The organism is Chryseobacterium sp. KBW03 (assembly GCF_003852415.1).
GTDB lineage: Bacteria > Bacteroidota > Bacteroidia > Flavobacteriales > Weeksellaceae > Chryseobacterium > Chryseobacterium viscerum.
In genome coordinates, this window is record NZ_QAJO01000005.1 from 666,217 (window position 1) to 723,887 (window position 57,671).

Sequence of the window (57,671 nt, forward strand, 5' to 3'; positions counted from 1 at the left end):
TGAAAATATACAAAGTAGAACATTACAGAGCCTGTGCTACCAGCGCTATGCGTGATGCAGCCAATGGTCAAGAAATTATCAGTCAGGTAAAAGAAGCCTCAGGAATCAATATTGAGATTATTTCCGGTGATGAAGAAGCTACCCTGATTTATGAAAATCATGTAGCAGAAGGCCTTGACAAAGAATTTGCCTATTTATACATTGATGTAGGTGGAGGTTCTACCGAGCTTACCTTCTACGAAAACGGTAAAATGGTTTACGAAAAATCTTTCAATATCGGAACAATCCGACTTCTCAATAACCTCGTTACGGTGGACAACTGGAATGAAATGAAGGAGGAGATAAAAGCAAATATCGTCAGCAAAAAGCCCATTGTGGCGATCGGATCAGGAGGAAACATCAATAAAGTATTCTCCATGAGCAAAACCAAGGACGGAAAACCCATGTCTTTGGCTCACCTGAAAAAAACGTATAAGGAGCTGAATGAGCTGTCTGTGGAAGAAAGAATGACAAAACACAACCTGAGAGAAGACCGTGCCGACGTATTGGCACATGCACTGGGCATTTTCAACAATGTCATGTCCTGGTCTGACATCAACAGAATATTTGTCCCTAAGATCTCTGTAGCCGACGGATTGATCCATAATATCTATAGTCAGTTACAACATCATAAATAACAACATTCAACACTATATAAAGTCAGCCATTTTTGAGCTGGCTTTTTATTTTAGAAGCTTTTCCCGCTTTCCGCTGTATTGTCATTGCGAGGAGCAACGCGACGAAGCAATCTCTATATTCTTAAGTTTTGGCTAAAGCCGATGGAAATTTTCTCATTTTCTAAGACGGGCTAAAGCCCACCCCCTATTGAATTTTACCAACAATATTTTTTATTAAAAAAATTTCAAAATTTTAAAGTAAAACCTCTCTCCCATTCGTCATACGATTATCAATAGCAAAGCAATGAACTCAATCAAAATAATTCTTACAGGAGCTACAGGAATGGTAGGCGAAGGTGTTTTAATGGAATGTCTTGACAATCCTAATATCTCAGAAATACTCAGCATAAGCAGAAAACCCTCTGGAAAAAAACATCCTAAGCTGAAAGAATATCTCGTCCCCGACTTCTTATCAATCGACCTTCATGATGAAAAACTGAAAGGTTTTGATGCCTGTTTTTTCTGTGCAGGAATCAGCAGTGTAGGCATGAATGAAGAAGACTATACCAAAATAACTTACGATACCACCCTGCATTTTGCAAAAGCTGTTTTGAATCAAAATCCGGAAATGGTTTTCAACTATGTCTCCGGAGCCAGCACAGACAGTACAGAGAGCGGAAAACTCATGTGGGCAAGAGTAAAAGGCAGAACCGAGAATTCTTTAAAAAAGATGAACTTCAGGGGAGCTTATAATTTCCGTCCCGGATTCATGAAACCTGTTGATGGTCAATTGAATGTAAAATGGTTTTTTAAACCTTTTATTTGGATTTTTCCTATTTTTTTTCAGTCAAAATCATTAACTTTACACGAAGTGGGTAGAGCAATGATCAATGCAACATACAAAGGGTACCCTACCTCCACTTTAGAAATTAGAGATATTAAAAATTTAGCGATATGAGAGACATGTTAAAAAGAATTGTTCTGGTTATTTTTGTACTCTTGCTTCTGACTGCAGTTTCAGGATATTTTTACATGCAGAAACATCCGTTGGAAGGAAATAAATCAGGTACGATCTTAAATTTTTCAGGAAAGTCAGAGAAATAATTTCATTCTAATGCTCCTCATTCAAACATCATTTTTATCTTTTATCGGAAACAAACCTATTTTTTAAACATTTCTTAAGATTCCATTAAAATAGTTGCGAAACAGAAAGTTCATTTTTGCATTTATCTAATTGAAGTAAAAATGATCAACAACTACCTATTAAAAGGGTCTGTGATTGCCGCATTCTTTTTCCAGAGCGGTCTTTTTGGACAGACACTGATTCATTACTGGAATTTTAACAATAATACTTCTGCAGCAGCAATCACCACACCTACTTCTACTATGGTGAATGGTTCTCTTGCAGCAATAGCAGGAGGTACAAGCGTCATCGATTTCGCCGGCGGTACTGCACAGAATTTTAATTTGCAAAATTTAAATGCGAGAAACGGTGATGCATCCGGAACCCATTTAAGATTCAATAATCCGATTGGAGGAGCATTACAATTTAATCTTCCTACAACAGGATACAACAATGTCATTGTTAAATTCACTACCAGAAGATCTACACAGGGAGCAGGAACGCAGACATGGTCTTATTCCACAGACGGAACCACCTTTGTACAGTTCCAGACTGTAAGTCCTCAGGATGCCGATCCACAATTGACTACTCTGGATTTTTCTGCTATACAGGGAGCTAACAACAACCCCAACTTTAAATTAAAAGTTGATTTCTCTGCCACAGGAGGAGGGACGGGAGGGAACAACCGTTTTGATAACTTTACTGTAGATGCTACACCTGTAGGGGGAGTTGATACCACTCCGCCAACAGTCACTTATCTGCCTGCCAATAACACCAATAATGCTTCAACAACTGTAAATCCTACCTTATCTTTTAATGAAAATGTAAGGTTAACGGATAATTCAGCGATTAGCAATTCTAATGCACAAAATCTTATAGAGTTCCGACTTGGAAATGCTTCAGGCACCCAAATTCCTTTTACGACCACTTTCAGCAACAATATCATCACAGTGATCCCTACTTCCGGTTTAGTACCGGGGCAGGCTTATTATGTAGCGCTTAAGCCAAATACGGTGGAAGATTTCAGTGATAATGGAGTTACTGCCGTTACGTCCAGTACTTTTACTACTGCAGGAACTACACTTTCTTTAGAAAAGAATTTCATTAAAGTCGATGAAAATGCAGGAAATCTTGCTTTCAAAATCAATATCACCAATCCTTCAGCTGCTACAGTAAATCTTGTTGTAAAGCCAGCGCCGTTCAGTACAGCTGATGCCAATGATTTTACTTTAGCGAATCAGACGATTAATATTACTCCATCTACAACAAGTTACACCGTAAATATTCCGATTATTGATGACACAGTGGCAGAACAACAGGCAGAATATTTTGTGGTAAGCCTTGAAAACCCTGTTGGAGCAACCATTTCAGGTGACAATTCTGCAACCGTTTATATTGTAGATAATGATAAACCCGCACCGATTCCTTCCCATCAGATCCAGCTGAATTACCTTGGAAGTTTTGATCCTTCAGGAAACAGTACCAGTTCTACGGAAATTGTGGTTCACGATCCATCCACTCAGCGTTTATTCACAATCAGTTCTATCACGGATGTTTTTGATATTATTAATTTCAGCACTCCGAATACTCCTTCAGTCATTAAAACCGTAAATATGGCTCCTTATGGCGGTATCACAAGTATCGCTGTGAAAAACGGAATTATAGCCGCCTCTTCTCCCAATACTGATCCTCAGCAAAATGGTTCTGTAGTATTCTTCGACATTAACGGAAACTTCCTGAAGCAGGTAACTGTAGGAGCTTTGCCGGATATGGTAACTTTCTCCCCGGACGGAACAAAAGTGATTACTGCTAATGAAGGGGAACCTAATGATGCTTACACCGTAGATCCTGAAGGAACGATCAGTATCATTGATATCTCCGGAGGCATCGGAAGCCTTACTCAAAGTAATGTGACCACTCTTAATTTCAACAGTTTTGATTCCCAAGTAGCCGCTCTTACTGCTACAGGATTAAGAAAAGTAAGAACCAATAACACGCTTTCTCAGGATCTGGAACCTGAATATGTGACCATCAGCTCTGACAGTCAGAAAGCATGGGTAACACTTCAGGAAAATAATGCTGTTGCAGAGATTAACCTGGCCACTAAAACCATCACTGGAATCTGGGGATTGGGCAAAAAAGACATGAGTCTTCCAGGGAATGGTTTTGATGCTTCGGACAATAATGGTGAAGTTTTGATTGCTAACTGGCCAGTGAAAGCTTATTATGTTCCGGATGCGGTCCAAAATTATAAGGTAGGAAGTACCCATTATATTGTAACGGCTAACGAAGGAGATGAAAAGGACCTTTCCGGATACAGCGAGAGAACAACTGTGGGGGCTAATACCTATACTTTAGATCCTGCACTTTTCCCGAATTCTTCAATTTTAAAGGCTTCCTATAACCTTGGGAGATTCAGGGTTTCTTCTGCTACTGGAAATACGGACGGAGATGCTGACTTTGAAGAAATGGCAGCGTTAGGAGCCCGCTCGTTCTCTATTTTCAATACGGATACCAAGCAGATTGTATATGACAGTGGGGATCAGTTTGAAAGATATATTGCAGCCAACCATCCATTAATTTTCAATGCAGATAATGAATCCAACGGTGCTAAAAACAGAAGCCGCGCCAAGGGTCCTGAACCGGAAGGTGTGGCATTAGGAAATATCAACGGACAGACATATGCTTTCATCACATTAGAAAGAACCGGTGGCGTTATGGCATATAACATCACAGATCCTAATAATCCTACCTTCACAGATTATAAGCATTCCCGATCGACCTCAGCTTACGGAGGAGACAACGGTCCTGAAGGCATCATCTACATAGCTCCTGAAAATACAACCACCAATAAAGGCTATGTGATTGTCGCTAATGAGATCAGCGGAACTTTATCCATGTATGAAGTAGCAATTCCAGCTACTCTGGGAACCGGGGAAACAAAAACTGAACAGGCAACGTTCAACGTATTCCCAAATCCTGTGAACAAAGGAAATACACTTTACTTCAACAGAAAACAGGATTATGAATTGTATGATATGTCCGGAAAGCTAATCGGAAAAGAAAAGAATGCTTTAACAATAAATACTTCCAATCTCTCTACAGGTGTTTATCTTATAAAAACCTCAGAAGGGCAGATAAAAAGAGTTATTGTAAAGTAAAATATAGTATTTAGTTGATTGAAAAGGCTTCGGAGATTCCGGAGCTTTTTTGTTATTGGGAAATTCATTAGTTTTAAACTTTTATAACACAATGGAAGATCAATTAGAACATATTATTCAACAAGTCTGGCATAAAGAAAAACGAAATCTTTTTACCTTTCTTACCGGTGCAGGAATCTCATCTGATAGTGGAATTCCCACTTACCGTGGAATAGATGGAATCTGGGTAAAGGGAACCCAATTTCATAAACCTGAAGAGTTTGGAACTTTACGTTATTTCAGACAACACCCGGAAGAAGTTTTGCAATATTCTCTTTTCAGAAAAAAAATGTTTGAAAATGCCTCTCCCAACGAAAGTCATTTTGCACTTGCAGACATTGAAACTCAGCTTCAGAACAGGTTTCATCTCATTACTCAAAATATTGATAATCTTCATCGTCGTTCGGGAAGTCAAAGAATCTATGAAATTCATGGAAACAACAGAGAAATCAAATGCTCAAACGGATGTAAAGAAATTCTGGATCTTCCTACGGAAATAAAGGGTAAAGATCTGAATGAAGACCTCACAGCTCATGATAAAGAACTTCTTACATGTACTCAATGTGGCCATTGGATGCGCCCGAATATTTTATGGTTTGATGAATATTATGATGAAAAAACTAACAAAAGATTCAGTGCCCTAAAAATTGCCAAAAACAGTGGAGTGCTCTTTATTGTTGGGACTTCCGGAGCAACAAGTCTTCCGATTGCCATTGCAGAAACAGCTCTTAAATATGGAGCCTTTATCGTAGATATCAATACAGAGGATAACAATTTTACAGACCTGATCAGAAATAAAAAGAATTCATTAATCGTTAGGGAAAAATCTACTGAAGTATTGAAGATTATAAAAAAAATCGTTGAGAAAACTGCATCATAAAAATTTATTATTTAAGATGTTTTTAACTTTTAATATGGGTAAAAAAAATGATTTTATATCTATATTTACTCCAAACAAACCAATTTCACAATGAAAAATATTAAAACAGCAGGAGTTTTGGCTCTCCTCTTATTTGGAACAGGTACGGCCTTTTCACAATCCAGAAAAACAGAATCTGCCAATGGGTCAGAAAAGTCGGATAATAATAAAATGATACAGGTAGAAGGTGTAAGCCATAAGCTCAACTATACCCTCAATGGAGGAACTGCCGAGATTGAAGGAGCCGATAATACGGTAACAATCAAAGGCAGCGCAAAGAAAATCTCTATTTCAGGAACCGGCAATAAAGTATATATTGACAAAGTAGACAAAGTTATTTTAGAAGGAGGCGGTAATATAATCTACTACAGAACTTCGGGAACAAAATCGGGAAAACCGGATGTCTCTATTGAAGGGGTAGACAATAAGCTGGTGAAGCAATAAAAATATTTAGAAAAGACTCATTGCATGTTTGGATTTGCATTAGATACAGGAAATGATCCTGAAATTATTACTTTCATAGACCAGATAAGCAATATCGAAGGATCTTATCCTATCACTTATAAAAAAGTCAGATTGATGAGTGTTCACAACATTCCTGCTCTTGTTTCTGCTATAGAAAATGCATCTGAAATTTATGAAAACAATGGCTTTATTTATAAACTTGATCAGCAGAATAACATTGTATCCAGTATTTTTATCAGTAATATTAAAATAAGCAAATCCAAAAAAAACATTATTCTAACCGGTTTTGTATGGGGTAATCCCAAAGGGTATCAAAAAGCCTTGGATATGAAACTCAATAATGAAATTAATAAAAAGAATATTTGGCAAAACTTCAGAAAAGATGAGTTGCAAGGATGGCTCGTATATACCTTACATTCATGTAAACCTGAAATAGAAAGAGAAAACATCAACATTCAAATTGATGGTAATGATTTTCATAGTTTAGATGGCTTTTTCTGTACACTTGGAGAGGAAGTCCATGGGATTGCAGGATATTTTGGGCGTAATTTACCCACTTTATATGATTGCCTTCGTGGAGATTTTGGAGTAAAATCCATTTCAGAGCTCAATTGGATAAATCATAAAAGAAGTAAAATAATACTCAAAACAAAGTTTATAGAAATTGTAGAGATCTTTGAAAATCATAATATAAAGATTCTATTGAATTAAATTTACCATCAAAAAACCTCACAAGTTTTTGAAACCTGTGAGGTTTGGTTATATTTTACTCTTATAAATAAAAAGACAGGCCTTAAAAAAAGCCTGTCTTTTAAAAATATCTCTGAGATAATTTTACTCTACGTTGATTACCTTTTCAATTTCCGGAGCGTGTTGTTTGATGGTATTTTCAACACCCAGTTTCAGGGTTGAAAAGTTCAATGAGCATCCGGAACAGTTACCTAAAAGTTTCACAAAAACCTGATTATCTTTCACGTCAATAAGCTCAATATCACCTCCGTCTTTATTCAAAAACGGTCTGATACTTTCCAGAGCTTCCATTACTCTTGTTACTGTGTCTTCGTGCGTTATGTTTGTTTCCATATTTTTCAGTTCAATTCGGTTCTTTTCAATTGTATTGAAAGTTATAATTATTTTGCTTTTGGTGAGCATCCAGCCATTGTGGAAATCTTTACAGCTTCAGTAGGAGGAAGACTTTTATTTCTTTCCACTAAGCTTTCTACCATTTTTCTGGCAGTTTCTGTATAGATATCTGCAATTTTAGATCCTTCCTGAAGCGCGGCCGGTCTTCCTACATCTCCTGCCTCTCTGATACTTTGAATCAATGGAATTTCTCCTAATACCGGAATTCCCAGATCTTCAGCCAAATATTGCGCTCCCTGGTTTCCAAAGATATAATATTTATTGTCAGGAAGTTCTTCCGGTGTAAAATAAGCCATATTTTCGATTAATCCAAGAACCGGAATGTTAATACTTTCCATCTGGAACATGGCAATTCCTTTTCTTACGTCTGCTAATGCAACATGCTGAGGCGTACTTACGATCACTGCACCTGTTACAGGAACTTCCTGAATGATGGATAAGTGAATATCACCCGTTCCCGGAGGAAGGTCTATTAATAAGAAATCCAATTCTCCCCATGCAGCATCTCTGATCATCTGGTTTAATGCTTTTGAAGCCATAGGACCTCTCCATACTACAGCCTGATTGGCTCCTGAGAAATATCCTATTGAAAGCATTTTTACTCCATAATTCTCAACAGGTTTCATCAAGCTTTTTCCATTCACTTCTACAGAAATTGGTTTTTCACCTTCTGTATCAAACATAGTAGGAACAGATGGTCCATAGATATCAGCATCTAAAAGTCCAACTTTAAAGCCCATTTTAGCCAATGTTACTGCCATATTTGCAGCCACTGTAGATTTTCCTACTCCTCCTTTACCGGAAGCAATAGCGATGATATTTTGAATTCCCGGAATTTGTTTTCCTTTGATCTGACTTTTCTGAATTTCACTAGGCTCCGGAGAAACGATTTTAAGTTTTAAATGAATCTCTTCTCCAAACTCACTGGCAAAAGCTTGTTTCATTGCAGCTTCCAGCTTTTTCTTTTCGTGCATTGCAGGCGAATGAGCGGTCATGTCAATATAAACATCATTACCCACAATCTGAAGATTACTCACCAAGTCGTCTACTTCTATTTCTTTAAGGAAATCCTGAACCTTTTCTTTCGTCAACATATAAATATAAATTGTTTACAAATTTACGCATTTTTTCGGTAATTTAGAATCAATAAAATCTATAATATCAGGTGATAAATCAGATCGTTAAAAATATCTTATTTCTGGTTTTTTATCATCATATTCTACAAAACCACAGAAAGCAACCTATATGAAATCTACATCTTATCCTTCCAAATCTGCACTACCAAAAGGAATTTTCACGGTAGGAAAAACAAAATTCAAGTGGTATGATCTCGCAAATGATCCTGCAGAAGTCTCTTCACTGGATATTCATAATGCCCAACTGTGTATTGAAAATGCTGAGGAAAATTTTCAGGACATGGATGATCTGGGATTTATCATTATGCACCGTTGTGGGGAAAACTATCTTCTCTTGGTCTGTACATGGCGAAATGAAAATGAATTATGGGAAAGTGTTTACTATGATGGTTCCGGAAAGTTTGAAATATGGGACAGAAACAAAACCCACCTCCCGACTTACTGTGTATGGGAAATGGGTATTGTATATCATGAATCTCAGTCCTGGAAGAAATATCTTGGCTCCGGACAGGAAGAAAAAGACCAAGAGGAATATCTTAATGATTTCTTTGAAGGAGAAGTGTAACGACTTCCGCATTGTAATTGACTATGTCTAATCTTCGATTTCTGACGAAGGAAGAATTTTCTTTATGAGATTCTTCATTTCACTTCGTTTCATTCAGAATGACATGGGTTATAAAAATCCTTTTGTGGTTTAAATCCAAATTATTAGTTGGCTCTGTTTTTTTCATCAAACTTTACATTGCGGTCCATTCCTTTTACTTTTTTATTTCCGAAAGTATAAGTGGCGGATACGGTAAGTCTTCTGGCATCGTAATAATTATTATAAGAATGCGTTCCTGTGGTATAATATATTTCACCCACACTTTTTCCCTGCTTGAAAATATCGGAAACAAAAACATTCAGCTGAAGACTTTTTTCCATAAGGTTCAATTTCAAACCTGTGGTAAAACTTCCGGCAAAATCCATGTATACATTTCCCGAATTGGAAGGCAGACGGAACCAGTAATTCAGAATCAGCTGCACTGTTTTGCTCGGGTTGAGTGAGATATTATTCTGAAAATCGAAATCGTAGCTATTTCCTTTTCTTGAAACAGCATCAGTCGCAAAAACATCAGTGTTCATATAAGAATAATTGGCCGAATAATTAGCCTCCCATTTTTTGAAAAAAGTATCTGAATAGTTCAATGAAACTCCCATGCTGTTCTGATTGTAGTAGTTTTCAAAGGTACTCACCCTATTTTCACCCTTCAGATTCGCCAACTGACCAAATGCGTCTACGGTTCTCTGAAAATACGCTGATGCTGACAGTTTTCCTTTATAGACATAGGAAAATTCAAAATTATGATTGATAGAGGGCTTCAGGAAAGGGTTTCCGGTAAAGTAAGAATTGATATTGATATACCAGCGGTACGGATTGATCGCACGGAATCCCGGTCTGTTGATCCTTTTGGAATAATTCAGGTTGAAAGTATGATTTTCATTGCTTTTATAAGAAACATAAGCGGTTGGGAAAAACTTTCCGTAAGAGTTTTCGGTCTGCTGTCCGGAGGTTAAAGAATTTCCATTCACAACAGAGTATTCATAGCGAAGTCCCGCTTTTGCCGACCATTTTTCATTGAAAGACTTTTCAAAACTGATATAAGCCGCATAGTTTTTCTCGTTATACTCAAACTCATTGCTTTTCTGAGGATCTGTAACATAGTTTCCGTTCGTTAGATTCTGATAGAAAATGTTAGAATTATTATCAAAATTCGTGAATTTCACTCCTGTTTCAGTCTTTACAAACGGGTAAGGAAGAGTAAGATCTGCCTGTCCGGAATAAATTTTATAATCGACCATCGATGGGGATTTTACGACAAACCGATCTCCAGAGCTTTCGGTTGTTGTAAAATCTATGGTTGTCTCAGGAACATTGGAGAAATAATTCCCTGTAATGCTCAGTTTATTGTCTTGTTTCCCAAATTTAAGATCATAATACGCACTGGCTGTGTGCTGTTTGCTTGTAGCTCTGTGTTCCGCATACGTAAGCAGTGTATTGGTATAATTACCATTCTGGAAATAGTTTGAAGTATTCGTGATATCCATATTGGAATGCCCGAATCCGAAATCATAAATAAATCCAATATTAGACTTTTTACCCAACTGATAATCTAGACTTAAGTTAGCCCCAAGCCCATCTCCGAAATCCCTTCTGTTATCATTACTTTTAAGACCGTCTGCACCTTCTATCCAATAGTTTTCGTAAGAATGTTTTTCATTTTTATTTTGTCTTAACTTCAACGAAGTGCGCAATTTTTCATTTTGATAATTAACTGTTGCACTGTTTGAATTTCCTGTATAAGTCGTCTGCTGCAGACTGGAAGTAAAACTTCCGTTCCATCCGAGATTCTGATTTTTCTTTAAAACAATATTGATCAGACCACTGTTTCCCTGTGCTTCGTACTTGGCAGGAGGTGAAGTAATGACTTCAATCTTTTCTATATTTTCAGATCGAAGACTTTTAAGGTAAGTAACGAGTTCTGCATCTGACAAATTCAAAATCCGGTCGTTGATCATTACTGCTACTCCACTTTTCCCAACAATGGAAACTCCCGTATTATCATCTACTTTTACCAATGGGGTTGTGGCAAGAGCATCCGCCCCATCCATTCCCTGTGAAGCAACAGAATTGGAAACATTGAAGACCAGTCTGTCCGCTTTTCTCTCAATCAGTTTTTTTCTGGCGGTAAGCGTAACGCCCTCGATCTGCTTTTCTTTCTTTTTTTCAATAAAAAAATCATGTTTCACGACTCCGTTTACGGTCAATTCTTTATTGGATATTTCTATACCGTCCTGTATAAGTTTTATATTATAGGTTCCGTTTTCTGAAAGTCTCAGTGAATAATTTCCTTTTCCGTCTGAAATGGCAGTCTGCTTCTTCTGATCTTTTACTGCGATCACCTCAACGTAAGGCACCGCATTTCCAGTTTGGGAGATTTTTCCTGTTATCGTTTGGGCAAATACAGCTGCCGGCAACAGCATAATTACAGAAAGTAAGGTCTTCTTCATGAATGTAATAGTTTTCTATAAGACAAGCTATCTGTCTCTTTTATTACATCTGTTCTACTGTTTTTCAATATCTTCGCTTTTATAAAATCAGAACATGAAAAAAGGGCTTATTGCATTTTCTTTATTTATTAATCAAATCATTTCTGCACAGAACTATTCACAATATGTCAATCCGTTTATAGGAACCGGAGGTCATGGCCATACTTTTCCGGGGGCTATCGTTCCATTTGGGATGGTACAGCTTTCTCCGGATACGAGAATTGACGGAAGTTGGGACGGATGCAGCGGATATCATTATTCGGATTCTGTGATCTATGGTTTTTCTCATACTCACCTCAACGGCACAGGAGTTTCAGATTACGGAGATATTATGCTGATGCCTACGATGGGAAACCCAAGCCTGACCAGTAAAGAGTATTCTTCAAAGTTTTCGCATAAAAATGAAAAAGCAGCGGCCGGATTTTATGCTGTCAAATTAGATAAAAATAATATTGATGTTCGTCTTACGACTACCAAAAGAGTAGGCTACCACGAATATACATTCAACAATGCTGGAAATGCGAATATCATTTTAGACCTCAACCACCGAGATAAGCTTCTGGAAGGTGAGGTAAAGGTCATTGATGACAAAACCATTGAGGTTTTCAGAAGAAGTGAAGCCTGGGCTACCAACCAGTATATCTACGCCAGAATTGAATTTTCAAAACCTATGAAAATTTCAAAAAAAGAGGTCAACGGAAAACAGGAAACCCATCTTTTTACCGGGACAAAGCTTGTGCTGGCATTTTCAACCCAAGTTAAAAAAGGAGAAAAAATCAATATAAATGTGTCCATTTCTCCCACAGGCTATGAAGGAGCAGGAAAAAATATGCTTGCAGAGGGACAGTCTAAAGATTTTGAAGCCGTAAAAAAGCAAGCTGCAGCGGACTGGGACAAGGAACTTTCAAAAATTGAAGTGAAGTCTGATGATAAAAATAAATTAGCTGTTTTTTATACCGCTTTATATCATGTGTTTACACAACCCAATATCAATATGGATGTTGACGGAAAATACCGAGGCAGGGATAATAAGCTTTATAATACAAATGGCTTTGATTATTATACGGTATTCTCTCTTTGGGATACCTTCAGAGGCGCTCACCCGCTGATGACTTTAATTGATAGAAAAAGAACTGCTGATTTTATCAATACCTTTATTAAACAATACGAACAGGGAGGGAAACTTCCTGTATGGGAACTGGCTTCCAATGAAACAGAATGCATGATTGGCTACCACTCCGTTTCTGTGATTGCAGATGCTATGGCTAAAGGAATTCAGGGATTTGATTATGAAAAGGCATTTCAGGCAGCCAAAGGCTCAGCGATGCAGGATATTTTTGGGTTGAATGCTTATAAACAGAATAATTATATCAGTATCGATGATGAGCATGAAAGTGTTTCCAAAACAGTAGAATATGCCTATGACGACTGGTGTATTGCCCAGATGGCAAAAATTTTGGGCAAAAAGGAAGACTATCAGTATTTCATGAAACGTTCTCAGAACTGGAAAAATCTCTATAACCCCAAAACGGGTTTTATGCAGCCAAGAAAGAACGGAAACTGGTATGAACCATTTGATCCCAGAGAAGTCAACAACAATTATACGGAAGGAAACTCATGGCATTATTCTTATTCTGTACAGCAGGACATTCCGGGGCTTATCGCTGCCCATGGAGGAAAAGAAAAATTTGAACAGTTCATTGATGCCATTTTCACTGCTCCGGATACAACAACGGGAAGAGAGCAGGTAGACATCACAGGATTGATGGGTCAATATGCTCAGGGAAATGAACCAAGCCACCATATTGCTTATCTGTACAATTTTGTAGACAAGCCTGAAAAAACAGATGCCAAAATAAAATACATCCTTGATAATTTTTATAAAAATACTCCTGACGGACTGATTGGAAATGAAGACTGCGGGCAGATGAGCGCCTGGTATGTTTTAAGCTCAATGGGAATCTATTCAGTTACTCCGGGGCTTCCGGAATGGGAAACCACAACTCCTTATTTTGACGAAATTAAAATTCATCTTGAAGATGGTACTACGCGAACAATTACTAAAAATACAGGCAGAGCGGAACTTAAAAAACTTGGATTTGAAAATGTAAAACCTGCTAAGGATTTTAAATATACAGAACAGACGGCTTCACCGGTCATCGCAGCTGATAGAATCTTCGATTTTTCTACCAAAGTTGAGATCACTCCATTGAACCCGAGTGACAAGATATATTATATGACCATGGATGATAGTGACAGCAACAAAAGAAAGACGTTCTCTACCTACAAAGGACCATTTTCTATCACAAAAACAACCCAGGTGATGGCTTATGCTGAAAGAAACGGAGAGAAAAGCTCTGTAACAACAGCCAATTTTAACAGAAGACCTAATTATTGGGATATCAATATCCTTTCAAAAGTAACTCCACAGTATAGCGCTACCGGAAAGCTGGCTCTTATTGACGGGATCAGAGGGGATGTCAATTGGAGAAAAGGTGAATGGCATGGATATCAGGGACAGAATTTTGAAGCCATCATTGATTTTAAATCTCCTAAGCAGATTAACTCATTATCTTCTTCTTATCTTCAGGACAGCAGAGCATGGATTCTTATGCCTAAAAAAGTGGAATATTATGCTTCCATGAACGGCAAAGATTTTATCCTTCTGAAAACAATCGATAATGACATTGATCCAAAGGATGAAAAAGTACAGATCAAAGATTTTTCTACTGAAATTCTTCCTACCGAAGCCCGATATATCAAAGTAAAAGCCTACTACTTCGGAAAACTTCCGGAATGGCACCAGGGTGCCGGAGGAGATGCTTATATTTTCATTGATGAGATTGCTGTAAAGTAAGGAAGATGGAAGAGTGAAGCTGGAGGTTTCTATTTGCCGGGTTACTTTTTAAAGCTGCCTTGAAGAAAGGTTAGAATTAAAAATTGGATAAAATAAACATAGATTAATCTTTAGTCTTTCAGTAACATCCTTCCTCCAGCATCAGGCATCCAACCATAAAAAATCGCCCTTCAAAAATTCGAAGGGCGATTTTTTATTAATTCAATCTTTCCGACCATTGCAGGACTTCCGGAAGTTCCCTATCAGAAAATTCGATGTGGATTACTCTTCTCTTTTTTCCGTTGGTTGTTCGGTTTGAACCGTGAAGAGTCAAAGGCTTCATAATCATAATTCCACCCTTTTCTACGTTGCAAATTTCTTCTGTTTCTACAGTCCAGTCTATCGTTTCTGGTCTGTAAATGCCTTTTGCATGAGATTTTGGAACCACTTTCAAAGCTCCGTTATTTTCATCCGTATCATCCAGATGAATTCTGATGGTATATATATTTTCCAAAATATCTAGTGGAGGCTGAACGGCAAACTGATTCTTCTTGGTAGTCCAGGGACCGAAATCGGGCAGATCCAGTTTTTTATCGACGGAAATTGTCAGATCCTGATGATAGGCTACATACCAGTTGGAGGTTTCAGGCTTATCAAAATATATGCTTTTTACCGCAAAATATTTTTCTCCGAAAATTTCTTTAACCACTTTTTTAATATTGTCATTAAAAACAAGGTCTTTGATTTCGGGAACTTCTTTTAAAAACTGTCTTATCGCAAACAGGTCTTCAGACTTTCTGAAATTCTCTTTTGAGGTATCTATATGCTGCAGAACATGGTTTATTTCATCAAGCTCTTTCTCTGAAAATATAGCATTGATAACAGCAAAGCCATATTCAAGAATATGGCTTTTATTGTTTTCTAAGTTATTTAAACTCATTGATATTTAAATTTTGTCTAATGGCTCAGTTAATTGTCCTTCCCATTTCGAAACTGCTGAAGTAGCCAATGTATTTCCTAATACGTTCGTCATACTTCTACCCATATCACAGAAATGGTCAATTGGTAAAATCAAAGCGATTCCTTCCGGCGGAATACCGAACATCGAACACGTTGCCACAATAATAACCAAAGAAGCTCTCGGAACACCGGCAATCCCTTTTGAGGTAAGCATCAATACCAAAAGCATGGTGATTTGCTGTCCAAGGCTCATTTCGATCCCGTAGATCTGTGCAATAAAGATTGAAGCAAATGTCATATACATCATACTTCCATCCAGGTTGAATGAATATCCTAAGGGTAAAATAAAGGACACTACTCTGCTGTTACACCCAAATTTTTCAAGCTCTTCCACCAATTTCGGGAATACGGCTTCTGAACTCGTTGTAGAGAAAGCGATCAATAATGGCTCTTTAATCCTTCTTAACAGGTCAAAAAGACGGTTTCCTAAGATAAAGTATCCTACCAGTAAAAGAACCAGCCAAAGAACTGCTATAGCAAAGAAGAAGTCTCTCAGATAAATAGCATATACTTTGAAGATTTCAAAACCATTGGTAGCCACTACTGCTGCAATAGCTCCCAATACTCCCAACGGAGCAAACCACATGATATACCCTACCATTTTAAGGATAGCATGAGCGATGATATCGAAAAGCTTCACCACAGGCTTAGAATACTCTTCACCTAAATTCGCCAGTGCCACTCCAAACATCACAGCAAATATCACGATCTGCAATACCTCATTGGTTGCAAAGGCTTCAAATAAACTTTTAGGAATCATATGCTTTACAAAGTCTTCCATAGAAAAGCTTTTGCTGCTTTTAAGAAGTTCCTCAGCAGAGGATACGTCCTGAATCGGCAATTTTGTAACATGTCCCGGTTCCAGCCAGTTAACGAGGATCAACCCTATGAAAAGGGAAACCAGAGAAGCTGAAATAAACCAAAGCATGGCTTTTGTTCCTACTCTTCCGATCATTTTAATATCACTCATTTTGGCAATACCCACCACCAAAGTCGTAAAAACCAAAGGAGCAATAATCATCTGTACCAATCTGATAAAAACCGTTCCCAACAGTTTTATGTTTTTGGAAAAAGGTTCTGCATTTTCAGGATATTTCACATGTACAATACCTCCAATTCCTACTCCCACAAGAAGGGCAATGATAATTGCTATAAAAAGTTTATTCTGTCCTTTCATATATATAGTTCAATTTGCGCAAATATAATGGTTTTTCAATTGGCAGAAGATTTTCTTCAAATGGGATGAATTTTACATTAAGTTTTTGATCCCTAAAAATTAAAACCTTGATTTAGAAAATATTGTAAAAAAATTAAGAAACATTTATTGAATTTTTATTCTTTTGGTACAAATTTTATTATTACATTTGATTGTGTAACAACATTAATAAATATACAATATGAAAAAAACTATTGCAATGGCTGCATTAGCTGTAGCTGTATCTTTCGGTGCTATTTCTTGTAAAAAGAAAGTTTCTGATGCCGATCTTCAGACTCAGGCTACAACGGTAGTAACTACCAATCCCAACGCTTCTGTTGAAGTAAAAGAAGGTGTAGCTCACTTAAGCGGAACTTTCGCAGATCAACAATCTAAAGATGCAATGATTGCAAAATTAAAAGCGATCAACGGTGTAAAAGATGTAATGGATATGTCTACTGTTGCAGCTGCTACCCCTGTAGCACCTGTTGAAACTTCTTCTGCTGTAAATCCTGCTGTTCAGAAAAAAGTTCAGGATGCGGTGAAGGATTTCCCTTCTGTAAAAGTAGAGGTTGTAAACGGGCAGCTTACTCTTACAGGAAACGTTTCCGGCCTACAGGCTAGAAAAATCAAAGAATCTGTAGATGCTTTGAAGATCGGAAAGTATAACAACAACCTAATCGTAAAATAATTTAGAAATGGGCGAATTACAAGATAAATATTCAAGTGTCGTTTCAGCGGCACAGTCTGCAGGAATCTCAAACCTTCAGGTTCAGGAGCAGGACGGAATTCTTTATGTTTCCGGAAATGCTTCCAATACTGCGGCTAAAGATGCTGTATGGAATGCTTTAGGAGCTATTGATTCTACTTATTCTGCTTCAGATATTAATATTGATGTGCAGGTTGCAGGTCTTACTTCAGGAGCTTCTTTAACGGTTGCTACTGAAGATTCTAACCTGAATATCAGACAGGAACCTTCTACTGAAGCTGCCGTTGTAGGTAAGGCTGCTAAAGGTGCTTCTGTAACACTGATTGAGCAAACTTCTGATGACTGGTGGAAAGTAAAAACGGCTGACGGTCAGGAAGGATATGCTTATTCAAGATATTTAAGAGCATAATTTTTATTAAAAAATAATAAATTTTCACAAAAAAAGCATAGAGACATCCCAACTTTGGGATGTTTTTATATTTTTACGGCTCTGAAAAAAAAACTAATGAAGAAAACTCTATTGTTATTGGCTTTGATATTCACTGCCTTTATCTTGCATGCACAAAAATTACACCTCGACGGAAAAATCTTAGATTCTGAAAAGAAAGCGATAGAAAATGCCACCGTCTATCTTTTGAAAGAAAAAGATTCATCCATTGTCAACTACACAGCCACCAATAAAGAAGGTAAATTCTCACTGAAACTGGATGATATAAAAGAACCTTCTATTCTGAAAATTGATGCTGATAAATTATCCTCCTATTCTAAAAAATTCCAAAAAATAGATCAGTCATTATCCCTGGGAGATATTCAGCTTGAAAAACAGGGTATCGTTAATGCTATTGATGAGGTGAAGATCACCGTATCTCCTGTAAAGATTAAAAAAGACACCATTGAATTCAGTGCAGCCGCTATAAAAGTTCGCCCTGACAGTAAAATTGAGGAACTTCTGAAGCAAATTCCCGGTGTAGAAATCAACAATGATGGGAAGATTACAGTTAATGGAAAAGAGGTAGATCAGATCATGATCAACGGAAAACCTTTCTTTGATAAAGATGGTAAAATTGCCCTTCAGAACTTACCTGCGGATATCATTAAGAATATTCAGTTTACAACAACCAAAACAAAGGAAGAAGAGCTTAGTGGAAAAACTGCCAAATCCCAGAACACCACCATCAACTTTAATATTGACGAAAAGAAAAATAAAGGGTTGCTGACAAGGCTTACAGTCGGCTATGGATCAGATAAGAGATATGAAGGAAGCGGACTCGCCAGCTATTTTAAAGGCGACACGAAAGTAAGTATCCTTGCCTCTTCCAATAATATCAATTCTCAGGGGTTTTCCAGAGATGAGGTTTTCGACAGTATGGGGAACGGCCGGAATGCCTGGATGATGCAGGGAGGGTCTGTCTCTACGACTGGTAATGTCACCTATTACAATCAGGGAGGCGGTACAAAAGGAATTCAAAGATCTACAACAATTGGGTTAAACTACAGTGACAAACTGGGAAAAGATGCTGATCTGGACTCTTTCAGCCTGATGCATTCGGATTCTAATACGGAAACAAGATCCAAAGTTTCAAGATCTACACTCCTGCCTAGCTATACTCTTCAGACCAACTCTGAAAGCAACGGCGAAAATGAATCCAAACAATACAGTTTCGATGCTTCAGCCAAAATCAAACTGGATTCTCTGACAAGTATTTACATTTCACCAAGATTTAGCAAAAACAGCAGTTTCAGTTTTAATAATTCACAATCATCTAGTTTGAAGAATGGTAGTCTTTTGAATGAAAGTAATTCCTATTCTCGCAATGATTCAGAAAACAACTCATTTAATCCTTACATCTATTTTTCAAGAAAATTCAAGAAAAAAGGACGAGTACTTTCAGCCAATATGAACAGTTCAATTGCTGAGTCTACAAGGGATAATCTCAACCAATCGCAGAATACATTCTATCAGGAAAATGCAACGACTGTTGACAACAGAGATCAATTAGCCAGAAATAAAAACCAGAACAGTACTTTTAACTTCAGGGCAGGATATACAGAACCTGTTTCCGATTCATCTAGCGTAAGCTTTGAAGTAAAATACGAAACAAGATCAGCCAGAGATCTCAGGAATGTGAACGATTTTGATAATGCTACAGGAGATTATACCAAATACAACCAGCTTTTATCCAACAATATGAAGCAGAGAATCAATCAAATTTCTCCTGAAATCACTTATCAGATTAGCAAAAATAAATTAAATTTCTGGGCTACTGCGAATCTTGATATTTCGGATATGAAAGTAAACTCCATCTATAACGGACAGCAATATGATCTTCAGAAAAGTTTTGTATTGCCTGAATATAATCTAAACCTTTATTACACACTGGGAGAAGGGAAAGTTTTAAGTGTTTACAACTATTCCAACTTTACAATTCCTACTGCAGAGCAGCTGACTCCATATAAAGATGAATCTAATCCTCTGGCTACCTTTCAGGGAAATCCTGATTTGAAAAATACATGGACTAACAACCTTTATTTGTATTTCAACAATTATAACAAAGTAAAAGATCTGAGCTACTATTTTAATATTGGTTTTACCTACAGAAATAATGACATTATCAATTTTACCAAATATGATAATGCCGGAAAACAAATTGTTACCTATGATAATGTAAGTGGAAATAAAAGCATCAACGCCGGCGGAGGGTTCAGTAAGACTCTGAAATGGAAAAATAACAAACTGACCATCAACCCGAGATTCAGTATGAATTATGCTTATAATAATGGTTTTATTGACGGACAATCTTTTACCAGTAATTCTTACAACCTCAATCCCGGGCTTAATCTTACCTATGAAATCAAGGATAAAATGACCATTAAACCTTCCTACAGACTTGGATACAGCTTTTCAAATTATACCAATTACAATGTGAAGAGTGTTAATACCGCCAATCAGGCATTGAAACTGGAACTGACCAATTATATGCTGCAGGGTAGATTTGTATTTGGGAATGATTTTGAATATAATACCAATTCTAATATTGCTCCGGGCTTTAAAAAGGATTTTTACTTCTGGAACACCAGTCTGGGCTACTCATTCTATAAAAAACAGTTTACAGCGAAAGTGAAGATCTATGATGTATTAAATCAAAATCAAAGTGTAAAAAGAACCATCACAGATTCTTATTTCGAAGACCGTGAAGATCTTATCCTGAAACGATACATCATGTTCTCCATCAGTATGAAACTGAATAAGTTTGCTGGTAAAAAAATGTAAAAGAATCAACTTTTACTTATATTTTTTTTCTGATAATAGCCGGACTTTTCCGGCTATTTTTATAGATATACATATCCTTTTGAAAATCTCCTCTTTTGGAAAGAGGGAAATTTGACAAATTTTATAGGTAGTTTACCACAATAGAGTACCTCATTTTAGTAAAAGTTCATAATACCCCCCTTTTTAAAAGAAGATTCATTCAGAAAAGTTTTTTATTTTTAAATTAGCAGTAAATTTTTTTTATGAAAATCCATATTTCAATATTATGTATTCTTTTTTTCATTCTTGGAAAAGCTCAGAAGACGGAGCAGAAAGATACTTTCGTTAAAGACAATTTCACCAAGAAAGAATTTTATATTCCGATGCGTGATGGAGTGAAGCTTTTCACAGCTGTGTATATCCCGAAAGATATATCAAACAAGAACAAATATCCGTTTCTGATGCAGAGAACCTGCTACAGCGTTGCACCCTACGGAGAAAATGAATATAAAACAAAGGTGGGGCCCAACACCTATCTTATGAAAGACAAGTATATTTTCGTATACCAGGATGTACGTGGAAGATATATGAGTGAAGGTACATTTACCAATATGACTCCTCAGGTAGAGCGTAAAACCAAAAAAGATGTTGACGAAAGTACAGACACTTATGATACCATAGAGTGGCTTTTGAAAAACATCAAAGACAACAATGCTAAAGTGGGTCAGTTTGGAACGTCTTACCCTGGATTCTACACGGCTGTAGGCACACTTGCACAGCACCCTGCGCTGGTTGCTTCCTCTCCTCAGGCTCCAATTTCTGATTTCTGGAATGATGATTTCCTTCACAACGGGAGATTTATGCTTGGATATTTCAGAACCTTTCCTGTGTTTGGAGTTCAGAAAACAAAACCGGAAGACAAAGCCTGGTATATGGATTCTTTCATCAAACAGACTTCTGAAGATGGCTTAAAGTTTTACAGAGATCTTGGAACACTGAAAGATGCTTATGAAAAATATTATAAGAATAATTTCTTCATGACAGAAATTATGAATCATACCAACTACGATGAATTCTGGCAAAAAAGAAACCTTCTGCCTCATTTGAAGAATATCAATCATGCTGTAATGACTGTAGGTGGATGGTTTGACGCTGAAGATCTTTCCGGTCCTTTAAATATTTATAAGACCATTGAAAAAACAAGTCCTAAAGCAAAAAATACCATTGTAATGGGACCTTTCTCTCACGGTGGATGGTCACAGGAGCAAGGAAAACATTTCCATAGTGAAACTTATTTTGGTGACAGCATCGCAACGTATTACCAGAAAAATGTTGAAACAAAATTCTTCAACCACTACCTGAAAGGTAACACAAAAGAAGATGCCGGACTTCCTGAAGCACTGATGTATGATACAGGAGCTAAAGAATGGAAAGAATTTGCTTCTTATCCGCCTAAAAATGCTCAGAAAGTGAATTTCTATTTAGCAGATAAAACCTTAAAAAAATCATCAGGCCAAGGATATTCTGAATATTACAGTGATCCTAACAATCCTGTTTTAAGTTCAGATCATTTAAAGGATTTCAATGGATTCACTCCAAGAAATTATATGTCAGAAGACCAGAGATTTGCAGTAGGAAGACCTGATGTATTAACCTTCACTACAGATGTACTCACTGATGATATTACTTTTGCCGGAGAGATCATGGCCAAACTGAATATTTCATCCACTTCTACAGATGCCGATTTTGCAGTAAAATTAATTGATGTATATCCTGAAGACTTCAAACCTGCAGAAAAGAAAGATGGTGTAATCTACGGAAACTACCACCAGATGGTAAGAAGTGAGATCATGCCTGCAAGATTCAGAAATACGAGAGAAAAGGGAGAAGCTCTGGTTCCTAACCAGAAAACGGCTGTTAATTTCAGACTTCAGGATGTGGTTCATACATTCAAAAAGGGACATAAAATCCAGATTCAGATCAGCAGTACGTGGTTCCCGCTTTTCGCCATCAATCCGCAGAAATTCATGGATAATCCAAATTTTGCAACGAAAGAGGATTACACCAAAGCGTTTATCAAAGTATATGATGACAGCTCTATTGAAGCTGAAGTTTTAAAATAAATTGAAAAAGCTGTTCGTTTGAACAGCTTTTTTTGTTTTTGAGAACTTGAAGTTTATTTTTAGGTTTTGACTAAAGCCAGATGAATTTGTTGTTTTATTCAAGTGGGCTATATTAATCCAGAAACAATACACTTAATCTTCAATCGTTCTAAAGGTCAGATTTACTCTGGGAGTTTTCACTTTTGTAGTGGGTGGAAGTCTGTGAAGCCAATTGTCCTGAGTGGTTCCTTTCATCATTAATAAACTTCCGTTTTCCAGGAATATTTCTACCTTTTCTTTGGTTATTTTATGCTTGAATAAAAATTTCCTTTCTGCACCAAAAGTAAGAGAAGCAATCGCACCATGCTTTTTTAAATCTGTCTCACCATCGCTGTGATAAGCCATACCTTCACTTCCGTCATGATATAAATTGAGCAGACAGGAATTATAGGTTTCTCCGGAAGCTTCCTCACACTTCTTCTTCAATTCTAATAATTCCGGAGTCCATAATTTGGCATACTTTGTTCTTTTTGAATAGGTATACTCGAAAGGTTTATCTCCAAACCAGGCTACTTTTCTCTTGGTTAAAATCAATTTTCCAAAGATTAATGCCTCATCATTTTCCCAAGGAATCTGATTGAGCAGGTAATTATAAAAATGGTCAGATTTTTCTTTTGAAAAAACCTTTCCGTAATAATGAACGGTTCCATCATGTGGAAGTATGTTTAAGGGATGGTCTGATATTTCTTCGAAGAGGCTTAGCATAATCAGTGCAATTTATTTATTTTAATTGGTTTAAAGTGTACTGAAATAGGTAATGACAAATACGATGATTACAACAAGCAACAATAGCTTCAATCCCATATATACCCTTTCATCCTTCCTTATTTTAGCAAGTTCGGCATCTTGTTTTTTTTTAGCCCCCTCTTTCTTTTCTTTTATCATGTTTTCATACCTTTCAGAAGAATATTTCAGAATCTCCTCCTCAGTTAAAGAAAATTTAGCCCTTCCGTCTTTGTGATATTCTATGAAGCTAATCTTACCTTCTTTATCCCAGCGTTTATGAACCAATGGATATCCGTCTTTATAAATATATTCATCTTTCATATACGCCTCTTTTGCCAGAGAAGCAGAATTATTTCCTTCTATTTCACTTATTGAAAAGTAATACATCCACTTGTTTATTCTTTTACCCAGTGCATAATTTCCCAAAACGCACAAATCACCGTTATTATACCAATATTTATATTCACCATCAATTACATCATTAATATAGAAAGCTTCTGCTCTTTTTCTGTCATCAGGATAAAGCAAGGTAATAAAACCGTTTTTGAAATGTTTTTTTAGTAAACTATCCGGGTTCTTTTGTAAATAATTCTGTTTGCTATATGCATTCCATGTATCATAATAATGATTGAACTGCCATGGGTATAACATTTGAGAGATACGCTCCATATCCATTTTTATTTCTGACTCTTCTTCCGGAAAAAACTCAATAATGGCAAAGAAGGGTTCTATTTTTAAATTTTTATAAGCACAAAGCTTATGGTGGCCGTCCAAAATATATTCGTGGAAATAATCATCTTTCCCATATTTTCCCTTCAGAATAACAGCAAATGGCCTTACTCCTGATAAAATAAGATCTTTATAATATTTTACAAGTTCCTTATCAATTTCTTTCTCGGATTTCCAAGCAATGAAAGGATATTCATATATATTAAAACAACATGTATCTCTGTAAGCATCATAAGATTCATAACTATAGATGAGGTTTTGTGATAATTTCTCATCATACTTCCTGATCTCTTCTTCCACGCCTTTTTTATCCAGTCTTTCTTCTCCAAAAACGGCAGCCTCGCTATAAATATACCATGCTTTATTTTCCGAAAAGCTTAATCTATAATTTCCATTTTGCATTAAACCCAATAGGGACTGTAAAGATTGAAACAAATCTTCTACTTTATCTGTATAATCTATATTAAAATCAACTTCCTTAAGGGCATTATTAATACAGTTCTGATTTTCCTGAGTTATGGAAAACAGCACCATATTTTCATCTCCCGGGTCATCACAGTCATCCCATAAGAAAAGAGCTGGTTCTTTTCCTATTGTCAGACATTCGCTATACTGATTAAAATCGTATTCAAGAGTAATTAAGCCCTTGCCATCTGTTATTTTAAAATTCATAGATCTTATTAAAAAGGCATTTCTTTAGATACAATCCCTTCAATCAAAGATAAGATAAACATAAATTACATGATCGGTTTTTGATCAATAAACCCAAACTGAATCTATCGAAAAATGATATTTTATAAAAGAATAAGTTTATGAATAGATTTGTGAACCCTCCCAGCCCATCATCAGCTGTTTCCTTTCAATTCCCCAACGATACCCGCCGAGATGTCCGGTAGACTGTATCACGCGGTGACATGGAATAAGAAATGCTACAGGATTGCTTCCTATGGCTGTTCCTACTGCTCTGGATGCTTTAGGATTTCCAATTTTTTCTGCCAGGCTGCCATATGTAGACAGTTTTCCCATCGGAATTGTCAACAGACTTTCCCAGACCTTAAGCTGAAAATCGGTACCTTTTAAGTGTAATTTTATTGTGTTGAGTTTCGTCCAGTCTTTATCAAATATGGACAGTGCGTTCTTTTGAAGTGCATCTTGTTTTTCAATAAAAGAAGCATTGGGGAACTTCTTTTCCAGCTCCCCTAATGCTGTTTCTTTATCGTCTTCAAAAGCCATATAGCAGATTCCTTTTTCTGTGGAAGCTACCAATATATTTCCGAAAGGACTTTCGGAAAAACTGTAATAAATACTGAGGCTTTTTCCGCCGTTTTTATATTCTGCGGGAGACATTCCTTCTATCTTTACAAACAGATCATGAAGCCTGCTGGTACTGGAAAGTCCTGTCTCATAAGCGGTATCAAACAAACTTGCTTTTTCTTCCTTCAACAAATTTTTAGCATGTTCAAGACTGATGAACTGCAAAAATTTCTTAGGACTTGTTCCTGCCCAATCTGTAAAGATCTTCTGAAAATGGGCCGGACTCAAGTGAATATTTTCTGCCACTTCCTCCAAACTTGGCTGAAGCCTGAAATTGCTCTGGATATATTCTATCGCTTTGGCAATTCTGTTATAATCTATCTGACTTTGTGTGGACATCATACTATTGTTTTTACCTCACAAATTTCCAAAGAATACATGACAGAAAAAATCCGATTCTTGCGGAATATTAGTTGTTGTTATAAATATCGTTGTAAGCAAGCATTTTGTAATATAATTTAGCCGCCAGGAAAGCTGTTGGCTTAGCCATCGGAGAATCCATTAATTCTACAATATCAAATGCCACTACGTTACATTTTTCAAATACTTTTCTTAATAATTCCAATGTTGGGTACCACTGTAATCCACCTGGTTCAGGAGTTCCTGTAGAAGGAGCGATAGAAGGGTCGAAAGCATCAAGGTCAATGGTAATATATACATTTCCTGAAACTTTTTCCAATACATCATTCACCCAGTTTTCGTTGTTCGCAATTTCGTGAGCAAAGAATACTCTTCCTTCCGGCAGATACTGAGCTTCCTCAATATCCATAGAACGGATTCCCACCTGTACAAGGTTATGTTTCTGGTTAGCTTCAAATACAGCACAAGCATGGTTTGAAGTAGAACCGTGGAAATCAGGACGTAAGTCTGTGTGAGCATCTAACTGAAGAACGGTAAGGTTTTCAAATTTCTCTCCTACTGCACGGATAGATCCGATGGAAACAGAATGCTCACCACCGAATAGTGTGAATACTTTTCCTTCATTGTTCAAAAGCTCTTTTGTTTTCTGATAAACAGCTTCTGTCATCGCTTCCGGAGTTGAGTTTTCAGAAACTTCCCCAGCCAGGTATACCCCTTGAAGGTAAGGCTCAGTTTGTGTTTCAATGTCATAAAGCTCCATGTTTTCAGAAGCGTCTAAGAATAATTCCGGGCCTTTATCAGCTCCTTTACCCCATGTTGAAGTTCCATCGTAAGGAACTGTAACCAACATTACTTTCGAATTCTCTAGCGTTGCGTTTTCCTCGGGAATTCCTGCGTATGTTCTCATGCTTTATTTAAAAATTTTAATGTTTTAAATTTGAAATATTGACCACAAAGATACGAAGAGTTTGCGAGTTGGAGAGTAAGAGTGCTAGAGAGTTTATGAGTTACAGACTCTCCCCTGCCTATCTGTTACCTGCTACTTAAAACCTATCACCTGTTACTCTTCCCTTTCCACTTTCAACTCAAATAGCTATTTTTGTACAAAACTCATAATATGCCTTTAAAAGCTGTTCTTTTCGATATGGATGGAGTAATTGTAGATACAGAACCATTGCATAGAAAAGCTTATTTCAAAACTTTTGATGAACTGGAAATTGCCGTTTCCGAAGAGCTATACACCTCTTTTACCGGGGCTTCCACCAAAAGAGTCTCTGAAACTTTGATTAATGAATTCAATTTAAATCAAACTTACGAAACCATTGCTCAGATCAAAAGATCTCATTTCAAAGATTATTTTTACAATGATGATGAATTTGACTTAATCCCGGGGGTAAGACAACTTATTGAGCATTATCATGAAAATGGTATCAAATTGATATTAGCATCTTCTGCTACGATGACAACGATCAATATGGTCTTTGAAAAGTTCGGGCTTGAGAAATATTTCAGCGGAAAGATCAGTGGAGCCGATTTAAAGGAATCAAAGCCTCATCCTGAAGTTTTTTTGCTGGCTGCTGATATGGCAAATGAGTCTGTTGAAAACTGTATGGTGATTGAAGATTCCACCAATGGAATTCTGGCTGCCCACAGAGCAGAAATTTTCTGTGCTGCCTACAGAAGCCCCCATTCAAAAAATCAGGATTATACATTGGCAGATACCGTAATTTCTGATTATGAAGAATTGGAACTGGATAAAGTTTCAAAATATTTTTAAATAAAAAAGCTCTCAGAATCTAATCTGAGAGCTTTTATTTTGTATGTACTTTGCCATCTGAACGAAGTGAGGATTCTTAACTTTACTTAATCCTTAATAAAAAACTTAATGGTTAAATTTTAAAACATTAAGATTCATTCAGTAGTTAAGATTATTAAGGAGAGATTGCTTTGTCACTTCCGTTCCTCGCAATGACAGATTAAATTATTATTTATAACCAAGAATTTTCAAAATATCTTCCGGCTCCTGTTTCTCACGGAAAATCTCGTATTGTAATTCACCGTTTTCATCTTTCTGAATCAGAACGTGTCTTGGCTGAGGCATAAGACAGTGATGGACACCACCGTATCCTCCGATCGTTTCCTGATAAGCTCCTGTATGGAAGAATCCTATATACAAAGGCTTCGTATCGCTGAAAACCGGTAAATAAATGGCATTGGTATGCTGCTCAGAGTTATAATAATCATCTGAATCACACGTCAATCCACCTAAAAATACTCTTTCATAAGTATCTTCCCAACGGTTTAGCGGAAGCATAATAAAGTGTCTTGAAATCGCCCATGTATCCGGAAGCGTTGTCATGAAAGAAGAGTCGATCATATTCCACTTTTCTCTGTCATTCTGACGTTTCTGAGAAATAATCTTATACAGGTTCGCCCCACTTTCCCCAACGGTAAAGCTACCGAACTCAGTATAGATGTTGGGCTCTTCCACCCCTTCTTCTTCGCAGAACTTCTTGATTTGAGAAACAATCTCTTCTACCATGTACTGATAGTCGTAATCAAAGTTTAATGAAGTTTTGATTGGGAAACCTCCACCAATATTCAATGAATCTACTTCAGGAGCAATTTTCTTCAAACGTGCGTATACACGAAGACATTTGTATAATTCGTTCCAGTAGTATGAAGTATCTTTTATCCCCGTATTGATGAAGAAGTGAAGCATTTTCAATCTTGCATTCGGGTGTTCAGCAATCTTCTGGCTGTAGTAAGGAATGATATCTTTATATCCGATTCCTAATCTTGAGGTATAGAATTCGAACTTCGGTTCTTCCTCTGATGCAATTCTGATTCCGATATTAAATGTAGAATCAATGCTTTCGGTAAGTTTGTCCAATTCTCTGTAATTATCAAGAATCGGAGTAATATTTTCAAAACCGTTATTGATCATATCTGAAATCTTTGTCAGATAATCATCCGTTTTGAAACCATTACAGATTACTTCAATGTTTTTATCTACCTTCTCTTTTTCATAAAGAGATTTTACAATATCCATGTCATAAGCAGATGATGTTTCTATCGAAATATCGTTCTTCAATGCTTCTTCCAATACGAAATTGAAATGACTGGATTTTGTGCAATAGCAGTAGGTATAATTCTTTTTATATCCGGTTTTTTCAAAAGCTTCTTTAAACCAGCTTTTGGCTTTCTGGATATTTTGAGAAATTCTCGGCAGATAGCTAATCTTTAGCGGAGTGCCAAATTGTTCAACTACATCCATCAATGGAACGTCGTGAAACAACAAATTGTTCTCAGATACATTAAATTCCTCTGTAGGAAAATATAATGTCTGATCAATAAGTTCCGAGTACTTTATTTTCATTTCTAAACAAGTGAATTAAGAAATGCAAAATTGCTAAAAAAGTTTGATTTTTAGGTGTTAAAATTATCATAATTTTAAATAAAGACCCAATATCATATCCTGTGAAAATTTATCTCTGATAATCAGTAGGTAAACTTTTGAATATATTCATTCCTTTTGGCGTCTGAAATGCCCAGTACCTGCTGAATATAGGCATCTGTAGAGCCATACTTTTTGTTGATCTCTTCAAAAGCGGCATCAAGGTATCTTTTTTCTACCCAGCTCAGTTTTTCCAACACCTTCAAATCCATCTTCGGATAAAGGAAATGTAGGTTATTGGCAAGGCGGAGTCTTTTCTGAACAAGATCTTTCCTATAGTTGTTGGATAAAAGATATTCGTTATAAATAGTCTCTTTATTAAATTTCAGAATCGTAAGAATCAATGCTGTTGTAATTCCTGTTCTGTCTTTTCCGGCCGTACAGTGATAAAGAATCGGATCTTTGGATTCCAGAATTTCTGTAATAATCCTCTTTATGGTTTCCGGATTTTCTGTAACGTACTCACGGTAAAAGTCGATCATTCTTTTGTCTGCATCGGAAGCGTTCACTTTACCTTTAAGGACAAGCTTTTTCGCTTGCGCAAGCTGATCACCTTCATCTTCAAATGCTGAATATTTTTTATAAACAGTTTCTGCAGGAAGCTGATCCGGGCTTTGAGATATTTCTTTCGAATTTCTAAGATCAATGACTTCTTTTATGCCCAGTTTTTCAATATCATCAAAAGATTTCTTTTTCAGCTTATGAAGATGGGCACTTCTGTACAGCTTACCTGATTTTAAAGTTCTTCCTTCGGTATTTTTAATATTTCCTACCGTCCGGAAATTATTCACTTTTTTAATCTGAATTACTTTTTCAGTTTCATTTTTCCCATATTCAGGGGTTTCAAAATGTTGTGTTTTGCATGAGAAAATACAGCATAATGAAATGGTGAAAACTGATATTTTGATTAATGTATTCAATTGTTTTTAATAAGTTTTGGCTAAAGCCAGTGGATTCGTATATTTTTTATCAAATGGGCTAAAGCCCACTTCTATTGATAATTAGATCCTTTTAATAGATTGTCGGATATTCTATTTCACGGATTCCTACAAATAATAAAACATCACCGGATTCGTATTCTATGGAAACCTCATCTTCAACGGCGAAATTTCGAGTTCCTATTCTTGAGGTAATACTTAGGGTTTCATTTGTCAAAGGCCAATTAAGTCCCTGAGTGGTTATATTATTTACTGATGGAAACGGATAGAGAGAAATCATTTTGTTTTTTACACCTTTCAGTTTAAAATCATTGGGAATAAAATAATATTCTGAAAATTCATCATAAAATTTAATATTCATCTGATCTTTAAATGCATAAGCAACGGTAATATTTCCCAAAAAATGATCCTGTTCGCCCCCACTTCCTCCAAAAACATCAGTCTCCGAAAAACCTCTTTCCTGAATAATTTCCAAAGCTTTGTGAAAATCTGTTTTTTCCTGATCCAATGTTAGGATAAATTTTTCCTGATACATATCTTCATCTGAGCCGGAGTGCGAATCAAAATCGCCGGAAATAAAATCGAGTTTATCCAATGGCAATCCCATTCTTTTTAAATAGTGAAAAGCACCGTCTGTACAAGCGATCAAGCCATAATTTTCAAAATTGGGTAACGATTTCGGAGCTTCTCCATTGATGAAAAGTAATGCTCTATCTCTCATTCGGGTTCCAGTATTCTTCCGGTTCGTTGTTCAGTTTTGAAATATATCTTGCCAATACAAAAAGATAATCTGAAAGTCTGTTTAAATATTTAATCAATTCGGGACGTACTTCCTCTGATTCATTCAAAAATACCAATGACCGTTCTGCTCTTCTGCAGATGGTTCTTGCCGCATGTAAAAAAGTCGCTGACTTCCCGCCACCCGGAAGAATAAAGTATTGAAGGGGTTCCAGTTTTTCCTCAAAAGCATCCATCCATTGCTCCAACTCTTCAATTTCTGTTTCTGAAATAATGATCGGAAGACGTGATTTTCCGTTGGCCAGCATTAGCTTATCCACTGGTGTTGCAGCTTCTGAACCTACGGTGAATAAATCAAACTGTATTTTCTTCAGCTGTCTCAGCACTTCTCCATCTTCGATATGACTTTTTGCAATCCCAATAAATGAATTCAGCTCGTCTATATTTCCATAACTGTCTACTCTGGCACTGGCTTTGGAAACCCTTGTTCCGCCATATAATGCCGTCTGACCTTTATCTCCTGTTTTTGTATAAATTTTCATAGTACTAAAATACTTTTTTTTGTATAAAGTACAATGTAAAAAGTAGCAATAACTGCCTATTCTGCCTGAAAAATAATTAGCTGACATTAGGAATTAATGTCAGCTAATATTTGCATATGTACGTTCTATATCTTTTGAGATTGCTTCCCCTTTGTTAAACATGACGAAGCAAATACCAATTCCTTTCTTTATAGATTAAAAAGTATAATTAACATTTAGCTGAAAAATTGTTCCGTTAAATCCAAACTGATTTACCTCCCAAGGATATCTGAACCTTCCTCCAAGATCTGTTACGACATCTCCTTTGCTGTCTATTACATCCGGATAAATATTAAATAAATTATTTACGACTCCGGAAACTTTAAGGTCTTTCGTGATTTTATATGTTAAAACAATGTCTGTAATTACCTTACCAGAAAATGTCTGATCTTTGGCCGGATCAGTTGCGTGCTGCCATGTAACAGAACCAAAGTAAGTATTATTAAGATTAAAGTTAAACTTTGAAATGTCATACGAAAGACTAAGAATAGTTTTTGTTTTTGGCCTTGCAGAGGTAATTCTAGATTGCTCTTTTCTATCAAAAAAGTTTTCTGAGTACCCATTTTCAGCCAAAATAGATGGAACGGCAATATTATCTACTATCTTAGTTTCATTATAATTGAACGCAGCAATAATTCCCAGTCTTCCTTTGCCAATAGAGGAAGTATAATAATTAGCCACGAAATCTACCCCCTCAGTAACTGTATTTACAGCATTGGTAAAAAACTTCAAGGAAGTTATTTTATTATTGTCTAATATTACTTCCACAGGGTTTGTTGTATCCGGGCTCCCCGGAGCACCTGTTTTGTAACCAATATCTCCTGAGAAAAGTACTCTGTCTTTAATTTTTATTCTATAATAATCTGCTGTAATAGTCAGGTTTTTAAAAGGTTTTACGGCAAATCCTGCAGTAATGTTAAACGCTTTTTCAGCATTTAATTTTGCTACCCCAAGATCAGATCTTACAATTTGAGAGTCATTATTAAAAGTACCCTGATTAGCTACAGTATTCCCTGTAATTTTGGTCTGAACGTTGGAATAATAAATCTGGTGTAATGAAGGTGCTCGAAATCCTGTAGAAACAGACCCACGGAAAACCAATTTATCATCTAACAGCTTATATCTTGCATTTCCTTTCCAGGAAACATTATTTCCAAAATCACTAAAGTTTTCATATCTCACAGTTCCTCCCACTAACAGGTTTTTCGTAACATCCCATTCAGCATTCATATAAGCTCCAATATTCTGACGGTTTTTATTGACTTCATTTTGAGGCTGCAGTCCTGGAAATGATTCTGCACCACTTCCTATATAAGATGCTTCCTCTCCTGCCTTCGCTTGATAGTTTTCATTGCGTACTTCAACGCCAGCTCCTAAAACAAGCGTACCAAAATTTCGGTTGATATCTATGTTTCCGATAATATTACTAAACTGATGACCACCTGCTTTAAAACGGGTTGGTGAATTTCCACCCAAAGAGGTATTAATGGTGTTTCCTACAACATAATTTACTGCATTAGAGCCAAAGGTTGCACTACCATCAAAACTCCATTTTCCAAACATGCCTTTCCATCCGGAGGTTAAATTATAATCATAAACATCGGTTTTAAATTCCGGTTGAAATCCATTGTAAGGCTGCCCTTTTGGAGTTAATAAACCAAAATCTGAAGTTACCCAATAGGGTGTTCTATACAAAGCATAGCTAGTTCCATTCCTGTAAGTTGTACCACCAAAAGCATAAAATTTTCCCGTTTCACTTGTTGGCAATTCAAAATTTACAAACATATTGGCAACTCTTGTCTCCGGCTGCCCTATGATCATTCCTAAACCAGGATTAGCCTGCGTCCAGGCATTATCCACACCAAAAAGTTCATCTTTTGTAATAGAACCTGCACGGTTCGTTTTATTTTGGGAAGAATATCCCAGTGTAAGATTCAGACTTCCATTTTTTGCAACCCTGATTCCTGTATTAAAATCTGCTCCGATATTAAAGCCATCTCCTTTTGAAGTAATACCAGAAAAAAGATTGACTGTACTTTTCCCAACACTGTTTTTAAGAATAATATTAATCACTCCTGCAATAGCATCAGAACCATATTGTGCTGAGGCACCATCTCTCAATACTTCTACGTTTTGTAAAGCTGCTGACGGAATGCTTTTCAGATCCGTACCTACTTCACCTTTTCCCGGTGTATCATTTACATAAATTAAAGCGCTTTGATTTTTTCTTTTACCATTCACCAAAACTAATGTTCTGGAAGGTCCTAATCCTCTTAAATCTGCAGGATCAAAGTGAGCCGTTGCATCAGAAACAGTTTGCTGTGATGAATTAAAAGAGGGTACAGCATACGTCAAAGCTTTATCAAAAGTAATCTGCCCTGTAGATTTTAGCTGTACAGCCGAAATATTATCAATAGGAATTGCAGAGGTAATGATGGTTCTGGGTTTAGTTCTCCCCGTAGTAACTACAACTTCATCTATATTGTTTTCTTTTACAGTTTCCTGAGCATATGCCATAGTACCAGCTCCGCTCAATACTAATGCATAAATTTTTTTTTTAAAGATTTTCTTTTTCATGTCAAGTATTAATAATTAAATAAATTTATATAAAAATTAAATACAAAACATAAAAATCAAACATATGATAAAAATTTCTCCTTCAAATAAATAAAATATTGTTGATTTACAAAAATAAGAATTGATTTACAAAGTATAAAGTTGCTTATTAATAATCTAAAAAAGAAAAATAGCAACAATGTTCTACTCTATATGAAAAATAATTAACTAAAATTACAAATAATAATGATTTTATTTTTTTTTGATGAGTCATTTCAATAGGTTGAAATTGCTTTACCTATGGTTCGCAATGACCATAAAAAATGGCCGGAAAACCGGCCATATCCAAATTATTTATTTACCTCTACGTATTGTATGATGGTCTGATTTTTTGGGTTGTAGATAATTGTACTACTTTTTGGAAATCTTTTCAATTTATAGTATTGAATATTTTTATCGGATTTTATATCTTCCAGGATACTTGTATCAAACGTATTGTCAGGAAGGAATTTGGACATAAAACTTATTTTATCAACAATGTTTTGTCCATCAATTTTACGGGCAGTTTTATCAGATTTACTTTCATCGGAAGTAGGCTGGCCTTCCAAAAACGGAAGCAACACCGCAATGTCTGCTTTATATTTAAAAATATAGCCTTCGGGTCTTCCTGGAATTTTAACTTTTTTTCCTTTCTCTTCAGAAACAATGGAAGCTCCAGTACCAGGGAAAACGGCATTAAATTTAACATCCTCGGAATTGGTTAAAGAATTTATAGATTCATTGACTGTTTTCTTTACTGTTTCTTCTACAGCCTGCTGTGCTTTTTGCTGCACTGTTTCGGTTGTCTTTTGAACAGTCTGGTCAATTTTTTCCTCAATCTTATTGCATGATACTAATAAAAAGGTGGTGATAACGGGCAAAATATACTTCTTCATAATTCTAATAATAGCGATTTCATTTATTAATATCCTTTCTTCTAACGGAAAAGTAGGTCCGGATATTTTAGCAAAGAAAAAATATTTTTTCAATATCAAAAATACTACTGACAAACTGTTGTCATTACCTACTCTTACCTTTGTATCAACAACAAACAAAAACCATACAATTATGACAACTACAGCAACTGCTACAAAACAATTTATGACTTCCGAACAGCTATTAAATGACTGGCAAGGCCATAGAAACCTAACGAGAAGAGTGATTGAATCTTTTCCTGAAAAAGATTTATTTGAATTTTCAATAGGTGGCATGAGACCGTTTGCCAAACTGGCATTAGAGCTGATCAATATTGGCGGACCCGCTTTAAAAGGAATTGTTGAAGGAAATATGGAAGCTTACAATGAAGAGGCTTTCAATCCAAAGACTAAAGAAGAACTCTTAAAAAAATGGGATGAAGAGACAGAAGTGATCAACCATTATTTCAATTTGATTTCTGAAGAGCGTTTTCAGGAGACTTTCAATTTATTCGGACAATATGAATTCCCGGTATACCAAAATGTTCTTTATTTTGTAGACAACGAAGTTCATCACCGTGGACAAGGATATGTTTATCTGAGAGCTTTGGGAATCGAGCCGCCATTCTTCTGGGAAAGATTCTAATAAAAAAACAGAAAGGTAAAATTGCAAAAAAGCAAAAACTACTGAGAAAAATTACAACTGCGATGTCATTTATTATTGTGATTTTCTTCAATTTAAACAAAGCTTATTTCATTTTTGCGACACAACAAATTTAGCTTTTTTGCTTTTTTACCCTTAGCTTATTAACCATTTCATTTATTTGCCTCAATTAAGTCTTTAAACCTCAACAGCTGTCTTGTTGGGGTTTATTATTGATGTCTTTCGACCATTTTTACGAGCAGTTCTTTCAATCGTGTACGAAGACTTTCCGGCTCCAAAACAGTGGCATAATCTGCAAAAGTAACCAGCCAACGGGGAAATCCGTCATTAATCCATTCGGTTTCAAAAGTAAGCTCTACCCCTTGTTCTGTTTCTTCCTCTTCTATCAATCCGTAGTATTTTTTAGAATTTACCAGATGAGACATGATCTTTTTGTCTACCAAAATTTTAGCTTTGACTTTATTCCCATTTGATTTTTTCCGGTAATCATTCACCTGACCATATTCCTGCAGAAAAGGATTCGTAGTTTTTAAAATTTCTAAAATCCTGTCGATACGAAACTGTCTGAAATCTTTTCTCAGCGTACAGTATGCCATGATATACCAAAAATTAAACTCAAAAAACATCCCCACTGTTTCTATCGTTCTGTTGTTCACTCTTCCGTCTACGGTCTGGTATTTTATAGTCAGCTGAGTTTTTTCTGCAATACTTTCCAGAATAATAGGAATCACATTTTTAAGAGAGTCTCCGGAATCGGTATGAAAACTGAAAACATCGATCTGTTTTTCAATATTTTTAATCAAGTTTTTATCAGAATGCTTTAGCACCGAACGCACTTTTTCCATAGCCGCCTGATAATGGTTTCCTAAGCTTTGGTGTGAAAATTTCTGCATCAGCTTTTCAGCAGTAATGAAACTTAAGACCTCTTCTTTGGTAAACATAATCGGGGGAAGCTTATAGCCATCCATTAAAGAATAGCCGTTACCTGCTTCTCCTACGATAGGAATACCTGCATTTTCAAGGGTTTTTACATCACGGTAAATGGTTCTGATACTTACATCGAATTTTTCAGCCAGGTCCTGCGCCCGAACAATGGGCTTCGACTGTAATTGGGTAAGGATGGCCGTCACCCGATCGAGTTTTTTAAGGTAGTGATCGTTCATTATACAACAAAGCTAAAATTCTTTTTTGAGGTAAAGCTTTTTATTTAATTATCTTTAAAAGTATTCACCAGTTTATCGAGGTTCAAACTGCGGGCTGACGCATCGAAAATCTCACGGTAGGTTCCTTCTTTATTGTAAAGTTCATCATGCGTTCCGTTCTCAACTACTCTTCCTTTTTTCATTACGTAAATGATATCGGAATCCAGAATCTGTGACAGCGAGTGGGAAATAATAACAACAGTTCTTCCTTCTTTTATTGCATCCAGGGAGTTTTTGATCTGTTCTGTGGCAATGGCATCCAGACTAGCTGTAGGCTCATCCAAAAAGATGATCGGAGGATTTTTGAGGAATAATCTTGCAATGGCAATTCTCTGCTGCTGTCCCCCGGAAAGCTGAGTAGCATCGTGTTTGTATTTTTCGGGAAGATCCATAATCTGTTCATGCAGATAAGCCTTTTTGGCGGCTTGCTGAATTTCTTCAAAACTTGCATTCATGTCTCCATAGCGGATATTATCTTCAATACTTCCCTGGAAAATATGATTCTTTTGAAGTACAAGCCCCAGATCACGTCTTAGAAAAGTATTGTCAAACTCATTAAGGTTCACTCCATCCAATAGAATTTCTCCGGAATCGGGCAGATAAAATTTACATAAAAGATTAATAATCGTTGACTTTCCTGCACCGCTCAATCCTACCAAAGCTGTTGTCTTTCCATTTTCAATTTTCATGGAGACCTCATGCAAGGCTTTTGTACCGTTGGGATAAGTAAAATCAACATTTTTCAATTCAAAAGTTCCTTTGATTTCTTTTTCCGTAAAATTTCCATTCTGTTCAGTTTCGTTATCTGCATTCAGAATATCAAAGTAGCCTTCAGCATAAATCATGGCATCATTCATATCATCATAAATCCTATGCAACTGGCGAATAGGTGCAGAAACATTGTTAAAAAGCATAATATGAAGCATGATCGCACCAATTGTCATTTGCTGGTCAAGAACGAGATAAACGGTTAGAAGGATAATCAGAACAACGCCAAATTGTTCAAGAAATGTTTTTAAACCATCATAAATAAAGTTGGTTCTGCGGGTGATCATCTGGCTTTCCATCAATTGCATCTGAAGATCGTATTGTTTTTTTCCTTCAAATTTTTCACGGACAAAACTTTTGATCACCATAATTGAATTGATCAGGTTCAGAAGTCCGGATGTCTTTTTTTCCCTTTGGTTCCTAAGCTGACGGCGTACTCCACCTAATTTTTTAGCCTGCAGGGAGCTGATGTAAAAATAAATAGGAACAATAATCGTGGAAACAAGCCCCACATATACATTCTGCATGTACATAATGATAAGTGCAATGATCGCATTGGAAAAAAGAGGCAGAATATCAATGAAAAAGTTCTGAACCAATCTTGTCAGACTTTCGATTCCTCGGTCTATTCTTATCTGTAATTTCCCGGATTCATGATTTTCATCGTTAAAATAGGCGACTCTATAGGTTAAAATTTTATCAATAGCGGACTGAGCCAATACTGAACTTACATTGATTCTGATCTTCTCCCCATAAAATTTCTGTCCAAAATTGATAAAAATATTCAACAGCTCTTTTCCTAATAAAATAATGGAAATAATAATGAGAATATGAACTCCTTCTGTCATCGGGTGCGGAAGATGGGTAAGTTTGGTGACCTCATCTACTGTATATTTCAAAACAATTGGGTTTACCTGTGCTGCCAGAGCTCCCAGAAAAGTAAGAAACAGGGTTCCGTAAATCATTAGCCGGTAAGGTCTGATGAATGGAACAAGCTGTTTGTAGATTCCGAATAAAGTAACGGTTCTGTTGAAAGGGTTTGCCATTAATGTTGTTTATAGAGCCTAGTAAAATTAAACCTTTTTTAAAACAATTCATAGAAATAGCCAACTTAATACGACTTGTTTTTTCTATTGGGACTAAAAATTTTTAATTCCTTGTTTTCAAAATGGGCTGCATCATTTCATCCATTCATTATGGAAAATACAATACATTCTTCCCTCCTTTGAAAACACATTCTTTGGAAATTGTAGAAATAATATCATCAGATCCACCAAATACCTGCGCTTATTGTATGAGCTAATTTTTTGATGAAAACATTTCAATCCTAATTGTTGTATTTTAAATACAACAATTAGGATTTTTTTTATACATTTGTACCATCATATAAAAAAAGACCAGATGAATACTAACCAAAAAGCACTTGTAAAAGCAACAGTTCCAGTTTTAAAAACCAATGGAACAGATTTAACAAAACATTTTTATACAAGAATGTTTACGCATAATCCTGAACTGAAAAACATTTTTAATATGAGCCATCAGGCAAGTGGAAAACAGCAAAATGCCTTAGCCGGAGCTGTACTAGCCTATGCTGAGCAGATTGAAAATCCGGAAGTTCTCATCAATGTTTTAAAATCTATCGGAAATAAGCATGTAAGCTTAAATATTAGTCCGGAACAATACGATATTGTAGGTCTCCATCTGATTTCCTCAATCAAGGAAGTTTTAGGAGAGGCAGCTAGTGATGAGCTTATAGAAGCATGGACACAAGCTTATAATGAATTAGCTCAAATTATGATCTCTATCGAACATGAACTCTATGCATCTACCTTGAAAAAAGAAGGAGGCTGGAAAGGCTGGAGAGCTTTTGTCATTGCAGATATTGTAGAGGAAAGCGATGAAATAAAATCGTTCTATCTAAAACCCATGGATAATAAATCAATTGCAGATTACCTGCCGGGTCAATATATTTCGATAAAAACATTTATTCCTGCATTGGGGCACGAGCAACCCAGACAATATAGCCTGTCTTCAGCTTTCAATCCTGAACATTATAGAATTTCGGTAAAAAGAGAAAAAAATAATCAAAGTTTGCCTGATGGGGTTGTTTCTAATATATTACATCAAAAGGCAATAGGTGATGAAATATGGGTGAGTGCTCCAGCCGGAGTTTTTCATGCCAATCCTGTATCTGAAGATCCACTGGTACTTATAAGCGGTGGTGTAGGCGCTACTCCATTGTTGAGTATGCTGGAAACTCAAAAGAACACGCTGCAAAACAATACTGTAGTCTGGCTTCATAGCTGCAGAGATGAAAAAGTACATGCTTTTAAAGATCATGTGAACCACTTGAACACAAACAATCAATGGCTAACCACTCATATTTTTTATGAAACGGTTGACAACCATTCTGATCTTGTCAAAAAAGGGAGAATAGACTTACATGAAATCAAGGAGGAAATTCTTATTGATAATGCAAAGTATTATATTTGTGGCCCCGAAGCATTTATTAAAGCTCAATATAATTCTTTACTACAGTTAGGCATTGCCAAAGAAGATATCCTTTATGAAGAATTTGGGCCTCAACTGCTTCATCTAAATTAACAATCAATGAAACTGAACCATTTTACAGACTATAGTTTACGGGTCTTAATCTATTTAAATCAAAATGATAAGGCTTCTTCATCTTCTTTGGATGAATTGTCCGAAAAACTTGATATTCTTCGTAATCATCTTATTAAAGTGGTTCAATTTTTATCTCAAAAAGAGCTAGTCATAACAAAAAGAGGGAAAAATGGCGGAATTACCATTTCTGAGAAAGCCAATAAAACAGGATTAGGTGATCTTATACATCTATTGGAACAAGATGATACCCCAATCATCAATTGTTTTTCAAAATCGTGTGTATTTGTCTCCTATGAATGCAAACTAAAATCATTTTTAGATACCGCTTATCAAGCTTTCATCGACAGTATGAATCAGCATCATTTATCTGACCTCGCTTTTAATAATTGGGAAATTATATTTGCCAATCAAAAGAATGCAGCAAACAATACTTAAGAGTCTGTTTATCACAGCAATCATTACTTTTACGCTCACTTCATTACACCATAATGAAAAGGTCTATGATGAATATTTTATTTATAACTGGTTAGAGTCCTGGTGCATTGCACTGACTATAACTTTAGTTTTCAATATTCTCATTTTTCCTTATTGGAAAGCCATCAGAAGAAATAAAAACACACCTTAAAGAATTTTTACCGCACAGTTGTGCTTATCCTTCATACATATAAGTCGTAAGGTAATGCAGTTCTTTTCTGCTGGCTTCTTTAGACTCTGCTCCTGCCTGTTCCAGAGAATACTGGCTGTTGATTTCTTTTTTCTGGAAAACAAATGAGTTGTTGGCATTCTTATCTACCACATCATTAAAGATATGCTCGATTTCAGAGTTAGCTAATGAAGCAAAACTAATATCCTCAAATCCGTACATCAATCTGAGATCATCAAATTGTTTGAAATTTTCATCTACAAATCCCTGGAACTGCACCTTTGAATCAAAGTTACCTGCCCAGATATTGTAAGCATATTTTTTCTTTTTAGGTTTATCTAAAATACTCTGATAAACGAAGTTTTCACCCAGATATGCTTCTCTTACCTGCGGATCGTTCGCAAGATCTTCCGGAAGTCCTTCTTTCAGGATCTTTCCTTCAAACATAATATAGGTTTTATTGGTAATCGCCAACGTTTGCTGTACGTTGTGGTCGGTAATCAGAATTCCGATGTTTTTGTCTACAAGACTTCTTACAATTTTCTGGATATCTTCAACAGCAATGGGGTCTACCCCTGCGAAAGGCTCATCCAAAAGAATAAAGTTCGGGCTTGTGGCAAGACATCGTGCAATTTCGGTTCTACGTCTTTCTCCTCCGGAAAGAAGGTCTCCTCTGTTTTTACGGACATGCTGTAGAGAGAATTCTTCAATCAGTTCATCACATTTGATCTGCTGCTCACGTTTTGAAAGCTTGGTAAGCTGCAATACTCCCATAATGTTTTCCTCTACGGAAAGTTTTCTGAAAACCGAAGCTTCCTGAGCCAGATATCCGATTCCTTTTTGTGCTCTTCGGTACATGGCATCGGTAGTAATCTCCTGTTTATCCAGGAAAATTTTTCCTGAAGTGGGCTTAACCAACCCTACGATCATATAAAACGATGTGGTTTTCCCTGCTCCATTCGGACCTAGCAAACCAACAATTTCTCCCTGTTGAACCTGTACAGAAACGCCTTTTACAACTTTTTTAGGACCGTATTCCTTGATTAAGTTTTCTCCTCGTAAAATCATAGGGCAAATATATCAAAAATATAAACTTCACTTATATGTTAATATCAACTTGTTTACCTTACATGTAAATTTGTTCAGATCCACATCATTGTAACTTTTTACAACTTTATGCTACTTATCATAAACATCACAATCAATTACAAATACTAAGAGATGGAAAATTACGGTTATACAAAAACAGAAAATGTACACAACCAGCAAAGCAATGTCCCTTACCATTCGGAAAAGAAAATTCCTGCGGCTTTATTGGGAATTCTTGTGGGCTGGCTGGCTTTGAATAAGTTTTATCTGGGATATACGAAAGAGGGAATCATTCAATTGGTTCTGAATGTGGTTACTTTAGGAGCAGCCTCAATTATTCCTTTTATTGAGGGGATTTTATATCTCTTTATGAGTGATAAACAATTTGACGATACTTATGTGTATGGGAAAAAGGGTTGGTTATAACATTAATCACTATACGCTTAATTAAAATAAAATAGGCTGTTCTTATTCGAACAGCCTATTGTTTTTCTATCTTGAATCGCATTAATCTGGGCAAGCAAAATAGTTGATTGTACACGGATGCCAGATTCCTTTGCACCATGTTCCACAATTTGGAATGTCCGGATCAATAATTCTTTAGCTATTATTTATTCAACAGGATAGCAGCTTCTTTAGCAAAATAAGTAAAGATCATGTCTGCTCCTGCTCTTTTGAAACATGTTAAGCTTTCGATGATCGTTTTGTCATTATCCAGCCAGCCGTTCTGTGCAGCCGCTTTTACCATGGCATATTCTCCACTTACGTTGTATACCGCGATCGGAAGATCAATGGCTTCACGTACTTTGGAAACGATGTCTAGATAAGGAAGTCCCGGTTTGATCATGATCACATCGGCGCCTTCTTCAATATCTTTGAACACTTCATTCAATGCTTCACGGGAGTTGTGAAAATCCATCTGATATGTTTTTTTATCTTTCGGAATTTCCATATCATCTTTCGGGGCACTGTCTAAAGCACTTCTGAAAGGTCCATAGAAAGAACTTGCATATTTGGCAGCATAGCTTACGATTCCTACGTCTGCAAATCCACTTTCTTCCAGTGCTTCACGGATAACCATTACTCGGCCATCCATCATATCACTTGGTGCCACAAGATCTGCTCCTGCTTCTGCGTGGGATACGGACATTCTTGCCAGCGCATCATTGGTAGCGTCATTGATAACTTTTCCGTTTTCAATGATTCCGTCATGTCCGTAGATTGAATAAGGATCTAAAGCTACATCCGGCATAACAATCATTCCGGGAACGGCATCTTTGATCGCTTTGATCGTATTCTGCATCAATCCGTTTTTGTTCCAGGCTTCTTTTCCTGTATTGTCTTTCAAGTGTTCTGACACTTTCATGTACAAATTGACAGCTTTTACTCCCAAAGAAAATAATTCCTTACATTCCTTCACTGTTAAATCTATACTCCGCCTAAAAATTCCCGGCATAGACGGGATTGCCTCCTGCTTGTTTTCGCCCTCCATTACGAAGATTGGCATCACAAAATCATCAGTTGTAAGCACATTTTCTCTTACCAAACTTCTGATAGATTCATTAACTCTAAGTCTTCTATTTCTTGAATGTATCATTTTGGAATACTTTTTGAATAAGTTTCTACAAATTTAATATAAGTTCTGCAAAAAACTATTGTATGAAATTATAGAATTTATTACATTTGTTATATATATCCGAGAAATTATAAATTTGATGAAAAAACTTTTACTTTTATTTCTATTTGTAGGCACTTTTGTTGGATTTTCCAACAATTTAAAAGCTCAGCTGAGAGAGCCGGGTTCCATCACCCAAAAGGCGGATGATGGAGTATTGCTTGCCTATCCAAATCCTGCAAAGGATTTCCTTATTATTAAGGCAAAAGATTCTTCTTTAAGGATCAAAAGTGTGACTTTTTATTCAATTTTGGGTATGCAGGTTGCTAATTATACAGTGAATATGAATTCCGGAGAAATTAATATTGAAAAATTGAAACCCGGAAAATATATGATCCGCTATATTTTAAGTGACAACACGCAGAAAGTTACTCAAATCGTAAAACAATAAATTAAAATCCTGATAATCATCAGGATTTTTTCTTTTACATTAATTCTGTTTTAATATTTCCGTAACTTTCGGCACTTTTTAATACTAATTGTAAAAAGAACATTTTAATGCTAAAAGCTGAACATATTAAAAAGACCTACAATGCCGGAAAAAAGGTCGCACTGGATGATTTTAGCATCCATGTTCCAAAAGGTAGTATTTACGGCCTTTTAGGACCCAACGGAGCCGGAAAAACTTCTTTTATCCGTATTATCAATCAAATTACTCAGGCTGACTCAGGAGATATCTTCATCAATGGAGAAAAACTGAATCCGAATCACATCAAAGATATCGGTTATATGCCTGAAGAAAGAGGATTGTACAAAAATATGAGCGTCGGGGATCAGATTCTTTATTTCGGGGAACTGAAAGGGATGAGTAAGAATGATGCGCTGAATGAAGCCAAAAAATGGTTTGAAAAGCTGAACATCGATCAATGGTGGAAGAAAAAGCTTTCTGAGCTTTCCAAAGGGATGGCACAAAAGATCCAGTTTGTGGTAACCGTTCTTCACAGACCCCATCTTTTAATTCTTGATGAACCTTTTTCAGGTTTTGACCCTGTAAATGCCAATTTAATCAAAGATCAAATCATTGATCTTAAAAATAACGGAACAACGATTATTCTTTCTACCCACAGAATGGAAAGTGTGGAGGAAATGTGTGATTATGTTGCTTTGATCAACAATTCTAAAAAAATTATTGACGGAAGGGTTTTTGATGTAAGAGAAAAATTCAAGAAAAATATTTTCGGAGTTACGCTTTCTGAGGTCAGCAACGACCAGTTTGAAAATTTCACAAACAAATATGAGATCTTCAATTTATCGAATGAGAACAACCTTGTTTCTTTTGATCTGAAAAATGAGGAAAGCCAGAATAATGTCCTTCTCGACCTTGTACAGGTGGGTAAAGTGAGATCATTCGACGAAAAGATTCCTAGTATGAATGAAGTATTTATTAATGCTGTAAGCAACCATTCTTAATTTTATGAATAATATTTTTTTAATTACCAAGAGGGAATTTCTTACACAGGTTAAGAAAAAGTCTTTCATCGTATTGACCTTGCTGGCACCTGTCATGATTATTGCTTTTGGAGCGGTAGTAGGATTAATGTTTAAGGCGAATGAGTCACACAGTATTATAGAAGTGGTTGATAAAAGCGGGTTGTTTACCAACCAGCTGAAATCTAATGACAAGCTAAATTACGTTTTTGTTTCTGCTGCAGACGAAAAATCCAAGATCAATAATTTAAAAGGAAATGAATCCCTGGATGGTATTCTGATTCTGCCAGAACTGAAAAACCAGAACTTTGATGCGCTTGAAAAAGAAACGAGACTGGTGATCAACAGTAAAATAGGGTTCGATACAAAGCAGAAACTTGTTTCTGATATCAGTAATATTGTTAAAAAGGAAAAGATCAAACAGCTGGGTATCCAGGAAACTCAGTTAGATGACCTTGATAAAAGCTTCACTCTAAAGACGATTAATGTAACAGATAATAACAAAGAGGATTCTGATCTTGCTTTCGGAGTCAAATCTGGTCTGAGCATGGTCCTGATGTATGTTACCTTTATGTTTATCATTATTTATGGGGTAAGGGTAATGCGAAGCGTGCTTGAGGAAAAGAATAACCGTGTTGTAGAGATCATCATTTCTTCTGTAAAACCTTTTGAGCTGATGATGGGTAAAATCCTAGGGGTAACAATGGTTGCACTGACACAGTTTCTGATCTGGATCACCATGTCTGTGATTGGAGCATTGGTTCTGAATACCGGATTCTCCCCTCTTCAGAAAAATATTCCCGGCGGAAATGAAGAGATTACAAGTAAACTGGATATGGGACAGCTTGTGACTCAGATTTCCCACAGTTTACTGGAGCTTAATTTCCCGCTGATTATTTTTGTGTTTATCGTTTTCTTCCTTTTAGGATACATCTTTTATAGTTCTATTTATGCAGCCATTGGTTCTGCTGTTGACAACGAAACAGAGACGCAGCAGTTTACTTTATTTGCTATTTTACCTTTGACATTGGGGATGTATGGAAGTTTCACTTTAATGAACAACCCGGACGGGCCATTAGGCTTTTGGTTATCCATCATTCCATTTACATCGCCTGTTGCGATGATTGCAAGAATACCATTTGGAGTTCCTGCATGGCAGATCGCATTATCTATTGCATTGTTATTGGGAACCACTGTTTTCATGATCTTCCTCGCCGGAAAAATCTATCGTGTAGGGATTTTGATGTATGGGAATAAAGCGACGTTAAAAGAGCTTTGGAAATGGATTAGAGGCTAAGTAGAGAAAAGGTAAGTACAGTAAGTTCATTTGCTTTTTTTACCCTTACTCGATTTTACAATAAAAAAATATATAAACAAAAAAATCCCGGAAATTTACTTTCCGGGATTTTTTATATTTAAAATATTCTATTTGAATATATAGCTTAAAGTAAGTGCTATTACCTGCTCTGATTTTTTCTTATCACTACCTCCTTTTTCTTTTACAAGACCAGGGTAAGTGTCAGAAAGTCCTAAATCATATTTTAAAGCTACTTCAAGTTGTCTCTTATAGCTATATCCTACTCCCAGACCAAGTCCCCAGTTAAAGCTTTTCGCTTTACCGTTTACACCAGCCGGTTGTGCAGGATCGGTAACATCCGGATCATAGTAAGGTCTGCCTATTGGGGCATTCTTAACATCCTGACTTACCAAAAAGTTAAATCTAGGTCCAATCATTCCAAAGAATTCCGATTCAGCTTCTGAAAAGTATCCTTTAAAATAAAGAGGCACACTCAGATAGTTGTTTGCATATACTGCATCATAACCATCTTTTCCTTTAGCGTCCTTATCTTTCCCTGTTTCTCCTGCACCATAGTACAGAACTTCGGGTTGTATAAAGAATTGATTTGCCTTCCCTACGGGGATCAAAGCCAAAGCTCCACCTTGAAAGGTATATCTTGGGCCAGAGGGATTGTGGGCATTGGCTACTCTTGAGTAGTTTAAACCTCCTGTAAGACCAAATCTTGTATTATTCCACTGCACTTGTGCAAAGGATAATGCAGAAAGAGTCAAAGCTGAGGCTAATAAAAGTTTTTTCATATGTTGTGATTTATGTTATCCTAGAATTTTCGCTACAGTAGCACCGATATCAGCTGGAGAATCTACTACATTGATACCGTTTTCTCTCATGATTTCCATTTTAGCCTGAGCTGTATCTTCATCACCCCCTACGATAGCACCTGCGTGTCCCATTGTTCTTCCTTTAGGAGCTGTTTGTCCAGCGATAAATCCTACAACCGGCTTAGTAGATCCGCTTGCTTTGTACCATCTTGCAGCTTCAGCTTCAAGACCTCCACCGATTTCACCAATCATTACAACAGCTTCAGTTTCAGGGTCGTTGATGAATAATTCTAATGCTTCTCTAGTAGTTGTTCCAATGATTGGGTCACCACCAATACCGATAGCAGTAGAAATACCGTAACCTGCTCTTACTACCTGGTCAGCAGCTTCGTAAGTAAGGGTACCTGATTTTGAAACGATCCCTACTTTTCCTTTTTTGAAAACGAAACCTGGCATAATACCAATTTTAGCTTCTTCAGAAGTAATGATTCCAGGGCAGTTTGGTCCGATTAATCTGCAGTCTCTGTCTGCGATATAAGCTTTTACTTTTACCATATCAGCTACAGGAATACCTTCAGTAATACATACAATTACTTTGATTCCTGCTTCAGCAGCTTCCATGATAGCGTCTGCTGCGAATGCCGGTGGTACAAAAATGATACTTACGTTTGCTCCTGCTTTTTCAACAGCATCAGCCACAGTATTAAATACAGGTTTTCCTAAGTGCTCGCTACCTCCTTTTCCTGGAGTAACACCACCTACTACATTGGTTCCGTATTCAATCATCTGACCAGCGTGGAAAGTTCCTTCGTTCCCTGTAAATCCTTGTACAATTACTTTAGAATCTTTGTTTACTAAAATTGACATTTTATTGTTGTTTTAATTTATTTATTATTTTATTAATGCTCACAAATTTACTCAAATTTCTTTGATTTTGGATAAAACCTTTGGAATTGTTTATTTGAGATTTCTCAGTTTTACTTCTTTTTTTAGATAAGTCTTGAAATCTTCTGCAAACATCCCAATATAGGTTCCTTTTTCAAGATCTCTGTTCACTCCTGTTTTACCCAAAAGTACAGATCCTGCTTCTACTTTGTTCCCGGAAGCGATTCCTACCTGTCCCCATAATGTCACCTCATCTCCGATGATACAGCATCCTGCGATTCCTACCTGAGAAGCAATAAGGCATTTTTTTCCGATAACAGTGTCATGTCCGATCTGAATCTGGTTGTCCAAAACAGAGCCTTCTCCAATGATCGTAGAGTCTGTAACTCCTCTATCAATGGTACAGCCATTTCCGATCTCCACATTGTTTTCAATGATCACATTTCCTACAGAAATCAGACGGTCAAAGTTTCCATTTAATTTTCTGTAATAAAAAGCATCACCTCCTAAAACAGTGTTGGACTGGATAACAACATTATCTCCGATTTCGGTACGGTCTCCGATCACAACATTTGGGAAAATAAGGGTATTTTTTCCGATTTTCACATTGTTTCCTATCACTGCAGAATGGTGAATCTTTGTTCCCTCTCCTATTTCAACATCGTGAAGTTCTTCTGTGAAATTATATATTCTGGTAAAATGAGTATTGATTTTATTAAAGTCTCTGAATGGATCATCAGACACTAAAAGCGCTTTGCCTTCCGGGCATTCTACTTCTTTATCAATTAAAATAATAGTGGCTGCAGAGTTTAATGCTTTGTCATAATACTTGGGATGGTTCACAAAAACAATATCACCTGGCTTTACCATGTGAATTTCGTTGGTCCCTAATACTTCATAATCTTCTGGGCCCACAAATTTTGAGCCTATTAAATCTGCAATCGTTTTAAGCTTTTGCGGAGAATGGAATCTCATAACAATAGATTTTTATAAAACAAAATTCGGACTGCTGATGCAAACCGAATTTATGTAAATTGTATTTATTATTTCACTCTTTCTAAGTAGCTGCCGTCTTCAGTGCTTACTTTAATTTTGTCTCCCGGTTCAATGAACAAAGGAACCATTACTCTTGCTCCTGTTTCAACGATAGCGTTTTTAAGAGCATTTGTCGCTGTATTTCCTTTTACTCCCGGATCAGCTTCAATTACATCCAGATATACTGACTGTGGAAGTTCAGCAGAAAGTGGAGTTTCATCAGCTTCTTTCAAAATGATTGTCACCTCTTCACCTGCTTTCATCAAGTTTGAGTTTTCAATCATTTCTTTATTTAAATATAACTGAGAAAAATCATCGTTATTCATGAAGTGGAAACCGTTCTCATCATCATAAAGATACTGGAACTTTCTTGTGATTACTTTTACTTCATCAATTTTATGTCCTGCAGAAAAAGTATTATCAAGAACTTTTCCGTTGGTTACTGATTTCAGTTTTGTTCTTACAAAAGCAGGACCTTTTCCTGGTTTTACGTGAAGAAACTCAATTACTTTAAAAATGTCATTGCTATATTCAATGCAAAGACCTTTTCTGATATCGTTACTTGTTGCCATTAATTTTGTAAATATTTATTTTCTTTTATTCAACTGTATTCCTTGCCCTTGGGGCATCATCCTGTTAAATGTATTGTTATTGAACGTATTCACATTATTATTTAATCTGTTTACATTCATCTGAAGATCAGTTTTATACTGATCGGTTGTTCCTAAAATTGAACTACCGGTATTTTTCTGTTTCAGAATACTATTTAAGTTATTTTTTGCAATACTATCATTAGCTGCTTCAGAAAGTTTTCTTTCAATGGTAAAAGGTTTTTCCTTTTTTCCAGTTTCAGACTTTTCTGTTTGCTGTCCAAACACAATAGCAGATAACGAAAAGGCAATTGTTAAAATTATTTTTTTCATAAATATGCTAGTGTTTTTATTGTTTAGTTACTTTCTTTACTTGTTCCGTATCCTTTTACAATACCTCTTGGTGAGTTTTGAATAAACTGCAGGATCTCATCTCTTTCCGCTGTTGGAAGCATTTCTTTCTCAATGTGGGAAATAGCCTGAGAAACGTTCATTTTCATCTGGAAGATCGCTCTGTAGATTTTCTGGATTTCAAAAATTTTCTCATTGGTAAATCCTCTTCTTCGTAAACCAACAGAGTTGATTCCTGCATAAGACATTGGCTCTCTCGCTACCTTTACATAAGGTGGAATATCTTTTCTTACCAAAGTACCTCCGGAAATCATTACATGTTTCCCGATTTTACCAAATTGGTGTACAGCAGATAATCCTCCCATTACAGTATAGTCTCCGATCTCGACATGTCCTGCAATACCACAACCGTTTACAATGATAACGTGATCTCCTATTACACAGTCATGTGCAATATGTGTAGTAGCCATAATAAGACAGTTGGCACCTATTTTAGTATATCCTAAAGCTTTTGTACCTCTGTTTACGGTAACACATTCCCTGATTGTAGTTTCGTCACCGATAATTACCTGGGTATCTTCACCATCAAATTTCAGATCCTGAGGAATTGCAGAGATTACAGTCCCGGGGAAAATTCTACAATTTTTCCCTATCCTTGCACCATCCATGATGGTAACATTAGGACCAATCCAGGTTCCTTCTCCGATTTCCACGTCTCCGGCAATTGTAGTAAACGGTTCTACAATTACATTTTTGCTGATTTTCGCACGTTTATCTACGGCTGCTAATTGATGAATCATTTAATCAACTTTATTTTTTGCAACTTGAGCCATAAGCTCTGCTTCTACTGCCACTGCATCTCCTACATATCCATACCCCTGCATATGAACAATCCCTCTTCTGATAGGCTCGATCAATTCGATTTTGAATATAAGCGTATCTCCAGGAATTACTTTTCTTTTGAATTTCACCTTATCAATTTTGATGAAATACGTAGAATAGTTTTCCGGATCCGGAACGCTGGCCAGTACCAGGATACCTCCTGTCTGTGCTAATGCTTCTACCTGAAGAACTCCAGGCATAACAGGTTCTTTAGGGAAGTGTCCAACGAAGAATGGCTCGTTCATTGTCACATTTTTCAGTCCCACTACATGAGAGTCTGAAAGTTCAAGAATCTTATCGATTAATAAGAACGGAGGTCTGTGAGGCATAAGCTTCATAATTCCGTTGATATCGAATACGGGTTCTTTTGTCAGATCAAAATCTGGAACGTTTTTCTTTTTCTGCAATTTCCACTGACGATTTAATTTTTTTGCAAACTGAGTATTCACATAGTGTCCCGGTTTGTTGGCAATAACTTTACCTTTTATTTTCACTCCTGCCAAAGCAAGGTCACCAATTACATCCAGTAATTTGTGTCTTGCAGCTTCGTTAGGATAATTTAAATTAAGATTGTCAAGAATACCGTTTGGTCTGATCGATACATTATCTTTTCCAAAGGCTTTCTTTAATTTTTCTGTAGTTTCAGGAGTAAGATCTTTATCTACATACACGATGGCATTGGAAATATCTCCACCTTTGATCAAACCGTGATCTAAAAGCATTTCCAATTCATGCAGGAAGCTGAAAGTTCTTGCTGATGAGATTTCGTCTTTAAATTCTGAAATATTTTTAAGAGTAGCGTTCTGAGTACCTAATACTTTAGTCCCAAAATCTACCATTGTCGTTACTTCGTAAGTATCTGAAGGAATAATTGTGATTTCCGAACCAGTAGCCGGATCACTGTATGTAAGAACTTCTTTTACAACAAGATATTCTCTTGCTACGCTCTGCTCTGCAACACCAACACTTTCTATCGCTTCAACAAAGTATTTTGAAGATCCATCCAAAATTGGCGGCTCAGAGGCGTCCATTTCTAAAACTGCGTTATCAATATCACAACCCACAAGAGCTGCTAATAAGTGTTCGCATGTCGTAATCTTTACCCCTAATTTTTCTAATGTAGTTCCTCTTTCTGTTGCTACAACATAATTTACATCTGCTTCTACCTGAGGATGTCCCTCCAAGTCTGTTCTTACAAATACAAAACCTGTATTTTCTTTTGCAGGTTTAATGGTCAATTTTACTTCTTTACCAGTATGAAGGCCAATTCCAGAAAGAGTTACCTCTTGCTGAAGTGTTTTTTGCATATCACTCATTAGTATTATCTTTTGAGTTATTCTCAAGATTATTTATTCTGTTTACTATTCCAGGTAAATTCCTGAAATGAACATAGCTTCTCAAATAGTCATTGTAACTGATTGCTGGTGAACCATACAATGTTTCTTTATCATTAACGCTTGAATTCACACCACTCTGGGCCTGAATTTTCACTTGATTTCCTATTTTGATATGTCCGACGATTCCTACCTGACCTCCAATCTGGTTCCAGTCACCGATTATAGTAGAACCTGCAATTCCCGCCTGTGCAGCAATAACATTGTTCTTACCGATTTTCACATTGTGAGCAATCTGAATCAGGTTATCAATTTTTGTCCCTTTTCCTATAACGGTAGAACCTATTGTAGCTCTGTCTATACTACAGTTTGATCCGATTTCTACATCGTCTTCAATAATTACATTTCCAAGCTGCGGTATTTTCTTGAAACCTTCGGCTGTTGGCTGAAAACCAAAACCGTCACCTCCAATTACCGTATTAGAATGAATCACACAATTGTCTCCAATGATACAGTAGTCGTAAATTCTGGCACCACTGTCTATCTTACAGTTTTTACCAATTTTCACTCCTTTTCCAATATATACATGTGGATAGATCTGTGAACCCTCCCCGATTTTGGCTTTCTCGGAAACATACGTAAATGCTCCGATATAGGCTTTATCTCCTATCACAGCTGTATCATGAATGGATGAACCATCTTCAATACCCTCTTTTCTTCCCTGCATTTCCTGATATAAATTCATCAGAACCTGAAAAGAAAGATAAGCATCTTTTACTATGATTAAGGTAGAGTTATAATTATTTTTTTCCAGAAGTTTTTCCGAAATGATGATAACAGAGCATTTTGAGGTATCCAAAAAATGAGAAAATCTATCTTGTGCTATAAAAGAAAGATGTCCTGATTCCCCATTTTCAATTGGTGAAACCCCTGTAATAAGTGCATTCTCGTCACCTATTATTTTTCCGTCAATAAAACTTGCAATTTGCGAAGCTGTAAATTCCATATTCTGCAAAGATAAGAAATTCTATAATTTGCAAACATTTTTTGGTTTCAGATCGTAAATTTTAATATTATTTAAGAGTCTAGCCATGACATATCTCTTGGAAACATAAGGATATAGCGGGTTGTTTTATTTATCATCAACCCTGATAAAAGCTGATCTTCTGACTCATGAAGCCTTGTTCTCTTACCATTTTTATGAAGTAAATAGATTGGCTGCTTTTCTGCGTGATAGGGCAATAATTTTCTTTTTATTTCATGAACCAGCTCATTACCATTATCAATTTTGAAAAATTCATTGATATTTTTTATTTTTTCATCAATTACTTCCTTGCTAAATGGATGTGATGAAATAATTGTTTTAGGTAAGTTTCTCTGAATAACACATTGACACCAGTAAGACAAAATAAAATCATCAGAGTTTTGCCATTCTTTCATCGCCTGGATCACATCATTATCATCAAGTTTGGTAAATCTTTCTATATCTTCATCCGTTGCAGCGCTCTTTCCGCGGTACAAAAAATATTTTAAATTCTCCGTTGCTGGAAGCTCAATCCCCGTGGAAATCAAATATTTTGCTCTTTCCAGGATTTTAACCAAAAGAAACTCTGCTAACGCTGAAGTTTTATGATAATAGACCTGCCAGTACATAAACATTCTGGCTGTCAGAAAATTTTCAATGGAATAAATTCCTTTTGCATCAATCACCAGCTCACCTTCTTCACACACATTCATCATGGAAATAATTCTCTGTGTATTAATATTTCCCTCTGATACTCCGGTAAAAAAGCTGTCTCTTTTCAGATAATCCAAACGGTCTACATCCAGCTGGGAAGAAATCAGTTGATTGAAAAATTTTCTATGATATTTCCCCTGAAACATCTCAATAGCCATAGACAATTGCCCGCCGAACTCCTCATTCAGCTTATTCATCAACAATAAAGAAAGGTTTTCATGGTGCCAGTCATCCATCAGCATACTTTCCAGCGCATGGGAAAACGGACCATGACCAATATCATGCATCAAAATAGCCAGCATCGCTCCTTTTTCCTCTTCCTCAGAGATTTTCACCCCTTTCTGTTTCAACGTTTCCAAAGCAGTAAACATCAGATGCATCGCTCCCAGAGCATGATGAAATCTTGTATGGGTAGCACCTGGAAATATCAGGTTCAAAAGTCCGGTCTGTCCGATTCTTCTTAACCTTTGAAAGTAAGGATGCTCAATGATGTCAAATAAAATTTCGTGTGGAATTTTGATAAACCCGTGAACAGGATCATTGATAATTTTTAGCTTATTCTGCATTGAGACGTCAATATTAGTAAACAAAGTTAGGCATTTTAAAATTTAGGCTTTTATTAAATTACTATTAAAATATGGGGATTAAACTATGATGAAGCTAATATTTTTCACAAATAACACCCTCATATCAAGGACATAAAAATCGCTATGGTTCACTTTTATCTTTAGTTCAGTATTTTATTGAAAACCTTTTGCATCTGTTGTATTAATGGAGTATCTTTGAGAGAAAACACGCCCACTCTTAATGAGAAACTCCTCTCTTTTTCTTTTATTATTTTTAAGTTTAAATTTTTCCGCACAAATTGTATCTGAGACACAAAAATTGGAATCCCTCTGCAGAGTCTGGGGATTTCTGAAATATTATCATCCTCATGTAGCAAAAGGAAATCTGAATTGGGACGAACAGCTTCTCCAGAAAATTGATGAACTTGAATATATTAATGATAAGAAGTCTTTAAATAATCTTTATGCCGACTGGATCAAAAGCCTTGGAGATGTTCTACCATGTAAAGAGTGCTCAATAAAAGATAATAAAGTATATTTTCTTAAAAATTTTGACCTGAGCTGGATGGATAATTCTCTTATTTTCTCCAAAGAACTCTCTCAGAAACTTCATGATATTGAAAATAACCGGAATCTTGGAGATAATTATTATTTCGGGAAATGGGGGAGAAAAATATACTTCAGAAATGAGAAGTCATATGGTTCAAAATTCACTTCCAAGACAACTAATCTATTAGAATTATTCAGATACTGGAATTATGTAGAATACTTTTTCCCTTATAAATATGAAACCGATCAAAACTGGAATGACGTTCTTACAGAAATGATCCCTAAGTTTCTTGGGGTAGACAATACCGAAAATTATCATTTAACATTAGCTGAACTGGTCACCAAAACAGATGACTCGCATGCCTATCTTTCCTCAAAAGAAATTCAGAATAATTTATACGGAAGCCGAAAAGTGCCCGTAGAATATTCGTATGCTGAAGGAAAGCTAGTGATTACAAAAATCAATGCCACAAGGCCCAGAAATAAAAACCCTTTGCATGCAGGAGATGCGATTTATGATATTGAAGGTAAAACGATTCCGCAAATGATCAACAGCCTGGGAAAATATATTCCGGCTTCCAATTCCTGGGGAAAGGTTAATAAAATAAAGGATAAGCTTCTCTTCAGCAACAGGGATTCTATTTCTGTAAAGATTGAAAGAGAGGGACAAAATCTGGAAATTAAAACCAAAACGTATTTTCTCAAAGACATTATTCACGAGAAAACTAAAGCACCCAAAAAATGGAAATTCATTGACGAGCAAGAGACAATCGGATATGTCGACATGGGAATTATAGAAAAGGAAGATCTGGATGAAATGCACAGCAATTTAAAATCTGCAAAATCCATTATCTTTGATCTTAGAAATTATCCCAAACAAACCATTATCCCTTTAAGTTATCTGCTGCTTCCGGAGCCTTCCGTTTATTATCAGTTCACTTTTCCTGACGCTGGCTATCCTGGCAAATTTTACAGCAGAAAAAATGTTACAGGCAGAAAGAATCCTGAATACTATAAAGGAAATGTAATCGTTCTAGTAGATGAAAGTACCCAGAGCCAGGCAGAGACCACAACAATGATGTTGAAGCAGCATCCGAAAGCTAAAATCATCGGCAGTAATACTTCGGGAGCCAACGGGGATGTCATTATGTTTACAATAGCAGATCTTGACACCCGGTTTACAGGTCTCGGTGCTTATTATCCTAATGGCAGAGAAACGCAAAGAATAGGCATCATTCCTGATATTCTTGTAAAAACCAGTGTGGAAGGGCTTAAAAACGGAAAAGATGAAGCTCTGGACAGGGCTTTGGAGTATATAAAAAGTACCGATTAAATAAAGCAAAACAGTTAAATATCTAATAGGATTTTCATTTAACTATTATTTAACTTTTAATCTTTCGATTTTGTGAGATTTTAAAAGGAATTGGTCAACATTTTGATAGAATAACCATGTAAAAAATAAATTATGTCAGAAAAGATATTATGGATCGATGATGAAATAGATTTACTTAAACCTCATATCGTATTTTTAGAAAAAAAGGGTTACCAGGTAACTCCTGTAAATAATGTGAATGAGGCTTTGGAACTTATGGATTCAGAGAAATTTGCTTTAACGTTAATTGATGAAAATATGCCGGGTATTTCCGGACTGGAAGCCATCCCTATGATTAAGGAAAAAGATAACTCCTTAAAGATTGTAATGGTTACCAAAAGTGAAGAGGAACACATTATGGAAGAGGCTATCGGTTCACAGATTGCCGATTATATATTAAAACCTGTAAATCCTAACCAGATTTTACTTTCATTAAAGAAAAATCTTCAGGAGGATAATCTGGTTGAACAAAAAACGATTTTACAGTACCAGCAAGAATTCAGAAACCTTTCTATGGAACTTTCTTATCTGAGAACGTATCAGGAATGGGCGGAATATTATAAAAAAATCCTTAGCTGGGAGATTAAATTTGATAAGGTAGCAGATAATGAATTTGCAGATCTTCTGCAGTCTCAGAAAGAGGAAGCAAATATTCAGTTTTCTAAGTTTATTGAGAAAAATTATGCAGACTGGCTTATTGATTCTGACAAGCCTCTGATGAGCCATACCCTTTTCAAGGAAAAAGTAAAACCGGAGGTTGAAAAAGAAAAAGTTCTTTTGTTAATGGTAGATAACCTTCGCTATGACCAGTGGAAAGTTATTGAGCCTTTGTTTACAAAATACTACAATAAAATATCGGAAGACTATTACTACAGCATCCTTCCTACGGCTACACAATATG

Annotated in this window: 51 protein-coding genes and 1 pseudogene (2 of these 52 only partly in view); 24 read left to right on the forward strand and 28 right to left on the reverse strand. The window is 36.2% G+C overall.

The genetic code is table 11. The features are described 5' to 3' along the window. From DBR39_RS14550 to DBR39_RS14575, 7 genes are all read left to right on the forward strand, one after another. Positions 1-677, forward strand: the 3' portion of a protein-coding gene (locus tag DBR39_RS14550; protein ID WP_124534262.1) for an exopolyphosphatase. 208 nt of this gene lie to the left of the window's left edge; only the last 677 of its 885 coding nucleotides appear in the window; the start codon falls outside the window, past its left edge; it ends in the stop codon at positions 675-677. A gap of 283 nt (positions 678-960) precedes the next feature. Next, positions 961-1,614 (forward strand): NAD-dependent epimerase/dehydratase family protein, encoded by a 654-nt coding sequence (locus tag DBR39_RS14555; protein ID WP_124534264.1) that lies wholly within the window; start codon positions 961-963, stop codon positions 1,612-1,614. Then, positions 1,611-1,760: a hypothetical protein gene (locus DBR39_RS24285; protein ID WP_165835314.1), complete on the forward strand. Its 150-nt coding sequence runs from the start codon at positions 1,611-1,613 to the stop codon at positions 1,758-1,760. Before DBR39_RS14555 ends, DBR39_RS24285 begins: the two co-directional genes overlap by 4 nt. Positions 1,761-1,901: 141 nt before the next feature. After that, positions 1,902-4,940, forward strand: a complete 3,039-nt coding sequence (locus DBR39_RS14560; protein WP_124534266.1) for a choice-of-anchor I family protein — start codon at positions 1,902-1,904, stop codon at positions 4,938-4,940. 91 nt (positions 4,941-5,031) lie between these two features. Then, positions 5,032-5,859: an SIR2 family NAD-dependent protein deacylase gene (locus tag DBR39_RS14565; RefSeq protein ID WP_124534268.1), complete on the forward strand. Its 828-nt coding sequence runs from the start codon at positions 5,032-5,034 to the stop codon at positions 5,857-5,859. Between the two features lie 90 nt (positions 5,860-5,949). Next, a complete protein-coding gene (locus DBR39_RS14570) occupies positions 5,950-6,342 on the forward strand; it encodes a DUF3060 domain-containing protein (RefSeq protein ID WP_124534270.1) in 393 nt (130 codons plus the stop codon). Positions 6,343-6,366: 24 nt separating this feature from the next. Continuing rightward, on the forward strand, positions 6,367-7,074 hold the full coding sequence (locus DBR39_RS14575; protein WP_124534272.1) for a barstar family protein: 708 nt from the start codon (positions 6,367-6,369) through the stop codon (positions 7,072-7,074). Between the two features lie 123 nt (positions 7,075-7,197). On the opposite strand, the gene DBR39_RS14580 is transcribed toward DBR39_RS14575, so the two are convergent. Then, positions 7,198-7,446: a NifU family protein gene (locus DBR39_RS14580; protein ID WP_002977212.1), complete on the reverse strand. Its 249-nt coding sequence runs from the start codon at positions 7,444-7,446 to the stop codon at positions 7,198-7,200. Between the two features lie 47 nt (positions 7,447-7,493). After that, the gene (locus tag DBR39_RS14585) at positions 7,494-8,600 is read right to left on the reverse strand and encodes an Mrp/NBP35 family ATP-binding protein (protein WP_124534274.1); all 1,107 of its coding nucleotides are present in this window, start codon (positions 8,598-8,600) and stop codon (positions 7,494-7,496) included. A gap of 151 nt (positions 8,601-8,751) precedes the next feature. On the opposite strand from DBR39_RS14585, the gene DBR39_RS14590 reads away from it, so the two are divergent. After that, the gene (locus DBR39_RS14590; RefSeq protein ID WP_124534276.1) at positions 8,752-9,207 is read left to right on the forward strand and encodes a hypothetical protein; all 456 of its coding nucleotides are present in this window, start codon (positions 8,752-8,754) and stop codon (positions 9,205-9,207) included. 143 nt (positions 9,208-9,350) lie between these two features. On the opposite strand, the gene DBR39_RS14595 is transcribed toward DBR39_RS14590, so the two are convergent. After that, positions 9,351-11,693 carry an outer membrane beta-barrel family protein gene (locus tag DBR39_RS14595; protein ID WP_124534278.1) on the reverse strand — a complete coding sequence of 781 codons (2,343 nt, stop codon included), beginning with the start codon at positions 11,691-11,693 and terminating at the stop codon, positions 9,351-9,353. A gap of 94 nt (positions 11,694-11,787) precedes the next feature. Between DBR39_RS14595 and DBR39_RS14600 the strand changes: the two genes are divergently transcribed. Then, the gene (locus tag DBR39_RS14600) at positions 11,788-14,589 is read left to right on the forward strand and encodes a GH92 family glycosyl hydrolase (RefSeq protein WP_124534280.1); all 2,802 of its coding nucleotides are present in this window, start codon (positions 11,788-11,790) and stop codon (positions 14,587-14,589) included. Positions 14,590-14,785: 196 nt separating this feature from the next. Here DBR39_RS14600 and DBR39_RS14605 read toward each other — a convergent pair whose 3' ends face one another. Then, positions 14,786-15,508, reverse strand: a complete 723-nt coding sequence (locus DBR39_RS14605) for a phytanoyl-CoA dioxygenase family protein (RefSeq protein ID WP_124534282.1) — start codon at positions 15,506-15,508, stop codon at positions 14,786-14,788. A 6-nt stretch (positions 15,509-15,514) separates the two neighbouring features. Next, the gene (locus tag DBR39_RS14610) at positions 15,515-16,765 is read right to left on the reverse strand and encodes a dicarboxylate/amino acid:cation symporter (RefSeq protein ID WP_124534284.1); all 1,251 of its coding nucleotides are present in this window, start codon (positions 16,763-16,765) and stop codon (positions 15,515-15,517) included. Between the two features lie 220 nt (positions 16,766-16,985). Here DBR39_RS14610 and DBR39_RS14615 point away from each other — a divergent pair, with 220 nt between their 5' ends. The 4 genes from DBR39_RS14615 (at position 16,986) to DBR39_RS14630 (ending at position 22,865) form a co-directional block, all read left to right on the forward strand. Further along, positions 16,986-17,474, forward strand: a complete 489-nt coding sequence (locus DBR39_RS14615) for a BON domain-containing protein (protein ID WP_124534286.1) — start codon at positions 16,986-16,988, stop codon at positions 17,472-17,474. A 7-nt stretch (positions 17,475-17,481) separates the two neighbouring features. Further along, positions 17,482-17,901 carry an SH3 domain-containing protein gene (locus DBR39_RS14620; protein WP_103231700.1) on the forward strand — a complete coding sequence of 140 codons (420 nt, stop codon included), beginning with the start codon at positions 17,482-17,484 and terminating at the stop codon, positions 17,899-17,901. Between the two features lie 96 nt (positions 17,902-17,997). After that, the gene (locus DBR39_RS14625; protein WP_124534288.1) at positions 17,998-20,763 is read left to right on the forward strand and encodes a TonB-dependent receptor; all 2,766 of its coding nucleotides are present in this window, start codon (positions 17,998-18,000) and stop codon (positions 20,761-20,763) included. A gap of 242 nt (positions 20,764-21,005) precedes the next feature. Then, positions 21,006-22,865, forward strand: a complete 1,860-nt coding sequence (locus DBR39_RS14630) for a CocE/NonD family hydrolase (RefSeq protein ID WP_124534290.1) — start codon at positions 21,006-21,008, stop codon at positions 22,863-22,865. 132 nt (positions 22,866-22,997) lie between these two features. Here DBR39_RS14630 and DBR39_RS14635 read toward each other — a convergent pair whose 3' ends face one another. The 4 genes from DBR39_RS14635 to speB all read right to left on the reverse strand — a co-directional run bounded on the left by DBR39_RS14635 (position 22,998) and on the right by speB (position 26,940). Next, the gene (locus DBR39_RS14635) at positions 22,998-23,609 is read right to left on the reverse strand and encodes an alpha-ketoglutarate-dependent dioxygenase AlkB family protein (protein WP_124534292.1); all 612 of its coding nucleotides are present in this window, start codon (positions 23,607-23,609) and stop codon (positions 22,998-23,000) included. Positions 23,610-23,639: 30 nt separating this feature from the next. Next, complete coding sequence (locus tag DBR39_RS14640; RefSeq protein ID WP_124534294.1) at positions 23,640-25,031, reverse strand: toxin-antitoxin system YwqK family antitoxin; 1,392 nt, start codon at positions 25,029-25,031, stop codon at positions 23,640-23,642. A gap of 138 nt (positions 25,032-25,169) precedes the next feature. Further along, complete coding sequence (locus tag DBR39_RS14645; RefSeq protein ID WP_124534723.1) at positions 25,170-26,012, reverse strand: bifunctional helix-turn-helix domain-containing protein/methylated-DNA--[protein]-cysteine S-methyltransferase; 843 nt, start codon at positions 26,010-26,012, stop codon at positions 25,170-25,172. 70 nt (positions 26,013-26,082) lie between these two features. Beyond that, a complete protein-coding gene (gene speB, locus DBR39_RS14650) occupies positions 26,083-26,940 on the reverse strand; it encodes an agmatinase (protein WP_124534296.1) in 858 nt (285 codons plus the stop codon). A 210-nt stretch (positions 26,941-27,150) separates the two neighbouring features. On the opposite strand from speB, the gene DBR39_RS14655 reads away from it, so the two are divergent. Then, positions 27,151-27,810 carry an HAD family hydrolase gene (locus DBR39_RS14655; RefSeq protein WP_124534298.1) on the forward strand — a complete coding sequence of 220 codons (660 nt, stop codon included), beginning with the start codon at positions 27,151-27,153 and terminating at the stop codon, positions 27,808-27,810. 207 nt (positions 27,811-28,017) lie between these two features. Here DBR39_RS14655 and DBR39_RS14660 read toward each other — a convergent pair whose 3' ends face one another. From DBR39_RS14660 to DBR39_RS14685, 6 genes are all read right to left on the reverse strand, one after another. Continuing rightward, the gene (locus DBR39_RS14660) at positions 28,018-29,412 is read right to left on the reverse strand and encodes an arginine decarboxylase (protein WP_124534300.1); all 1,395 of its coding nucleotides are present in this window, start codon (positions 29,410-29,412) and stop codon (positions 28,018-28,020) included. A 122-nt stretch (positions 29,413-29,534) separates the two neighbouring features. Next, positions 29,535-30,410, reverse strand: a complete 876-nt coding sequence (locus DBR39_RS14665) for a tyrosine-protein phosphatase (RefSeq protein WP_124534302.1) — start codon at positions 30,408-30,410, stop codon at positions 29,535-29,537. Positions 30,411-30,501: 91 nt separating this feature from the next. Then, a complete protein-coding gene (locus tag DBR39_RS14670; RefSeq protein WP_124534304.1) occupies positions 30,502-31,149 on the reverse strand; it encodes a thiamine diphosphokinase in 648 nt (215 codons plus the stop codon). Next, a complete protein-coding gene (locus DBR39_RS14675) occupies positions 31,139-31,708 on the reverse strand; it encodes a cob(I)yrinic acid a,c-diamide adenosyltransferase (RefSeq protein WP_124534306.1) in 570 nt (189 codons plus the stop codon). The genes DBR39_RS14670 and DBR39_RS14675 overlap by 11 nt, the downstream gene beginning before the upstream one ends. 195 nt (positions 31,709-31,903) lie before the next feature. After that, a complete protein-coding gene (locus DBR39_RS14680) occupies positions 31,904-34,324 on the reverse strand; it encodes a TonB-dependent receptor plug domain-containing protein (protein WP_124534308.1) in 2,421 nt (806 codons plus the stop codon). A 329-nt stretch (positions 34,325-34,653) separates the two neighbouring features. After that, the gene (locus DBR39_RS14685) at positions 34,654-35,238 is read right to left on the reverse strand and encodes a hypothetical protein (protein ID WP_124534310.1); all 585 of its coding nucleotides are present in this window, start codon (positions 35,236-35,238) and stop codon (positions 34,654-34,656) included. Positions 35,239-35,410: 172 nt separating this feature from the next. On the opposite strand from DBR39_RS14685, the gene DBR39_RS14690 reads away from it, so the two are divergent. After that, positions 35,411-35,902: a DinB family protein gene (locus DBR39_RS14690; protein ID WP_124534312.1), complete on the forward strand. Its 492-nt coding sequence runs from the start codon at positions 35,411-35,413 to the stop codon at positions 35,900-35,902. Positions 35,903-36,129: 227 nt separating this feature from the next. Here DBR39_RS14690 and DBR39_RS14695 read toward each other — a convergent pair whose 3' ends face one another. Beyond that, positions 36,130-37,083: a helix-turn-helix transcriptional regulator gene (locus tag DBR39_RS14695; RefSeq protein WP_124534313.1), complete on the reverse strand. Its 954-nt coding sequence runs from the start codon at positions 37,081-37,083 to the stop codon at positions 36,130-36,132. Between the two features lie 44 nt (positions 37,084-37,127). Further along, a complete protein-coding gene (locus DBR39_RS14700) occupies positions 37,128-38,855 on the reverse strand; it encodes an ABC transporter ATP-binding protein (RefSeq protein ID WP_124534725.1) in 1,728 nt (575 codons plus the stop codon). Positions 38,856-39,291: 436 nt separating this feature from the next. Here DBR39_RS14700 and hmpA point away from each other — a divergent pair, with 436 nt between their 5' ends. From hmpA to DBR39_RS24600, 3 genes are read left to right on the forward strand one after another with little or no spacing between them, the layout of a single operon-like run. Next, positions 39,292-40,494: an NO-inducible flavohemoprotein gene (gene hmpA / locus DBR39_RS14705; protein ID WP_124534315.1), complete on the forward strand. Its 1,203-nt coding sequence runs from the start codon at positions 39,292-39,294 to the stop codon at positions 40,492-40,494. Positions 40,495-40,500: 6 nt separating this feature from the next. Continuing rightward, positions 40,501-40,950 (forward strand): Rrf2 family transcriptional regulator, encoded by a 450-nt coding sequence (locus DBR39_RS14710; protein ID WP_124534317.1) that lies wholly within the window; start codon positions 40,501-40,503, stop codon positions 40,948-40,950. Further along, a complete protein-coding gene (locus tag DBR39_RS24600; protein WP_124534319.1) occupies positions 40,931-41,140 on the forward strand; it encodes a DUF2798 domain-containing protein in 210 nt (69 codons plus the stop codon). The genes DBR39_RS14710 and DBR39_RS24600 overlap by 20 nt, the downstream gene beginning before the upstream one ends. 360 nt (positions 41,141-41,500) lie before the next feature. Here the strand turns inward: DBR39_RS24600 and lptB are convergent. After that, positions 41,501-42,226 (reverse strand): annotated as a pseudogene (gene lptB, locus DBR39_RS14720) (LPS export ABC transporter ATP-binding protein); the annotation flags it as partial. Between the two features lie 153 nt (positions 42,227-42,379). Between lptB and DBR39_RS14725 the strand changes: the two are divergent. After that, positions 42,380-42,673: a TM2 domain-containing protein gene (locus tag DBR39_RS14725; RefSeq protein WP_124534323.1), complete on the forward strand. Its 294-nt coding sequence runs from the start codon at positions 42,380-42,382 to the stop codon at positions 42,671-42,673. Positions 42,674-42,854: 181 nt separating this feature from the next. Here DBR39_RS14725 and hemB read toward each other — a convergent pair whose 3' ends face one another. After that, positions 42,855-43,844 (reverse strand): porphobilinogen synthase, encoded by a 990-nt coding sequence (gene hemB, locus DBR39_RS14730; protein ID WP_124534325.1) that lies wholly within the window; start codon positions 43,842-43,844, stop codon positions 42,855-42,857. A 118-nt stretch (positions 43,845-43,962) separates the two neighbouring features. Between hemB and DBR39_RS14735 the strand changes: the two genes are divergently transcribed. From DBR39_RS14735 to DBR39_RS14745, 3 genes are all read left to right on the forward strand, one after another. Then, positions 43,963-44,313 carry a T9SS type A sorting domain-containing protein gene (locus DBR39_RS14735; RefSeq protein ID WP_103231678.1) on the forward strand — a complete coding sequence of 117 codons (351 nt, stop codon included), beginning with the start codon at positions 43,963-43,965 and terminating at the stop codon, positions 44,311-44,313. Between the two features lie 107 nt (positions 44,314-44,420). Beyond that, positions 44,421-45,332 carry an ABC transporter ATP-binding protein gene (locus tag DBR39_RS14740; protein ID WP_124534327.1) on the forward strand — a complete coding sequence of 304 codons (912 nt, stop codon included), beginning with the start codon at positions 44,421-44,423 and terminating at the stop codon, positions 45,330-45,332. Positions 45,333-45,336: 4 nt separating this feature from the next. After that, complete coding sequence (locus DBR39_RS14745) at positions 45,337-46,647, forward strand: ABC transporter permease (protein ID WP_124534329.1); 1,311 nt, start codon at positions 45,337-45,339, stop codon at positions 46,645-46,647. A gap of 128 nt (positions 46,648-46,775) precedes the next feature. On the opposite strand, the gene DBR39_RS14750 is transcribed toward DBR39_RS14745, so the two are convergent. The 9 genes from DBR39_RS14750 to DBR39_RS14790 form a co-directional block, all read right to left on the reverse strand. After that, entirely contained in the window at positions 46,776-47,447 is a 672-nt protein-coding gene (locus DBR39_RS14750; RefSeq protein WP_124534331.1) for a porin family protein, read from the reverse strand. Positions 47,448-47,462: 15 nt separating this feature from the next. Further along, a complete protein-coding gene (gene sucD / locus DBR39_RS14755) occupies positions 47,463-48,335 on the reverse strand; it encodes a succinate--CoA ligase subunit alpha (RefSeq protein ID WP_103231674.1) in 873 nt (290 codons plus the stop codon). Positions 48,336-48,425: 90 nt separating this feature from the next. Beyond that, positions 48,426-49,328 (reverse strand): LpxD N-terminal domain-containing protein, encoded by a 903-nt coding sequence (locus DBR39_RS14760; protein ID WP_124534333.1) that lies wholly within the window; start codon positions 49,326-49,328, stop codon positions 48,426-48,428. Positions 49,329-49,396: 68 nt separating this feature from the next. Beyond that, positions 49,397-49,960: an elongation factor P gene (gene efp, locus DBR39_RS14765; protein ID WP_076352561.1), complete on the reverse strand. Its 564-nt coding sequence runs from the start codon at positions 49,958-49,960 to the stop codon at positions 49,397-49,399. A 15-nt stretch (positions 49,961-49,975) separates the two neighbouring features. After that, positions 49,976-50,311, reverse strand: a complete 336-nt coding sequence (locus DBR39_RS14770) for a hypothetical protein (RefSeq protein ID WP_228447844.1) — start codon at positions 50,309-50,311, stop codon at positions 49,976-49,978. A gap of 23 nt (positions 50,312-50,334) precedes the next feature. Then, the gene (gene lpxA, locus DBR39_RS14775; RefSeq protein ID WP_103231671.1) at positions 50,335-51,129 is read right to left on the reverse strand and encodes an acyl-ACP--UDP-N-acetylglucosamine O-acyltransferase; all 795 of its coding nucleotides are present in this window, start codon (positions 51,127-51,129) and stop codon (positions 50,335-50,337) included. Further along, on the reverse strand, positions 51,130-52,527 hold the full coding sequence (locus DBR39_RS14780; RefSeq protein ID WP_103231670.1) for a bifunctional UDP-3-O-[3-hydroxymyristoyl] N-acetylglucosamine deacetylase/3-hydroxyacyl-ACP dehydratase: 1,398 nt from the start codon (positions 52,525-52,527) through the stop codon (positions 51,130-51,132). Next, the gene (lpxD, locus tag DBR39_RS14785) at positions 52,520-53,551 is read right to left on the reverse strand and encodes a UDP-3-O-(3-hydroxymyristoyl)glucosamine N-acyltransferase (RefSeq protein WP_124534335.1); all 1,032 of its coding nucleotides are present in this window, start codon (positions 53,549-53,551) and stop codon (positions 52,520-52,522) included. The genes DBR39_RS14780 and lpxD overlap by 8 nt, the downstream gene beginning before the upstream one ends. A 71-nt stretch (positions 53,552-53,622) precedes the next feature. Then, positions 53,623-54,849, reverse strand: a complete 1,227-nt coding sequence (locus tag DBR39_RS14790; RefSeq protein ID WP_124534337.1) for an HD domain-containing protein — start codon at positions 54,847-54,849, stop codon at positions 53,623-53,625. A gap of 319 nt (positions 54,850-55,168) precedes the next feature. On the opposite strand from DBR39_RS14790, the gene DBR39_RS14795 reads away from it, so the two are divergent. Both DBR39_RS14795 and DBR39_RS14800 read left to right on the forward strand, forming a co-directional pair. After that, a complete protein-coding gene (locus tag DBR39_RS14795; protein WP_185147193.1) occupies positions 55,169-56,731 on the forward strand; it encodes a S41 family peptidase in 1,563 nt (520 codons plus the stop codon). Positions 56,732-56,863: 132 nt separating this feature from the next. Then, on the forward strand, positions 56,864-57,671 hold the 5' portion of the coding sequence (locus tag DBR39_RS14800; RefSeq protein WP_124534341.1) for a bifunctional response regulator/alkaline phosphatase family protein. It continues 737 nt past the right edge of the window; 808 of the gene's 1,545 nt are visible here — the first part of the coding sequence; it begins with the start codon at positions 56,864-56,866; its stop codon lies beyond the right edge, outside the window.

Coding starts and splice junctions, on each gene's coding strand:
- DBR39_RS14670 (WP_124534304.1), bottom strand. CDS start 31,149: ATGAGAGATAGAGCATTACTTTTCATCAATGGAGAAGCTCCGAAATCG.
- DBR39_RS14725 (WP_124534323.1), top strand. CDS start 42,380: ATGGAAAATTACGGTTATACAAAAACAGAAAATGTACACAACCAGCAA.
- DBR39_RS14695 (WP_124534313.1), bottom strand. CDS start 37,083: ATGAACGATCACTACCTTAAAAAACTCGATCGGGTGACGGCCATCCTT.
- sucD (WP_103231674.1), bottom strand. CDS start 48,335: ATGTCAATTTTAGTAAACAAAGATTCTAAAGTAATTGTACAAGGATTT.
- DBR39_RS14580 (WP_002977212.1), bottom strand. CDS start 7,446: ATGGAAACAAACATAACGCACGAAGACACAGTAACAAGAGTAATGGAA.
- DBR39_RS14680 (WP_124534308.1), bottom strand. CDS start 34,324: ATGAAAAAGAAAATCTTTAAAAAAAAAATTTATGCATTAGTATTGAGC.
- lpxA (WP_103231671.1), bottom strand. CDS start 51,129: ATGATTCATCAATTAGCAGCCGTAGATAAACGTGCGAAAATCAGCAAA.
- DBR39_RS14570 (WP_124534270.1), top strand. CDS start 5,950: ATGAAAAATATTAAAACAGCAGGAGTTTTGGCTCTCCTCTTATTTGGA.
- DBR39_RS14700 (WP_124534725.1), bottom strand. CDS start 38,855: ATGATTTACGGAACCCTGTTTCTTACTTTTCTGGGAGCTCTGGCAGCA.
- DBR39_RS14585 (WP_124534274.1), bottom strand. CDS start 8,600: ATGTTGACGAAAGAAAAGGTTCAGGATTTCCTTAAAGAAATAGAAGTA.
- DBR39_RS14615 (WP_124534286.1), top strand. CDS start 16,986: ATGAAAAAAACTATTGCAATGGCTGCATTAGCTGTAGCTGTATCTTTC.
- DBR39_RS14640 (WP_124534294.1), bottom strand. CDS start 25,031: ATGAATTTTAAAATAACAGATGGCAAGGGCTTAATTACTCTTGAATAC.
- DBR39_RS14590 (WP_124534276.1), top strand. CDS start 8,752: ATGAAATCTACATCTTATCCTTCCAAATCTGCACTACCAAAAGGAATT.
- speB (WP_124534296.1), bottom strand. CDS start 26,940: ATGAGAACATACGCAGGAATTCCCGAGGAAAACGCAACGCTAGAGAAT.
- DBR39_RS14625 (WP_124534288.1), top strand. CDS start 17,998: ATGAAGAAAACTCTATTGTTATTGGCTTTGATATTCACTGCCTTTATC.
- DBR39_RS14645 (WP_124534723.1), bottom strand. CDS start 26,012: ATGTCCACACAAAGTCAGATAGATTATAACAGAATTGCCAAAGCGATA.
- DBR39_RS14635 (WP_124534292.1), bottom strand. CDS start 23,609: ATGCTAAGCCTCTTCGAAGAAATATCAGACCATCCCTTAAACATACTT.
- hemB (WP_124534325.1), bottom strand. CDS start 43,844: ATGATACATTCAAGAAATAGAAGACTTAGAGTTAATGAATCTATCAGA.
- DBR39_RS14675 (WP_124534306.1), bottom strand. CDS start 31,708: ATGAAAATTTATACAAAAACAGGAGATAAAGGTCAGACGGCATTATAT.
- DBR39_RS14600 (WP_124534280.1), top strand. CDS start 11,788: ATGAAAAAAGGGCTTATTGCATTTTCTTTATTTATTAATCAAATCATT.
- DBR39_RS14690 (WP_124534312.1), top strand. CDS start 35,411: ATGACAACTACAGCAACTGCTACAAAACAATTTATGACTTCCGAACAG.
- hmpA (WP_124534315.1), top strand. CDS start 39,292: ATGAATACTAACCAAAAAGCACTTGTAAAAGCAACAGTTCCAGTTTTA.
- DBR39_RS14735 (WP_103231678.1), top strand. CDS start 43,963: ATGAAAAAACTTTTACTTTTATTTCTATTTGTAGGCACTTTTGTTGGA.
- DBR39_RS14790 (WP_124534337.1), bottom strand. CDS start 54,849: ATGCAGAATAAGCTAAAAATTATCAATGATCCTGTTCACGGGTTTATC.
- DBR39_RS14560 (WP_124534266.1), top strand. CDS start 1,902: ATGATCAACAACTACCTATTAAAAGGGTCTGTGATTGCCGCATTCTTT.
- DBR39_RS14685 (WP_124534310.1), bottom strand. CDS start 35,238: ATGAAGAAGTATATTTTGCCCGTTATCACCACCTTTTTATTAGTATCA.
- DBR39_RS14555 (WP_124534264.1), top strand. CDS start 961: ATGAACTCAATCAAAATAATTCTTACAGGAGCTACAGGAATGGTAGGC.
- DBR39_RS14595 (WP_124534278.1), bottom strand. CDS start 11,693: ATGAAGAAGACCTTACTTTCTGTAATTATGCTGTTGCCGGCAGCTGTA.
- DBR39_RS24285 (WP_165835314.1), top strand. CDS start 1,611: ATGAGAGACATGTTAAAAAGAATTGTTCTGGTTATTTTTGTACTCTTG.
- DBR39_RS14565 (WP_124534268.1), top strand. CDS start 5,032: ATGGAAGATCAATTAGAACATATTATTCAACAAGTCTGGCATAAAGAA.
- DBR39_RS24600 (WP_124534319.1), top strand. CDS start 40,931: ATGCAGCAAACAATACTTAAGAGTCTGTTTATCACAGCAATCATTACT.
- efp (WP_076352561.1), bottom strand. CDS start 49,960: ATGGCAACAAGTAACGATATCAGAAAAGGTCTTTGCATTGAATATAGC.
- DBR39_RS14575 (WP_124534272.1), top strand. CDS start 6,367: ATGTTTGGATTTGCATTAGATACAGGAAATGATCCTGAAATTATTACT.
- DBR39_RS14630 (WP_124534290.1), top strand. CDS start 21,006: ATGAAAATCCATATTTCAATATTATGTATTCTTTTTTTCATTCTTGGA.
- DBR39_RS14780 (WP_103231670.1), bottom strand. CDS start 52,527: ATGAGTGATATGCAAAAAACACTTCAGCAAGAGGTAACTCTTTCTGGA.
- DBR39_RS14760 (WP_124534333.1), bottom strand. CDS start 49,328: ATGAGATTCCATTCTCCGCAAAAGCTTAAAACGATTGCAGATTTAATA.
- DBR39_RS14710 (WP_124534317.1), top strand. CDS start 40,501: ATGAAACTGAACCATTTTACAGACTATAGTTTACGGGTCTTAATCTAT.
- DBR39_RS14660 (WP_124534300.1), bottom strand. CDS start 29,412: ATGAAAATAAAGTACTCGGAACTTATTGATCAGACATTATATTTTCCT.
- DBR39_RS14770 (WP_228447844.1), bottom strand. CDS start 50,311: ATGAAAAAAATAATTTTAACAATTGCCTTTTCGTTATCTGCTATTGTG.
- DBR39_RS14745 (WP_124534329.1), top strand. CDS start 45,337: ATGAATAATATTTTTTTAATTACCAAGAGGGAATTTCTTACACAGGTT.
- DBR39_RS14620 (WP_103231700.1), top strand. CDS start 17,482: ATGGGCGAATTACAAGATAAATATTCAAGTGTCGTTTCAGCGGCACAG.
- DBR39_RS14740 (WP_124534327.1), top strand. CDS start 44,421: ATGCTAAAAGCTGAACATATTAAAAAGACCTACAATGCCGGAAAAAAG.
- DBR39_RS14655 (WP_124534298.1), top strand. CDS start 27,151: ATGCCTTTAAAAGCTGTTCTTTTCGATATGGATGGAGTAATTGTAGAT.
- DBR39_RS14750 (WP_124534331.1), bottom strand. CDS start 47,447: ATGAAAAAACTTTTATTAGCCTCAGCTTTGACTCTTTCTGCATTATCC.
- DBR39_RS14605 (WP_124534282.1), bottom strand. CDS start 15,508: ATGAGTTTAAATAACTTAGAAAACAATAAAAGCCATATTCTTGAATAT.
- DBR39_RS14610 (WP_124534284.1), bottom strand. CDS start 16,765: ATGAAAGGACAGAATAAACTTTTTATAGCAATTATCATTGCCCTTCTT.
- lpxD (WP_124534335.1), bottom strand. CDS start 53,551: ATGGAATTTACAGCTTCGCAAATTGCAAGTTTTATTGACGGAAAAATA.